Genomic DNA, 54,936 nt, shown 5'->3' on the forward strand with positions numbered 1-54,936 from the left:
GTGCGCGTGCCCGGGCCGGAGGGGCACGCCCCGGATGGGGAAGCGCCCGGGGCAGGAGTCCGCGGGCAGGAGCGGGCGGCGGGGCTCAGAGCGTGATGCGGGCGGCGACCGGGAGGTGGTCGCTGGAGGTGCGGGGCAGGGTCCAGGACTTCACCGGTTCGACGCCCTTGACGAGGATCTGGTCGATCCGGGCCAGCGGGAACGCCGCGGGCCAACTGAACCCGAACCCGCTGCCCGCGGCGCCCTGGGTGGAACGCATCTGCGCGGTGACGCCGTTGAGGGCGCGGTCGTTCATGGTGCCGTTGAGGTCGCCGAGCAGCACCACCCGCTCCAGCGGTTCCCGGGCGATGGCCTCGCCCAACGCGTCGGCGCTCTGGTCCCGACGGCTGGCGGTGAAACCGGCGTTCAGCTTCACCCGTACCGACGGCAGGTGCGCGGTGTACACGGCGACGGGGCCCTGCGGCGCGGTCACCGTGGTGCGCATCGCCCGGGTCCAGCCGAGCTTGATGTCGACGGGCTTGGTCCCGCTCAGCGGGTACTTGCTCCACACCCCGACCGTGCCCTCGACCTCGTGGTAGCGGTAGGTGCTCTCCAGGACGCGGGAGTACACCGGCACGGCCTGCGGGGTCAGTTCCTCCAGGGCGACGACGTCGGCTCCGGAGGCGGCGACGCCCCGGGCGGTGGCGGCGGGGTCGGGGTTCTCGGCGTTGACGTTGTGGGTGACGACGGTGAGGTCCCCGCCGCTGCCCGTCTTGTCGGTGACGAGGCCGCCGAAGAGGTTCGCCCAGGTGACCGCCGGGACCAGCACCGCGATCAGCGCAGTGGCGGACTTGCGGACCACGGCCAGCAGGAACAGCACCGGCACGAACACGCCGAGCCACGGCAGGAACGTCTCGTTGAGGCTGCCGAGGTTGCCGATGGAGTTGGGGATCTGCGCGTGCAGGATCATCACCAGCGCGAGCAGCACGGCGATCCCGGTGAGGACCAGACCGCGCCGCCAGATCCCCGGATCGTCGCGCCAGCCGGTGAACAGGCGCCGCAGCCCGGAGGCGGGACGGCCGGTCCGCGTGTCGCCTTCGCCGCTGTCCGTGTCCGTCGCGTACGCCTGCTGCGCCATGGGGTCGCCTCACTGCCTGCTGTGCACTTCGTTGCCGCCTGTCATGACCCTAGGCGATGAACGCTGGTGTTCCCGCCCTCCCGCGGCGGCCTTACGGGCAGGAGAACGGCGAGGTGCCCCGCGGGGGTTCCGGTACGGGGGCAACCACCGTTCACTGTGACGAAATGCGCACACGTGCCCGGGCGCGGCGACCATACTGCGCCGAGCACGGGGTCGCCAGTAGGGCGACGGGAATCCGTGTCGCGGGGCCGTGACGTGGGGTCCTCCGGAAGGCGCCCGCCCGGGAACGCTCCGGCGGCGCCCGTCCCGGCTCCCCCGGGGCGCCCGTCCGATCGATCGCAGCGGAGCGGGGCCCACGGGCCCGGGGTGACGGGAGTGCCCGGCCGGGTCGGGGGGGGGAGCGGCGGCGCACCGGGCCGATGCACCGCACCGGCGGCACCCGACTACCGCGGGGCGACCCGAGGTGCCACCATGGAGGTGATCCGGGGACGCCGTCAGGGCGCCTCGAGATGACATGAAGGAGCCGTTGCGATGACGCAACACGTGGCTGCCCGTACGGCCGGTCAGGAAACCGCACCACCTCCCGCCGACGACGGCAGGACGCTCTACGGGGGCAAGGGCACCCGTCGCATCACCGTCCGGGACATCGCCCTCGCCAAGGAACGCGGCGAGAAGTGGCCCATGCTCACCGCCTACGACGCGATGACCGCGTCCGTCTTCGACGAGGCCGGCATTCCGGTCCTCCTGGTGGGCGACTCCATGGGGAACGTCCACCTCGGGTACGAGACGACCGTACCGGTGACGATGGACGAGATGACCGTGCTGGCCGCAGCCGTCGTGCGCGGCACCAAGCGGCCCCTGATCGTCGCCGACCTGCCCTTCGGTTCGTACCAGGAGGGCCCCACCCAGGCGTTGCGCAGCGCGATGCGGCTGGTCAAGGAAGCGGGCGTCGGCGCGGTGAAGCTGGAGGGCGGGGAGCGCTCGCACCGCCAGATCGAGTTGATCGTGGAGGCCGGCATCCCCGTGATGGCGCACATCGGGCTCACCCCGCAGTCCGTCAACACCATGGGCTACCGGGTGCAGGGCCGGGGCGAGGAGGCGGCCCAGCAGCTGCTGCGGGACGCCAAGGCCGTCCAGGACGCGGGCGCCTTCGCGGTCGTCCTGGAGCTCGTTCCCGCCGAACTCGCCGCCGAGGTGACCCGCACGCTCCACGTCCCGACGGTGGGCATAGGCGCGGGCCCGGACACCGACGCCCAGGTGCTCGTCACCACGGACATGCTGGGCCTCACCAGCGGACGCATGCCCCGTTTCGTGAAGCAGTACGCGCAGCTGCGCTCCGTGATGGGGGACGCGGCCCGCGCCTTCGCCGACGAGGTCATCGACGGGGCGTTCCCCGCCGAGGAGCACTCCGTCCACTAGCAGCACCCCGTGACCGGTGCGGCGGCGGCGCCGTCGGACCGGTCCCACCGGACCACTGCGGCACCGGGACAGCCCGTCGATCCTCCCCCGTCGACGGGCTGTCGCCGTTCCCGCCTCGGGCGGCTGCTCGGCGCCCGCCCGCTGACGGTACGATCCTCCTACTGCCTGCCCGGACGGCGGGTTTCCCACAGTGACGGGGCCGCGTTCCAACCGGCCCGTTTCCCACGTGGTTTGAGGAGGATTCCCGGGTGTCTTCGCGTCGACTGCCCTCGTGGGCCTGGGTCACCGGCCTACTCAGTGCGGCCCTGGTGGTCGTGGTGGGGCTGGCCGTACGGGTCGAGCCCCTGCCCAAGGGCGGGACCGGAGCCGCGGGTGCAACGGCGAAGCCGAGCGCCACGGCCGGCGCCGAGAAGAAGAAACCGGCGGCGGCGCACCCCGTGCCCGAGGAGTCGGGGCAGGGACGGCGGGTGGTGTACTCGCTGGAACTGCGGCGGGTGTGGCTCGTCGACGGTCAGGACAAGGCGCTGCGCACCTTCGAGGTGTGGCCGGGGTCGGTCCACCCGGCGGAGGGTCCGTACAAGGTCTTCTCCCGGCTGGCGACCGGCACCGGCACCGACGGCGTGAAGGTCGCGAACGTCGTGTACTTCGCCCGTAGCTCCAAGGTGACCATCGCCTTCTCCAACGCGGTGGACGGCGCCCGGCCGAAGGTCGACCTCGGGGTCCAGACCGGAGCGGTGCGCCAGGGGGTCGCCGACGGCGCGGCCCTGTGGAAGTTCGCCCCCGAGGGCACCCCCGTCCACGTCGTCACCTGACGCTCCCGGTGGCCCCGCCGACCGGCGGGGCCGCCGGGCACCTGTCGGTGATCTGTCGGCGATCTGTCGGTGGCGGGTGACAGCGTCGGGGTCATGACACGCATCGACGCATCCACAGGCAGCTCCGCGGAGGAGCTCGCGGTCTCCGTACGGGGGCTGGTCAAGCACTACGGGCCGGTGAAGGCCCTGGACGGCGTCGACCTCGACGTCCGCGAGGGCACGGTGATGGGGGTCCTCGGGCCCAACGGCGCCGGGAAGACCACCCTGGTGCGCTGCCTGGCCACGCTCATCGTCCCCGACGCGGGCACCGCGGTCGTCGCCGGCCGGGACGTGGTCCGCCAGCCCTACGCACTGCGCCGCCGCATCGGCCTCACCGGTCAGTACGCCTCGGTCGACGAGAAGCTCACGGGCCGCGACAACCTGATCCTCATCGGGCGGCTCCTCGACCTCTCCCGCCGGGACGCCCGCGCCCGCGCGGACGCGCTGCTGGAACGGTTCTCCCTCACCGACGCCGCCCGGCGCCCCGCCCGGACCTACTCCGGCGGCATGCGCCGCAGGCTCGACCTCGCGGCGTCCATGATCGGCCGTCCCGCGGTCCTCTACCTGGACGAACCGACGACCGGCCTGGACCCGCACACCCGCAACGAGGTTTGGGACGAGGTCAAGACGATGGTCGACGAGGGCGTCACCGTGCTGCTGACCACCCAGTACATGGAGGAGGCGGAACAGCTCGCCCACGAGTTGACCGTCATCGACCACGGCAAGGTCATCGCGCACGGCGAGGTCCACGCGCTGAAGGCCCGGGTCGGCGGCCGGACCCTGCGGGTGCGCCCCGCCGACCCCAGTCAGTTGGAACCCGTCGCCGCCGCGCTCGACGACTCCGGCCTCATCGGGCTCGGCCGGGCCACCGTCGACCCCGGCACCGGGACCGTCCTGGTACCGATCCTCAGCGACGAACAGCTCACGGCCATCGTCGAGGTGTTGTCCGCCCGGCGGATCATGCTCGCCGGCATCTCCACCGAAATGCCCAGCCTGGACGAGGTGTTCCTGTCCCTCACCGGCCACCGTCCGGCCACCACGGAGCCCGTTCCCGCCCTTGAGGAGACCGCCGTATGAGCGCCGCGACCCTGACCGATCCAACCACGTCCACCACGTCCACCGAGCCCGCCCCGCACGGGAAGGACGACGGCCGGATCGGGCTGCGCGCCCATCTGCGGCACACCGGCGCCCTGGTCCAGCGGAACGTGCTGGCGATCCGCCAGGACCCCCAGTCGATCCTGGACGCCGTGCTGGCGCCGATCATCCTGACGCTGCTGTTCGTCTTCGTGTTCGGCGGCGCGATCTTCCCGACCCGGGACGCCTACGTCGACTACGTGGTGCCCGGCCTGATGGCGATGATGGGTCTGAACATCGCCATGGCCGTCGGCACCGGCTTCAACCAGGACTTCGGGACCGGGGTCATGGACCGCTTCCGGTCCCTGCCGATCGCCCGTTCCTCGGTGCTCATCGCCAAGATCGTGGTGGAGATCGGCCGGATGCTCATCGCCACGGCGATCCTGCTGGCCATGGGCTTCGCCCTCGGCCTGTCGGTGGAGAGCGTCGGCGGTCTGCTGGCCGCGATCGGACTGGCCGTGCTCTTCGGCTCCGCCCTGATGTGGATCTTCCTCACCATGGGTGTCGTGATGAAGAACGCGCAGGCCATCCAGAGCTTGGGCTTCCTGGTGTTGATGCCCCTCCAGTTCGGCTCGTCGATCTTCGCCCCGACGGACACCATGCCCGACTGGCTCCAGAGGTTCACCGACTACAACCCGCTGTCGGCGCTGGCGGACGCGGCCCGTTCCCTGATCAGCGGTGACGGCGTCGCCGGACACGACCTGGTGGTCGTGCTGGTCTGGACGGCCGTTCTCACCCTGGTGATGGCGCCGGTGGCGATCCGGAAGTTCCAGACCCGGACCTGAGGGGGCGCGGCCGGCGCCCGTCAGAGCAGGGCGGTGGCCGCCTCCAGGGTCATGGCGGCGCCCTCGGCACGGGCGGCGGCACCGTCCGCCTCGCCCAGGGCCGCCCGGACGGCGGCCTCCGTGCGGGCCATCGTCTCCCGCTCGACCACCGAGTAGTGGTGTCCGGCCGGCCGCAGCGCCGCGTGCACCCCGAGGAGCCGGGCGGCGTCCCGCATCTGGGCGCCGCCGTCCCGCTCACTGAGCAGGAGGGCCCCGACCAGCATGTTCGTGGCCACCAACTGCGGGGCCATCATCAGGCAGATGGGGTCGCCGGAGCGCTCCAGCGCGGTGCGCAACAGCGCGGTCGCGGAGTCGTACCGCCGGTCCAGTACGTCGAGCCAGCCCTCGATCCCGGTGATGTAGGAGTCGAAGACCACGAACCTGACGGCGCCGAACTTCTCCCGCAGCGACCGCACCTGGGCCCGCGCCTGGGGCACCCGCCCGGTGCGCCCCAGGTGCACCGCGAGGAAGATCCGGGCCGCGGGCATGGCGCCCGTGACGTTGTCCTGTTGCTCGTCGGCGATCTCGCGGAGCACGGCCTCCCCCTGGTCGGCCCGCTCCCCGCTCTCGATCCAGGCGCCCCCGAGCCGGGCCCGCAGCACGGCCACCTGCCCGTGGGCACCGAGGCCGCGGGAGAGGACGATGGCCTCCTGGTAGTCGGCCGCGGCCCGCGTGAAGTCGCCCCGCCGCTCATAGGTCTCGGCCCGTGCGGACAGCGCCTCCGCCGCGCCCCACGCGTCACCGACCTCACGGAAGATCCCCAGGGCCTCGTCGGCGTCCCGAAGGGGGTCGTTGCCCCGGTCGGACCCGCTGGCTGCCATGTTCGCCCGCATGTGGAGGGCGTGGGCCAGTTCCCAGGTGTGGCCGTAGGTCCGGCAGGCCTCGACGGTCCCGTCGATGACGCCCGCCGTCGCTTCCCTGTCCTGGGTGAGGAGCACCGCGAAGAACCACAGGTAGCCGGGGTAACGGCAGGTCTGCGGCAGGCCCGGCCGGTACGAGGCGACGACCCCCTGCAACCGGGCCGTCGCCTCCTCGGTCTGCCAGGCGCCGAACTCCATGTCCATGCAGGCGAGGTGGACGAGGTGGACACCGCGCCGGGCCTCCGCCAGCACGTCCGGCGCCATCGGCGGGGGCGCCGCGATCGGCGAGCGGTGCAGCGGACGGGCCGGGGTCACGGGCGCGGTGAAGGGGTCGGGGCCGAGCGCCCCGGCCTCCCGCGCCCAGGTGCGGGCGTCACCGCGCAGGTCGTGGATCTGCCAGAACCAGGCGAGGGACAGCACCAGGCACAGGGCCTCCTGTTCGTACCGGGCCGCGACGGCGTGCCGCAGGGCGGTGCGCAGGTTCTCGTACTCGGTGGTGAGCCGCTGGATCGCCGCGAGTTGTCCGGCGCCCCGCAGCAGCGGGTCGGTGGTGCGGGCGAGTTCGCGGTAGTGGACGAGGTGGGCGCGTTCGGTGGCGGTCCGCTCGCCCGCCTCGTCGAGGCGTTCCGCCGCGTACTCGGCGACGGTCTCCAGGAGCCGGTACCGCATGGTCGCGTCCGGGCCGGGCCCGGCCACCACCAGGGACTTGTCGACCAGGGAGCCCAGGACGTCCAGGGCGGCGGGTCCGCCCACCGCCTCGGCCGCCGCCAGGTCCCAGCCACCGGCGAAGACGGCCAGCCGCCGCAGCACGGTGCGCTCCTCGGCGTCGAGCAGTTCCCAGGACCAGTCGACCACCGCGCGCAGCGTCTGTTGGCGGGGCAGCACGGTGCGGGCGCCGCCGGTCAGCAGCCGGAACCGGTCGTCCAACCGGTCGACTATCTGACGGGGCGTCAGCATCCGGAGCCGGGCCGCGGCGAGTTCGATGGCGAGCGGCAGCCCGTCCAGCCTGCGGCAGATCTCGGCGGCGGCCGGATCGTCCGCGATGCGGAGGCCGGGGCGGGCCGCGGCCCCCCGGTCGGCGAGCAGCCGCAGCGCGAACGGCTCGGGCAAGGGCTCCACGGGCCGTACGAACTCGCCCGGCACGGCGAGGGGTTCCCGGCTGGTGGCGAGGACGGTCAGCCCCGGGCAGTGGGCGAGCACGTGGGCGGCGAGCCGGGCGGCGGCGCCGATGACGTGCTCGCAGTTGTCGAGGACCAGCAGCAGTCGGCGTGATCGGCAGTACTCGGCGAGCCTGCGCAGCGGATCGTGGGGGTGCTGTTCGGTGGCGGCCCGCATCTCCTCGGCGCCGCCGCCGCGCAGCACGGTCTCCCGGGCGCCGAGAGCGGTGAGCACCGCCTCCGGTACGTCGTCGGGGTCCTCGACCGGGGCGAGTTCCACCAGCCAGGTGCCGTCCGGGAAGTCGGCGGCGACGCTCTCGGCGGCTTCCCACGACAGTCGGGTCTTGCCGGCGCCGCCGGGCCCCAGCAGGGTGATGAGTCGGGCCCGGCGGAGGTCGTCCCGGATGGCGTCGATGTCCGCGGTCCGCCCGACGAAGGAGGTCAGCCGGGCGGGCAGGTTGCCGGGCCGGGCGGACGGGGCCGGCGTGGGTGAGGGTCGGCCGGTGGGGGTCGGCTCGGCGGCCGTGCGCAGGAGTTCCTGGTGCAGGGCGCGCAGTTCGGGCCCGGGTTCACTACCGAGGCGTTCGGCGAGTTCCGCGCGGACGGCGCCGTACGCGTCGAGTGCCTGGGCGGTGCGTCCGGAGTCCCGTAGGGCGCGGATGCGCAGCGCCTGGAGCGGTTCGTCCAGGGGCTGTTCCGCACAGAGCGCGGTCAGTTCGGGCAGCGCGGCGTGCACGTCCCCGAGGGCGACGACGGCGGCGAGGCGGTCCCGGTGCGCGGCGAGGCGCAGGGCGGACAGCCGGGCGGCGTCGGCGGTGCGGTCGGGGAGGTCGGCGAGCGCGGGGCCGCGCCACAGGTCGAGCGCCTGGTCCAGGACCTCGACCGCCTTGCCGGAGTCGCCCTCGGTGAGGGCGCGGGCGCCCTCGGAGGCCAGCCGTTCGAACCGGTGCAGGTCGACCCGGTCGGCGTCCACGCGCAGCCGGTAGCCGCCGGCCGTGGAGGCGACGGTGTCGGCGCCGAGCCCGCGGCGGAGCCGTCCCACGAGGGCCTGGAGCGCCCCGGTGGCGTCGGCCGGGGGGTCGGCGCCCCAGACGTCGTCGATCAGCAGCGACACCGGGACGGTCCGGTCCGGCCGCAGGGCGAGCGAGGTCAACAGGGCACGCAGCCGAGCGCCACCGACGGGGAGTACGGTTCCGTCGGCACTCAGTGCCTGGGTGGGGCCGAGGATGCGGTAGTGCACGGACCCATTGTCCCCCGTCGCGGGGACGGGCCCGCGCCCGGAACCTCCGTCCCGTGGTGGGACGTTCTCCCCGTGGACCGGTACGGTCGGGCAGGCGGTGGCCTCCGGGCGGCCGTCGGTCCGCGGCGGATGCCGGCCCGGTGCCGTGTACCGCCCCGTCCGTACCCAGGAGACGTGTGAGATGACCACCGCTACGATCCCCCGCGGCGACCGCCGGATCAGCCCCGTGTTCCTGGGGATCGTCGCCGTGACCGCCGTCGCGGGGTGGGCGACCTGGACGGACTTCGCCGAGGTGCCCGGTCTCGCGGTGTTCCTGTTCGTGACCGGTGCGTGGATCGTCTCGCTGTGCCTGCACGAGTACGCGCACGCGCGCACCGCGCTGCACGGCGGTGACCTCACCATCGGGGCCAAGGGCTATCTGACGCTGAACCCGCTGAAGTACACGCACGCCCTGCTGAGCGTCGTGCTGCCGGTGGTGTTCGTGATCATGGGCGGGATCGGTCTGCCGGGCGGTGCCGTCTTCATCGAGCGCCACCGCATCCAGGGGCGCTGGAAGCACAGCCTGATCTCGGCGGCCGGGCCGCTGACGAACGTGCTGTTCGCCGTCGTGTGCACGGCGCCGTTCTGGCTGGACGTGCTGGACGGGGTCCCGGCGACGTTCCGCTACGCACTGGGGTTCCTGGCGTTGCTCCAGGTCACCGCGGCGATCCTGAACTTCCTGCCGGTGCCCGGACTCGACGGCTACGGCGTCATCGAGCCGTGGCTGTCGCACCGGGTGCGGCGCCAGGTGGAGCCGTTCGCACCCTTCGGTCTGCTGTTCGTCTTCGCGGTGCTGTGGATCCCCGAGGTCAACCGGACGTTCTTCGACGTGGTCGACGCGCTGTTGCGCTCGCTGGGCGTCGGGGACCTGGAGACGTACTGCGGGTACGACCTGTTCCGGTTCTGGCGGGACACGAATCCGCTGTGCGAGGCGCCGTGAGCCCCGCGGGGGATCAGCCGCCGCCGGTCGGGGCGGTGCGGGCCCGCAGCCGGTCGCGCCGCACGTAGTACCAGGCCATGTTGGACGACAGTCCCGCCATCAGCACCCACAGGACGCCGAGCCAACTGCCGTTGACGAACGACACGACCGCCGCGGCGACGGCGAGCAGGCAGACCACGAGGGCGAAGAGGGCGAGGCGGGACATGGGGGTCGGCTCCTGTCGGGGGACACTGCTTCGCTCCAGTGTCCCCCATCGTCCCCGGGCCGCCCGCACGCCCCCCGCGCGCCCACCGGGCCCGGCGCCCGTTCGGCTGACGGCCGGGCCGGCCGGGACGCGCGCCGCCGGTCAGACGTCCGTGACCCGCAGTCCGGCGTGCGCCTTGTAGCGACGGTTGACGGAGATCAGGTTGGCCACCAGCGACTCGACCTGATGGGCGTTGCGCAGCCGACCGGCGAACACCCCGCGCATCCCGGGGACGCGGCCGGCGAGGGCCTGGACGACGTCGGTGTCGGCGCGGGACTCCCCGAGCACCATGACGTCGGTGTCGATCTCCTCGATCGAGGCGTCCTGGAGGAGGACCGCCGACAGGTGGTGGAAGGCGGCGGTCACCCGGGACTCCGGGAGCAGCGCGGCGGCCTGTTGGGCGGCGCTGCCCTCCTCCGGCTTGAGCGCGTAGGCGCCCTGCTTGTCGAAGCCGAGCGGGTTGACGCAGTCGACGACGATCTTGCCGCGCAGTTCGTCGCGCAGCGACTCCAGGGTCTTGGCGTGGCCGTCCCAGGGCACCGCGATGATCACGACGTCGCTGCGCCGGGCGCACTCCGCGTTGTCGGCGCCCTCGATCCCGAGGCCGAGTTCCGCGGCGGCGGCCTCGGCCCGTTCCGCGGCCCGGGACCCGATGACCACCCGCTGGCCGGCGCGGGCCAGCCGGTAGGCGAGGCCGCGCCCCTGGTCGCCGGTGCCGCCGAGCACTCCGACGACGAGCCCGGAGACGTCGGGCAGCTCCCGGGGGTCCTTGGCGGGCGCCTTCGCGGGAGGGGGTGTGGGGGAAGCGGACGGTGCGCTCTCGGTGGAAGTCATGCCCCGACCCTATGCGCCGCGGTGATCTCGTTCAGCGTGGCGGACCTCACGGCCGCGCACGGCGGAGGTCGGGCCGCCGCCGACTGCACCGCCCACCCGGCCCGCCAACGGCTCGCGGCCCAACTGCCCGGCCCGTAGGTTGCGTTCGGTGCGAGACGGCCGGGCTCAGACCACCGTGGTGATGCAGAACGGGTGGCCCGCGGGGTCCAGCAGGACCCGCCACCGGTCGGGTTCCGGCTGGGCCGCGGGCTCGACGGCCCCCAGCGCGAGCAGCCGGGCCTGGGCGGCGTCCAGGTCGTCGACCCCCAGTTCCAGGTGGGCCTGCTTCTCCTGGGAGGGGTCCGGCCAGGTGGGGCGCCGGTAGTCGACCAGGCGGTTGAGCCCCAGTCCGACCGAGCCCTCGCGGGCGAGCAGGACGAAGTCGTCGGTGGAGTAGGCGACGGGCAGGTCGAGGGCCTCGCCGTAGAAGCGGGCCAGTTCGGCGGGGTCCGGGCAGTCGAAGGTGACCACCGAGAAGCGGATCGCGGGTGCGGGTGCGGGTGTCGTGCCAGTGCTCATGCGGCAGACGCTATGACGCGTAGAGGACGGCTGCGGTCCTGATTCGCGAGGGCCAACGGGTGAGGGAGGTGTGCGGGCGGTTGGCCCGCACACCTCCCTCGGGGTGCGCTCATCGGTCACCGGGTGATCGGGTGCCGGTCAGGGTGGGTCGCGCCGGTCGAGCCGGTGCGGTGCTTCGTCGGGCGCGTCGCCGGGTCGTCCGTGTGGTTCCCCCGACGTTCTGGTCCCCCCGGATTCCCCCCGAGGCGAGTGACGGCACGACCGGGGCCGTGCGCTTCACGTGTGCGGACGTCCGCCGTCCGCCGTGGACCGGGCTTCGCGCCCTCACGTCACGACGGTCGCGCTGCCGGGGAGCGGCCGGGCAGCGGTGGCGTCGTGGCGGATCACTCCCGGGTGGGTGCCCGGGAACCCTGACCGCAGCGGCGGCCGGGAGCGGCGAGGACTCAGCCGCGCAGGACGCGGCCGTCCTTGTCGGTGCGGTCGCTGCTCGTGAGGAACAGGATTCCGTCGATGAGGGCCCATATGCCCAGACCACCGCAGGTGAGGAGCTGAGCGACACCGACGCCGACGGAGCCGACGTAGAAGCGTCCGATGCCGAGCGTGCCCAGGAACAGCTGGAGGATGCCGGCGACGATCTTGGACTTGTCCGAGTAGGGACGGCCCTGGGGGTCGTACCCGAAGGGGGCGTCAGGCGTGGGGACGGCCATGAGTGTTTCTCCTGGTTTGAGCGGAACTGGTACCGAATCTGATTGTTCCGGTACGAACGCAGGAGGAAAGCCCGGCGTAGACCGCCGCACTCTGCATCGCCCCCCTGTGACGTGGCAGCGTAAAGAGCGCGACCCCCCTGGCGGGAGGGGGCGGGGGAGATCGTGCCCGTACCGTGATCAAACCAGTGATTCACGACACTCTTCCGACGGGTAGCCGTGACCGTCGTTCGGCGGGACCCGGCAACCGTGCGCGAGGTCACACGGCGCGCACGATCACACGGTGTTGCGCACCACGGTCCACAGCACCGCGACGGAGAGGATCACGATCTGGGTCCGCCGGCCGAACGCGGGCCGCCAGCGACGTCCGCGCAGCCCCTCGAACGCCCAGCGGCCCAGGAGCGCCAGGGCGAAGGGCGCGGCGAGCAGCAGCATCCGGTTGTCGGCCCAGGCTGCGGCGAAGTGACCGTGCATCAGGTCGTAGACCATGCGGGTTCCGCCGCAGGCGGGGCAGAGCAAGCCGGTGACCAGGCGGAACGGGCAGCGCGGCAGGAACTGGCCGCCCTCGTGCGGATCGGTGACGTACAGGTAGCCGGCGCCCAGTAGCCCGGCGGTGAGCACCACCACGGGTGCCACCGCCGGGTTCCGCAGGAGCCGCGCCGCCGCACCGCGCGCGACCGGGGTGTCAGCCGCCACGCAGCGGCCGTCCCTGGGAGTCGGTCGTGTCGCTGCCGGCGAGGATGACGATGCCGTCGATGAGGGCCCAGATGCCCAGACCGCCGCAGGTGAAGAGCTGGGCGAGACCCAGACCGACGTGACCTATGTAGAAGCGGCCGACGCCGAAGCTGCCCAGGAGCAGCGAGAGCACGCCGGCGACGACCTTCGACTTCTCGGAGTACGGACGGCCCATGGGGTCGTAGCCGTAGGGGGCGTTGGGGTCACCCGTGTACGTGCCCGGGGGCACGTAGCCGCCCTGCTGCGGGTACCCGTAGCCGGCCGCCTGCTGCGGATAGCCGTAGCCGGGCTGCTGCGGCGGGGCCTGCTGCTGGTAGGGGTTGGGCGTGGGGGCACCGTACGGGTTCTGGTCGTTCGGGCCGGTGCCCGGGTAGCCCGGGTGGCCGGACGGGGGCTGGGGAGGCTGCTCGCTCAAGGCTCCTGCTTCCGGTGCGCGCTGACGCGCTGACGGGGACGAAATCTCGGGTCATCTTGCAGGACGGAACGGCCTCGGGGAAATCCCCGGACGGTGGAGGCCCGCAGTCCGGTACGGGGGGTGACGTCCGTGACGGGACGGTCCGGGTGGACGGGGGAATTCCGGCCGGGTCGACCGGCGGGGGCGGAAATCCGTTTGCCGGCGGTCGGCTCACCCCGGAGGATGGGGACGCGTGACTCCCGACCCCGTCAGGCCCGACGAACCGCCGCAGTCCGTCACTCCGGGGGCCCCGGCGCCTGCGGACCCCGCCCCGCCGGGTCGGCTCCGCTCCCTGTTGCCCGACCTCGCGCCCTGGCGGTCCACCCCGGACTTCCGGCTGTTGTGGACCCAGGGCCTGATCACCTACTGCGGTGCGGCGATGGCCCTCATCGCGCTGCCCCTCCAGATCAAGGACCTGACGGGCTCCCCCTTGGCGGTCGGGGCGATGGGCGCGGTGGAGCTGGTGCCGCTGGTCGTCTTCGGACTGTACGGGGGCGCCCTCGCCGATGCGGTGGACCGCCGCAAGGTGATCGTCGCGACGGAGGCGGGGCTCGGGTTCCTGGCGCTGGTCCTCTTGGTGAACGCGTTGTTGCCGGAGCCGATGCTGTGGCCGCTGTACCTGGTGGCCGCGGGCGTCGCCGCGCTGGTCGGTCTCCAGCGTCCGGCGCTGGACTCGCTGATAGCCCGGATCGTCCCGCACGATCAACTCGCCGCGGCGGCGGCCCTCAACTCCCTGCGCTGGCAGGCCGGGGAGATCGCGGGCCCGACGCTGGCGGGGGTCGTCGTGGCGTTCTGGGGCAGCGCGGCGGCGTACGGGATCACCCTGTTCACGTTCGTGGTGTCGGTGGTGATGTGTCGACGTCTCGCTCCCGCGCCGCCGTCCCGCGACGCCGAGAAGCCGTCCCTGCGCGCGCTCACGGAGGGCGCGCGGTACGCCTGGTCGCGCCCCGTGCTGGTGGGCACGTACGCGATCGACCTCGCGGCGATGTTCTTCGCCTTCCCGAACGTCATCTTCCCCTTCCTCGCCGACGAGTTGGACGCCGAGTGGGCGCTCGGGCTGATGTACGCGGCGGGGGCGATCGGCTCGCTGGCCGTCAGCCTCACCAGCGGCTGGCTCTCCCGCTCCCGGCGGCACGGTCTGCTGGTGATCGGGGGCGCCACCCTGTGGGGGCTGTCCATCGCGGCGGCGGGCTGGTTCGAGACGGTGTGGCCGGTGCTGCTGTGCCTCGCGTTCGCCGGGGCCGGCGACCTGATCAGCGGGCTGGGCCGGAGCACCATCTGGAACCAGACGATCCCGGACCACCTGCGCGGCCGGCTGGCGGGCATCGAGGTGCTGTCGTACAGCGTGGGCCCGCAGCTCGGGCAGGTCCGCGCGGGCGCGATGGCGAGCTGGACGGGGACCCGGGCGGCGTTCTGGTCCGGCGGGCTGGCCTGCGTGGCCTCGGTCGCCCTGCTGTCGGCCACCCTGCCGAAGCTGTTCACGTACGACGCGGAGACCGATCCCGACGCCCTGCGCAAGAAGGCCGCGACCGCGGGGGCGTGAGGCGTCGGACGTGCGGGGGCGTCACGCCCCCGCACCTCGGACGGTTCCGCGTCACGGGGTCAGCGGTCGTCGTCCTCGCCGCGGGCCGCCGCATCGTGCCAGCGCGGGTCGTTCTCCCACTCGTGGTTGCGCTCGCGGGCGATCTCCATCGCCGCCCGGGCCTCCTCGGCGGAGGGGTACGGTCCGAGCCGGTCCTTGGCGGGACACTCGGGGCCCTCCTCCACCTTCTGGTGCTCCAGGCAGTAGTACCACTCGCCCGGCTTGCCCACCGCCCGCTTCTTGAACAGCGCCATGTGCCCATCTTCCTCTCCTGGCGCACATCGCGCCCGTCGCGCCCGGCGGGGTCCCGTGCACCGGGTCGGCACCCGCCGTTGCGGTACCGCTGACCGCCTACCCGGCAGATGTTCGGACCATGCCGCCCGGTCCGGGCTGGCTACACTCGCTGCATGTCTGCGCAGCCACTGCTCGTGCCCGGCGAGCTCTCCCCCACCCGTACCGTCCCGGGGCACATCATCCGTCCGGCGTACGTGGGCAAGCCCGGCCCCGCCCCTTACACCGGCTCCGAGGTCCAGGACGCCGAGACCATCGAGCGGATGCGGATCGCGGGCGGCATCGCCGCGCGGGCCATGGCCGAGGCGGCGAGCGCCATCGCGCCCGGTGTGACCACGGACGCGCTCGACCGGGTCGCGCACGAGTACCTGTGCGACCACGGCGCCTACCCGTCCACCCTGGGCTACCGGGGGTTCCCGAAGTCGCTGTGCACCTCCGTCAACGAGGTGATCTGCCACGGCATCCCCGACTCGACGGTGCTGCGCGACGGCGACATCGTCAATCTGGACGTCACCGCGTTCATCGGCGGGGTGCACGGCGACAACAACGCCACGTACTTCGTCGGGGACGTGGACGAGGAGTCGCGGCTGCTCGTGGAGCGGACCCGGGAGTCCCTGGACCGGGCGATCAAGGCGGTCCGGCCGGGCCGGCAGATCAACGTGATCGGGCGGGTCATCGAGTCGTACGCCAAGCGGTTCGGGTACGGGGTCGTCCGGGACTTCACGGGGCACGGCATCAACACGTCGTTCCACTCCGGCCTGATCGTCCCGCACTACGACAGTCCGCACGCCACGACGGTGATCCAGCCGGGCATGACGTTCACGATCGAGCCGATGCTGACTCTTGGCACGCACGAGTACGACCTGTGGGAGGACGGCTGGACGGTCGTCACGAAGGATCGTCGGCGGACCGCTCAGTTCGAGCACACGTTGGTCGTCACCGACAGTGGTACGGAGATCCTCACGTTGCCTTAGCCCTTCGGCTGCACCCGCTCTTGCTTGAGCCCGTTCCCGGTTTCTCGTCCGGGGGCGGGCTCTTCGCTGTGCGTCCCCCTGTCGGGAACCTGCGGGTGCGCGGTGGTTGCTCGCGCAGTTCCCCGCGCCCCTGAGGTGCGTCCCTGCCGGGGTGCGTTGTCCAGTGGGGCAGCGGCGAGCAACCACCGCGCACTCGCGGGTGACTTCACGCGGTTCCTACTTTCTCGATGGTTCTATAGTGCTAGTTAGCTAGATGAATAGAGAGGAGCGAGGGACAGCATGATCGAGTTCCACCTCGACACGCGATCGGGCGTGCCGCCCTACCGACAGCTCGTCGACCAGGTCCACCGGGCGCTACGGCTGGGCGTACTGACGGAGGGCGACCGACTGCCGACCGTCAAGGAGGTCGCCGCGCAGATGGCGGTGAACCCCAACACCGTGCTCAAGGCGTACCGCGAACTGGAGTACGCGGGCCTGGTCGCGCCCAGGCCCGGGGTCGGCACCTTCGTCACCCGCACCCTGGACGACACCGTCCACCCCGAGTACGAACCGCTCCGGCGCGAACTGGTCGACTGGCTGGCCCGGGCGCGGGCGGCGGGGCTCGCCGAGGAGAGCATCGAGGCGCTGTTCCAGAGCACGCTCGGGGACCGCACCGGTGACCCCCTGCCGGGGACCGGGGCCGCGCGGTGAACACGGCGCCGGCCCTGGAGGCCACCGGGCTCACCAAGCGGTACGGCCGACGCACCGCGCTCAGCGACTGCTCCCTCAGCGTGCCCGCCGGCCACGTGGTCGGCCTCGTCGGGCCGAACGGCGCAGGGAAGTCGACCCTGTTGCAACTCGCCTGCGGGCTGCTCACCCCCACCTCGGGCACCCTGCGCGTACTCGGCGAACGGCCCGGCAGCGGTCCCGCCCAGCTGGCCCGGGTCGGTTTCGTCGCCCAGGACAGTCCCGTGTACGCGCGGCTGACCGTCTCCGAGCACTTACGGCTCGGCGAGCGACTGAACCCGGGCTGGGACGCCCGGCTGGCGGCCCGACGGATCGCCCGGCTCGGCCTCGACCCCGAGCAACGGGCGGGGGGACTCTCCGGGGGCCAGCGCTCCCAACTCGCCCTCACCCTGGCCGTCGCCAAGCGGCCCGAGCTGCTGATCCTCGACGAACCGGTGGCCGCACTGGACCCGCTGGCCCGGCGGGAGTTCCACCAGGGACTGATGGAGCACGTGGCGGAGTACGGAACCTCCGTGATCCTCTCCTCGCACCTGATCGCCGATCTGGAGCGCACCTGCGACCACCTGATCACCCTGGTCGGCTCGCGGGTCCGACTCGCCGGGGACGTGGAGGACCTGCTCGCCACGCACTTCCGGCTCACCACCTCCCGTCGGGACCGCGACGCGCTGCCGCCGGGGCTGGAGGTGGTCCGGGAACAGCACACCGAGCGGCAGAGCACCTTCGTGGTGCGGTCGGTCATCGACGTGCCCGACCCGGCGTGGGAGATGGAGCCGCTCGGCCTGGAGGACCTCGTCCTCCTCTACATGGCCCAGGACCCGCAGGACCTGCCCACGGGCGCAGGCGGCAAGCAGGGCCGGGAACAGGGGGTCCGCTCATGATGTGGCTGACCTGGCGGCAGTTCCGGGTGCAGGGCGCCGTGGCACTCGGCGCGCTGGCGGCGTTCGGGGTCTTCCTGCTGATCACCGGCCGGAACATGCGTGCCGGCTTCGCGGAGATCCGGGCCGCCTGCGGAAACGGGTGCGGGGACTCGCTCAACTCGTACGTCCAGGAACAACAGACACTGGCCGGCCTGGTCTCCGTGGTGCTCATCGCGGCGCCCGCGCTGCTGGGAATGGTGTGGGGCGCTCCCCTGGTCGCACGTGAGGTGGAGAGCGGGACGCACCGGCTCATCTGGAACCAGAGCATCTCCCGGACCCGTTGGCTGCTGGTCCGGCTGCTGGTCGTGGGCGCCGCCGCGGTGCTGGTCACGGGGGTGCTGAGCCTGATGGTGACCTGGTGGGCCCGGCCGATCGACGCGATCGCCCAGGACCGGTTCACCCCGCTGGTCTTCGAGGCGCGCGGAGTGGTGCCGCTCGGGTACGCGGCCTTCGCCTTCGCGGTGGGGGTGTGCACCGGGCTGCTGGTCCGCCGCACCGTGGCCGCCGTGGTCGTCACGATGGTCGTGGTGTTGGGGGTGCAGGTCCTGGTCCCGCTGGCAGTGCGCCCGCACCTCATGACGCCGACCACCAAGACGGTGCCGGTGACCGGCTCCGAGGGCTGGTCCAAGTCCGGGATCACGGGCCTGGGCCTCCGGCACCGGGGTTCCGGCAGCGACACCCGCCTGGAGGTGACCATCTCGATGGCGGGCGACTGGGTGGTGTCCGGGCCGGGCACCGCCGTCGACGCCTCGGGGAAGGTCGCGAGGGGCGCGGAGATCTGCGCCCACCAGGGATTCCCGCCCCGGGCGGAGTGCATCGAGTCGATGAAGCTCTGGGTCGACGTGGCCTACCAGCCGAAGGACCGGTACTGGACGTTCCAGCTCCTGGAGACGGGGCTCTACGTGCTGCTCGCCGGCATGCTGACCTGGGGCGGCACGGCATGGCTGCGGAGACGTCCGGCCTGAGGGGGAACTGCTTCCCGGACGGGGGTGACCAACACACCCCCGTCCGGGTACATTTTTTCCCGACAGCCTGTCGGAATCCCGTTGACTTAGGTTAGCCTAACCATAGATGATCGGGGCACGCCGCTCCCCGTTCCCCGCTCGCCGGCTCTCGGAGGTCCCATGGACACGACGTCGTTCTCCTCGCTCATCCGCACCGCGTCCCAGGACGCCCACACCGAGGCGGAGACCTCCTCCTTCATGGGCGACCTGCTCGGCGGACGGCTCGGAATCGACGCCTACGCCCGCTACACCGAGCAGCTCTGGTTCGTGTACCAGGCGCTGGAGGACGGCGCGGACTCACTGCGCAGCGACCCCGTCGCGGGCCCGTTCGTGCAGCCCGAGCTGATGCGGCGCGAGGCGCTGGAGCGTGACCTCGCCCATCTGCGCGGTTCCTCCTGGCGCGCGGGTCTGACCCCGCTGCCCGCGACCACCGCGTACGCGGAGCGGGTCGCGCAGTGCGTGCGGGAGTGGCCCGCGGGCTACGTCGCCCACCACTACACCCGCTACCTCGGCGACCTCTCCGGCGGGCAGATCATCCGGGACCGCGCCGAGAAGGCGTGGGGCTTCGCCCGCAAGGGCGACGGCGTCCGGTTCTACGTCTTCGACGAGATCACCAACCCCGCCGCGTTCAAGCGGAACTACCGCGAACTGCTGGACGGGGTGCAGGCCGACGACCTGGAGAAGCAGCGGATCGTCATCGAGTGCAAGCGGGCCTTCGCGCTCAACACGGCCGTGTTCCACGCCCTGGGCGAGGAGTTCCCGCTCAGCGCCTGAGCCGTACCCACACGTCAAGGCCCCGCGCCCCGGTTCCGTCCGGGGGCGCGGGGCCTTCGCCGTGCACGCTAGTCGGGCAGCGGCACGTCCGACTGGACCAGCCGGACGCGGCCCCCGACCTCCACCCACCCGTAGGGCTGCGGGGCGGTCAGGAGCTGGGAACCGGAACCCTGGCGGATGTTCAGGGCGCGGCCCAGTTCCGCGGTCAGCAGCAGGGCCGCCGCGCCGGTCGCCTCGTCCTCGTGGATGCCGTCGTCACGGCCGGGGAAGGCCCGCGCCCTGATCCGGCCCGCCCGTTCGTCCTCCCACGCCCAGGCGTAGATCCACTCGCCGGGCGGGGGCACCTCCAGGGCGTCCACCTGCGCGGCCGACCCGTACTGCCGCAGGGTGCGTTCGGGTGCCCACTCGGGGAGCGCCTCGATCCAGGAGAACTCCCCGTCCTGGCGGGCGCCGACCACACCGGCGGGGGTGACGAGTTCGGGCACGTCCAGCAGCCAGGCCGCGCCGACGCAGGGGTGCCCCGCGAACGGGAGGCGCAGGGTGGGGCTGTAGATGTCGATCGCGCCGCGCTCGGGGTCGTCCACGAAGACGGTCTCGCTGAACCCGAGCTTGCCCGCGATCTTCTGGCGGGACGCCTCCTCGGGGAGGGGGGTGCCGTCCCGGACGACGCCCAGCTCGTTGCCGCCCCTGGTGCCGTCGGGGCCGCAGAAGACTCGTAGTACGTCGAGTTGGGTCACCGGTGCATTGTGCCTGGGCGGCCGGCCACTCGGAAATCCGGCGGCCGGCCCCGCGGACATCCGCCGGTGTGGGGGTGCACCCGCGCAGTTCCCCGCCTCCCTCCGGTGCGATCGGTTGCGTGTGCGTCGTTCTGCAACACGCGCCGGGAGGTGCGAAGTTCCCCGCGTCCCCGGTCGGTGCGTGCCGGTGGGCGTCCGGTGTCGCGCACGGTCGGTTGGGGGGTGGGGGGCTGGAAGGTCAGCGTTCATGATCGCAAAATGCGATTACAGTTCCGCTGTTTCCGCACGTCAACGGATTGGACAGGTACTTTGCGCAGACGCACCAGCCGAAGCCTCGTGGCCCTCGCCACCGCCGCACTGGGGGTGACCCTACTGACTCCCACGGCTGCCCAGGCGGAGGAGGTCACCACGGGCAACTACACGGCGACCTTCAACTACACCAAGCCGGAAGGCTCCTACGACACCTCGATCAGCACGGGCCTCAGCACCCTGATCGACCTCGCCAAGCCGGGCAGCACGCTGTACATGAGCATGTACATGCTCGGCGACAACTACGATCCCGCCGTTCCGAAGCCCCCCGAGATAGAGAAGAAGCTACTCGAGGCGCACAACCGGAACGTCACGGTGAAGGTCGTCGTGGAAGACACCACGAGCCAGCCGACGACCCTGATCAACGGCCTGACGGGGAACAGCAAGCTCACCCAGTGCTACAGGGGCTGCCTCAACGCCACCAACACCACCACTGCCATCAACCACAACAAGTTCGTCGTCTTCGACGCGCTGAACGACGGCCGCACCAACGTGGTCTGGCAGTCCTCCCAGAACATGACCCCGAGCCAGAACGGCGAGCTCAACAACGCCATCACCATCTCGGGCAACGCCTCCCTCGCGACCAAGTACCGTGCGGCCTTCAACCGGCAGGTCTCGCGCTCGACCGCTACCACCGACGCCGATTACGACAACGCCGTCGACGACCTGAACGCACCGGTGGAGGCGTACTTCTTCCCCCGGGCGGACGACATCGTCGCCGAGCAGATCAGGAAGGTGGACTGCGCCAGGAACGGCCGCATCCGGCTGTCGACCTCGTCGCTGAACGGGGACGTCAACAATCTGCGTCCCCAGCTCTACCAGGCCCTGCGGGATCAGCGCGCCGCGGGCTGTGTCATCGACGCCGTGGTCCGCGACGTGGACGGCCTCGACGGGAACGCCGGCGTCAACGACATGACCAAGACCAACGTCAACGCCTACGGCATGCGCCCCGGCGGCTGCCGTTACACCACGAAGCCCTCGTGCAACTACGGCACGGTGCACTCGAAGTACCTGCTCACCGAGTGGGAGAACGCCCAGGGCCAGCGCGTCCAGCGCACGTACACCGGTTCCCACAACTTCACCATGGGTGCCCTGAAGCGCAACGACGAGACCATGTTGCGCATCAACGATTCGGGCGTCTACGACGCGTACCTCGCCAACTTCAACAAGCTGCGGGCCTCCGTGGTCGACATCGACGCGGCCAAGTACGGCAGCACCTCCCAGCACTACTCGCGGGTCAATGCCGGTGCGGACGGTGACCAGCACGCCAGCGCCACCGCCTCGAACGGCTCCGGAACCTCCACGTACCTCGCGGTCGCGTACGAGCACGGCGACCGCCACAACCCCGCCGACACCCAGCTGGGCACCGATGTGTACCTGCGGATGTACAAGGACGGTTCGCCGCTCCGGTCGGAGACGAAGCTGAGCGTCTCCGGCTCCGCGGGAACCTCCTGGTCGCACCAGAAGCCCGACGTCGGGGTGGACCAGAACGGCAATGCGATCGTCGTGTGGGCGGAAGACGCCGACGGCAACAAGCACGCGAACATCCAGGTCCGCAAGATCGACCAGTTGGGCAACGTCACCGTGCTGCCCCGCCCGCACGCCTCCGCCGACGGTCACCAGCTGCGGCCCACGGTGGCGGTCGCGGATGACGGGTCCTACACGGTGGCGTGGGAGGACACGGCCAACGGCACCACCCTCAGCCAGGTGAAGGCGAGCGGCTGGAGCGCCACCGGCACGCGGAGCCACCCCGACGTCCAGGTGAGCACCATCAACTCCGGGGCCACCGCGGGTTCCAACCGCCGTCCCGACGCCGCGATCGACGGCGCGGGCAACACCGCGATCGTGTGGGAGGAGGACGCCGACGGCAACGGCGGCATCAACATCGGCCTCGCCAAGCTCAACGCCACGGGCGGCTTCGCCGTGCCGCGCAAGGTCGCGAACTCCCTCACCGACGGGCAGCAGACCAACCCCGCCGTCGCGCAGGCCGCCGACGGCCGGACCGTCGCCGTCTGGGACGACTTCTACAAGCCGGGTACCGGCAGCACCAACTCGCCTCGTGAGGCACGGGTCCACCACCGGATGTACTCCGCGGCCGGCGCACCGGTCGCTCCGGAGGTGCCCACCACGCCCGGCACGGACAACGAGCGTCGCATCGACGACCAGGTCGACCCCGACGTGACCGTCTCCGACGGCGGTGACTTCGTCGTCGCCTGGAGCGAGAAGCTGCGGCTGGAGCTACAACACCCCAGCTACCAGGAGGTGTGGGCCCGGGGCTTCAACGCGGACGGCAGCACCGCCGACCGTCTGCCCGCCACCCGGATGAACGTGGTCACCGGCCACGACCAGACGGAAGCCGCGGTCTCGCTGGCGCCGAACGGCCGACTGGCGCTGACGTACTCCGACGACTACGACGACAACGGGTTCAACGAGTTGCGCCTGCGGGACGGCTTCCTCAACAAGTAGCCACCCGGCGGACGGCGCCCCGCACGGCGCCGTCCGCACCCCTCCCGGGCAGCACCGCCCGGGGCCGGGCCGTCGTCCCCGTCAGCGCACGTCGACGAAGTCGGCCGGCGACTTCGCCCCGCCCGTCGTGGTGGAACCGCCGTACGTGAAGCGGTAGTGGCCGTCGGACGACGCCTTGACCGTCGCCTTCACCCGGCCCCGGCTGTCCGCCGCCACCGTCTTCACCGTCTGCCAGGTGCCGCCCCGCTTCTTGAACTGGAGCTTCACCTGGTCGGCCGCGAACCCGGCGTACCACTGCTTGTCCCAGCTCACCCGGGACAGCGCCCCCTTCACGGTGAGGTTCGCGCCCCGGCGCACCGGCTCCGGCGTCGCGTCCGCCGACAACCGCGCCGCCCGCTTCACGGAATGGGTGGTGTAGTTCGGAAGGCTCCCGGCCGACAGCTCACCGTTGTCGGTGGCACTCAGCACCAGGTTCCACTTGCCCGCGTTCGCGTCGTCGAGGTCGTAACGGGCCTCCCTTTCGTTCGGGTTGGCGAGGATCTTCACCACGCACTTCACCTTGGTCCAGGTGACGCGGGCGCAGTTGCCGGGGTCGCTCTCCTCGGGGAGGTACATCAACAGCATGCGGTCGGCCTCGACGTAGTTCGTCCCCCGCCACAGGTGCCCCGTGACGAACGCGAGCCCCCCGGGGTGCTCCGCGGTGAACGTGGCCTCGACGTACTTCGCCTGGAGGCCGACCACCGTTTCCTTGCCACCGCGCACGGTGAAGTCGGTGATCTTCAGGTCGTCCGCCGGGTCGGCGGCCACCGGTCGGACGGACCGGTCCTCCGCGTGGGCGACGGGCACGACGACGGCACCCAGCGCCAGAGCGCCGGTCACCAGCGCTATTGCGGCACGGCTCTTCATACGGTTGTCCTGTCAATACGGGCCCCGCCGCCGTACGCCACCCCGTGCTTCCCGCTTTCCAGGGCGTACGGCCACGGGACCGATGGTCGTGGTCGAACGGGCGGAGCCCCCGGGTCGTCCGGTGCTCCGCCCCTCCCCCGGACCGCGTGGACCGGGGGAGGTACTCAAGGGACGTCAGCCGAGGTCGGCGGGGGTCAGCGGACGTCGATGGTGTCGGCGGGCGAGGTCGCCCTACCCGTCGTGGTCGAGCCCCCGTACGTGAAGCGGTAACTACCGTCAACGGACGCCTTGACAGTGGCCTTCACCTTGCCCCGACCGTCAGCGGACACCGTCTTCACCGTGCCCCACGACCCGCCCGCCTTCTTGAACTGGAGCTTCACCTTCACCGCCCCACCCGAGAAACCGTCATACCGATGGGTGTCCCAGTTCGCCCGGGTCAACGTGCCCTTCACCGTCACGTCCGCACCCCGCCGCACCGACTCCGGCGACGCATCCGCCGTCACCTTCGCCGCCCGCTTCACGCTGACGTCGTCGTAGTGGATGTCCTCCGCGACGGCAACGGTCCTGCCCGGGCCGTCGAGCCCCCGGAAACCGCCCCCGGCGACCTTCCAGACCCCGGCGTGCTTGTTCTTGAGATCCAGATAGGTGCTGCCGGCGTGGGACTTCGGATGGGCCTCGAAGACGAACCGGCAGGTGGCCGAGGTCGCGGTGCGCTCGCACGGGGCGGGGTACGCCTCGTACGAGGTGATCAGTGTTTTCGAGGTGAGGTAGAGGCCCTGGTAGAGGGCGGCGGCGGTCCGCTCGACGCCGCCCTCGTCGAAGGCGCCCACCTCGACGGAGAACTTCTTCACCGAGGTGCCGACCACCACGTCCTCACCGCCGTTCACGGTGATGCCGGTGAGCCTGCCGGTCGTCGAGTCACCCGCGAACGCCGAGGGGGCGCCGGGCGGGCGAGGCCCCCCGCCGTCGGACCGGGCGGACGGAACGGTCAGGGCCGAAAGGGCCAGAGCACCGCTCACGACGGCGATCGGGGCACGCATGCGCATCAAAGACTCTTCCCCACGTAGTCGGAACCGTTCGGTCGGGTCGACGCACCTGCCGTGGCCACGGTGCGTTATCGGTCGGACGCCCGTCCGGCTGGTCGTGGAGTCCATCGACTCCACCGGAACAGACCATCCACCGTTTCCAACGGTTGTACTGGCGAGTGGAGTTGGTCGATTCCTCCGCCGCCACCCCGGGAGTTCCGGGGTCGAGCACCCGGGTCACCGCGCGTACACGGTGACGGACGTCAGCGGACGTCGATGGTGTCGGCGGGCGAGGTCGCCCTACCGGTCGTGGTCGAACCCCCGTACGTGAAGCGGTAACTACCGTCGACGGACGCCTTGACAGTGGCCTTGACCTTGCCCCGACCGTCCGCGGACACCGTCTTCACCGTGCCCCACGACCCACCCGCCTTCCTGAACTGGAGCTTCACCTTCACCGCCCCACCCGAGAAACCGTCATACCGATGGGTGTCCCAGTTCGCCCGGGTCAACGTGCCCTTCACCGTCACGTCCGCACCCCGCCGCACCGACTCCGGCGACGCATCCGCCGTCACCTTCGCCGCCCGCTTCACGTAGTGGGTGGTGAACCTGTCGTCGATTTCGACGCCCGTGTTGTTGAAGGTCAGGGACGCCGCCACGTTCCAGCGGCCCGCGTAGTCGTTGTTGAGGTCGACGTCGGGTACGTCCTCACCCTTCGGGTCGGCGACGATCGGGACCACGCAGGAGGAGAAGCGCAGGACGATGTTGTCGCAGTAGCGCGGCACGGTCCCGTCGTCGTTGGTCCGCGGTGCCAGGACGCGCTCCGCGGACTCGACGTCCGCGCCGCCCCGCCACAGGACCGCGGAGCCCTTCTTGATCCCGCTGTGGTGCTTCGCGGTGAAGGTGACCTTGAACTCCTTCGCGGAGACGCCGACGACCAGGTCCTTGCCGTCGTTCACCACGAAGCGGTCGATGTTGTCGTCCAGGAGGCCCGGCTCCTGCGCCGCCGCGCTGGACCGCGCGGACGAATCGGCGGGCCGGACGTCCGCGTGCGCGGCGGGAACCGCGAAGGCGGTCAGGGTCAGGGCACCGGTCGCGAGCACGACAAAGTCTCGGGTCTTCATACGTTGGTCCTGTCCGTGTGGGCCGACCGACGCGCACACCGCCTGGTGCTGCCGGCGCGCGTCGACGGGGCCGAGGCATGGGGCTGAGCCGCCGGGATCGGGAACTCCACTGCCCCTAGGCAGTCTCGTTTGTATCATCTGATCCCTCGTCAGGGCGTGCCGTCAACTGACGTGCAGCCGGGGCGGATCGCTCCCCCGATCCCGGACCTGCCACCAAGGCGGGCTCCGGCGGCGTGGTCGCGCGGCTTCACCTACCGAAGGGGTCTGGCCGGCTTGTTGGCGGCTTGCCGCCACGGAGGCCGAGAAGGGCGAGGCCGTCGCCGTGGTCCGTGGCGCAAGGCCCTCTCGTGTGCACGTGCTCCGGGCACACCCGGTGCGTCACGGACCCGGGGCCGCTCGCGCTGCCGTATCCGGTCACCGCGGGGGTCGCGGTCCACTGGCCGCAGATGCAGCAGGGTGCGCCGGACGGTACGGGGGGCTCGTCGGCGAGCGCGTCACGGGTCACGCCGACACCTCCGCACCGGTCGGGACGGGGGCGGGTACGTAGCGCGGGGCCCGGTCGCGGTGTTGCGGTCGTCCATGGTCAGTCTCCGACTGAGGGGGTGAGGGCCCCGGCCGTGCGGGCACGGGCAACGGCCGGGGCCGGGGGCGGGCATGCGGTCCCGCTCCCCCTTCCCCCGGGTCGTGTGGCGCGCACGACGATCCGAGGGGGTGACCGCCCCGTGAGTCCTCCGCTGTGCCGGTTGCGGCACCGCCACCCGGGGCGGGGCTAGTGGGACACGTTCAGCGCTGGTCCAGCGCCAGGGCGCACAGCAGGACCACGGAGACGAGGAACGCGCCCCAGAGGAACAGCGCGACGGCGTACGAACGCCACCTCACGTGGTCACTCCCTTGATGGTTCGCGGGTCGACGCCCTCGGGCGGGTCCCACTGGACGGTGTCGAACAGGACCCGGTCGTAGCGTCGGTGGCCGGTCCGGCGCAGGTGTTCCTCGGCCCACGTGAGCACGCCGTCCGGCGTCCGCCGTTCCGGGGGTGAGGTGGCGCCGCACTGCGGGGTCCCGGACACGCACTGGATGTGCGCGCGGACCCCCCAGAACTCCAACCGTTTCAACGTCCACGTGACGTGCCGGAACAGCCTGGTCATCCCCACGTCGAACCCCCGTACCTGCTGCGGGTGTTGACCTCGGTCAGCGCAGGCCGAAGCTGGTCCGTCACGGTGGCCGGACGAACGTCCTCGTACGGCGCGTCCCACTCGACTCCGCCCCGGGGCGGCCGGAGGGAGTAGCGCCCGGCGGTGTCCGCGTCCATGACCACCCCCAGCACTCCCTTCACGGTGTCGTACGCGAGTTCGCCCACGCGCAGTTGGGGTGTCGGTTCCGCTACCTTCTCCCGGGACACGATTTCGCTCCTCTCCGTAGTGGCATCACTACCCGGAGCACTCACAGTGACCTAGAGTCGGGAACCAATCAACGTGGCTGCGAGGACAGATCAGTTGGGGGATAGATGGTGAACCGCAAGGATTTGAACCCGGACGCATCGCCGCAAGCAGCGTTCGGAGCACGTCTACGCAGCTCACGTGAGAAGCGCGGCTGGACGCAAGCGCAGCTGTCCAAAGTCACTGGCGTATCCAGTGGGCATATTTCAGGAGTTGAAACTACGCGCAAGTCGCCTTCTTTACACTTTGCGAAGGTTGTCGACACGGCGTTTGGCCTGACGGGTACGGATGCCACATTCGTACGTCAGTGGCACGAGATGCAGCACGGAAGCCTGCTGGAGGGATACCCGGAGTACGTCGGATACCAGAGCCGCGCGGCAGAGATCCGGCTGTTTGAAACGGGAGCCATCCCTGGATTGCTCCAGACACGGGAGTACGCATCCGTGCTGGCAGACGCCGCGGTGCATCGGGGAGACATCACACCCGAACAAGCGGCTGAGCGTGTCAACGTCCAGATCGAGCAGCAAGCGACGCTTGCACGATCACCCTCGCCGCTCATCTTCGTAGTGCTAGAGGAGAGTTGCATCCGTAACCCCATTGGCGGGCCCGACGTCATGGACCGGCAGTTCCGCCAACTTCTGGAGTTCGCGGAACAAGCTAGCACCTCCCTCCAAATCGCCCCGTACTCCATGGCGGAACGGAAACCATTCAGGCGACTGGTCTACCTTCTGACACTGCCAGATCGATCCCTGATGTCTTACGTGGAGTCGCAGACACAAGGGTCTCTGGATCGTGATCCGTCATCCGTACTCCCGCTGGTGAGGAACTACCATCAGCTACAGATCGGGGCAGCCTCCCAGGCGGAATCTGTCGCCATGATCGAACAGCTACGGAAGGGCACTCTGTGATGACCAAGACCAACTCCCCCCCGCTGTGGGTCAAGTCCTCATACAGCACCGACAACGGTGGCGCCTGCGTCGAGTGGGCACCGTCCAACGCCCCCACAACTGGCATCGTCCCCGTACGCGACAGCAAGAACCCCGACGGCCCCATGCTGAACGTGTCTGCCCGCGCGTTCACCGGATTGGTCACCCTGGCCCGGTCCGCGAACCTGTAGCGCACGCGACTGAGCCCCGCCGTTCCATCCTCCGGAACGGCGGGGCTTTTGCGACCCGACCTCAACGGGGAGTCATCACACCAGAGCCAGCGATCGCACACCTACGGAAGGGCACCCTGTGATGACCAAGGCCGACTCCCCCACTCAGTGGGTCAAGTCCTCGTACAGCGGCAACGGTGGTCAATGCGTCGAGTGGGCACCGTTCAACGCCCCCACAACCGGAATCATCCCCGTCCGCGACAGCAAGAACCCGAACGGACCCGTACTGAACGTGTCCGTCCCCGCGTTCGCCGGGCTGGTCGCCCTCGCGCGCTCCGGGACCAGCCGCTAGCGGGGAGGCGCGCCGAACCAGTCCGTGAGCGCCTCGCGCAACCCGCGCACCGCGGTGGCCTCGGGTTCGTCGGGGGTCGCGGCCCAAGCGACGTGCGCGTCCGGGCGGATCAACAGCGCGTCGGCCGGGCGGTCATCGGCCTCGACGGTGTGGACGTCGACCCGGTCGCGCCAGGGCCGGGCCGCCTCGCGGAGGTCCGGGCGGTCCGCGAGGTCGAGGAGGACGGGCCGTGCGGTGCGCGTGAGGTCGGCGACGCTGGTGGTGCCCCGCTCGGTGTGCAGGGTGAGGTCGGGGGCGAAGGCGCCGGTCAGGGGGTGCGCGTTGGGGTTGGGCAGCGGATAGCGGATGTCGGTGCCGGCGATGAGGGCCCCGACGCGACGCAACGGCTGCTCGTCGGAGAACAGTTCCAGGAAGACGTCCCGGAGTGCTTCGGCAGCCGGGTCCTGTCCGCGCCGCAACGCCACCTGGGCCTGGGTGTGCTTCAACGTGCGCGCGCCGGCGAAGTGGCGTTCGCGGTGGTACGTGTCCAGCAGCGCGGGCGGCGCCCAACCGTGGAGGTCCGCGGCCAGCTTCCAGGCGAGGTTGACCGTGTCGAGCAGACCGGCGTTGAGGCCCACGCCCGTGGCGGGGAACAGATGGGCCGCGTCGCCGGCCAGGAAGACCCGCCGGTCGCGGTAGTGCTCGGCCTGCCGGGCCTGGAACGTGTAGCGCGACAGCCTCCGCGGCTCGCCCAGCGGGAACCCCGCACCGAGCACGTGGCGGATGCTGTCCTGGAGTTCGGTCAGGGTCATCGGCACGTCGTCGGCGAGGTCGGTCGTCTCGTCCTCGGTGGTGGAGAGCAGCATGACCTCCGGGGTGAGCCAGCCGAACCCGAAGACACCACGGTCCGTCCGGACGAAGGCGCCCGCGCGGACCCGGCCCAGCCCGGGGACGTCGACGTCGCCGTCGTCGAGCCGGGTCACCGACTCGTGCAGGGTGAGCTGACCGAGCCGGTTGACCTCCGGGTGGGTGGTGCCGGGGAACGCGATCCCCGCACCCTCACGGACCGTGCTGCGCCCGCCGTCGCAGCCCACCAGGTAGCGGGCGCGCAGCCGGTGGGTGCCGTCCGCGCCGCGCACCCGGGCGGTCACCGTGGTGTCGTCCTGGACGACGTCGACGATCTCCTGCCCCCGGCGCACCTCGGCACCGAGTTCGCGGGCGCGTTCGTCGAGCAGGCGCTCCAACTCCGGTTGGGGAAGCGTCAGTCCCCGCAGCGGGGGGTGCGGCAGCGACGAGAAGTCCACGTGCACACCGCCGAAGGGGTACTGGGGGGCCGGGTGGCTGGGCCCGGAACAGGCCGCTTCGAAACGGTCCAGTAGACCCCGGTAGTGGAGCAGTTCCAGGATCTGCCCGCCGAGCCCGTTGGCCTTGGGGACCTCTCCGCGCTGCGCCCGCCGTTCGAGGACGAGGGCCCGTACGCCGGCCAGGCCCAGTTCACCGGCGAGCATCAGCCCGGCCGGGCCGGCGCCCACGATGATCACATCGGCGTCCGTCACCGGCTGTTCTCCGCGCGGTCCGATCGTTGACGACGACACACCCATATCGCTGCTCCCTGGCTGAAGTTGATGGCCTCGGCCGTGGATTCTGCGGCATCTCCGGGGGCTTGCCGCAAGCCCCCCGGTGCGCTATACGTTGAGCACGGCGAGAAGGGGGCGTCTGCGGTGCCCTCCTGCACCGTCCGTTCATCTGCTGGGGCGCCGCACGCGCCCGCACCACAGAGCCCCGCCGTTCCATCCTCCGGAACGGCGGGGCTCTGTGGTGGTCGGTCTCGCCGGGGCGAGCGGGGTCAGTGGGAGGTGCGACGCCGCACCGCGAACACCGTCGCGGCACCGGCCGCGACGATCGCGCCCGCACCCGCGAGCAAGGACCCGGTGGGAACGTTCGCGCCGGTCGAGGCCAGTGCCCCGGAGCCGCCCGCCGAGCCGCCGGCGGAACCACCCGCGGAACCACCAGTCGTGCCGCCGCCCACGGACCCGCCGGCGGAACCCCCGGCAGAACCACCGGTCGAGCCGCCCGCGGAGCCGCCGGACGTGCCGCCGGAACCGGACGAACCGGAGCCGGAGGCGCCGCCGGAGCCCTCGGGGATCTCGACGTCGTCGGTGAGTCCCAGGGCGATGGTCACCGGGTCGATGGCCTCGCCCTCCTGGTAGATGGAGCCGACGAAGTCGTTGGCGAACTGCTGGGCGCCCTCGGCCGTGAACGCGGTCGGGATGTCGTCCAGGAACAGCACCTCGTCCTTGACCTCGTACGAGATGCCGGACAGGTCCAGCGTCGCGAACTCGACGTCCTGGTTGGTGCGCTGGGGGGTGATGACGTCGGCGATCAGGACGCCCCTGTCGCCGGACGTCTTGACCCGGAGGTCGGTGAAGGCCATGTCGATGGTGTGGCTCGGGAACAGGAACTGCATCGTGCCGTCGAAGGACATGTCCAGCTTGCGCGCGTCGGAGTCGAGGTCGCCCTTGGCGTACGGGAAGTCGAAGTAGTCGCCCTGGTCGACGGCGCCTTCCGAGAGCTTGATGGAGCCGCCGGACTTGATGTACTTGCGGAAGGACTCCTTCATCCCCCAGGACAGGACGCCGTGCGCGACGTCGTTCGGCTGGTCGGTACCGGGCTCGCCGGGGGTGGACGGAGTGCCGCTCGGCTCCTTGGACGGGCCGCCGGTCGACCCGCCGTTCGTCCCGCCGGTGGGGTTCCCGGTCGGGGTGCCCGAGGGGGTGCCGGACGGAGTACCGGAAGGCTCACCGGACGGCGTGCCCGACGGGGTGCCCGAGGGCTCGCCGGACGGGGTGCCCGAAGGTTCGCCCGAGGGGGTGCCGCTCGGCGTACCGCTCGGAGTGCCGCCCGCGTCGGGGGTGACGGTGAGGGTCGCCGGGTCGAGCGCGTCGCCCGCCTGGTAGAAGTTCTGGAACGCCTTCGCCCCGCCCGCGGTCAGCTTCGCAGGGATGTCCTTGAAGACCATCGCCCCGCCCGGGCCCGAGCCGGGTCGGACGCCGGTGAGGGTCAGCACGGCGAGCGGCACGTCCTGGTCGGTCGTGGTCCGGCCGTCCTTCTTGGCGGTGACGTCGGCGGAGATCGTGCCGTCGGTCCGGGTGGTCTTGACCTTCAGGTCGGACAGGACGATGTCGAGCACGCCGTGGTGGCCCTCGAACCGCACGTTGCCCTGGAACGCGGTGGCCACGTCGTGCGAGGTCCGGTCGTAGGTGCCGGTGCCGTCCACGAAGGTGAACGGACCGTTGCCGGCGCCCTGCTTGGCACCGTCGGAGACGGTGATCTTGCCCTGGGCGACCGGCGAGACCAGGTACTTGCGGAACGACTCCTTGAAGCCCCAGTCGAGGGTGCCGTTCTTCAGGCCGATCGGCGGGGCCGCGGCGGGGGCCGCGTCGGCGGCCACGGCGGGGAGGGCCAGGGCGGTCGCGCCCAGGGTCACCGCGGTCGCGGCGCACACCACGAGCGCTGTCGGGCGGCGGCGGGGAGCTGCCATGGTCGGGGGTCTCCTTGGAACGTTCGGGGGGAGGGGAGGGGGAAGGGGGTCAGCTGCCGGTGGTCGCCTTGCCGCGGCGGGCGCGGACGATCAGGAAGGCGATGGCGGCCAGGAGCAGGGCGCCGCCCGCACCGGCGGCCACGGGGACCACGGGGAACCCGGAGGAGTCCTTGCTGGACGCGGTCTTCTCGGTGGCGTCCGCCTTCCGGTCCGCGGCGGGGGCCGCGGACTTCTCGGCGGTGGCGCTCGGCGACGGGTCGCTGCCGAGGTCGGGCAGCGCGGGGAGCTGCGCCTCGGCGTCGAGGGCGACCGCGAGGGAGACGGGGTCCATCTGCGTTCCGGCCTTGTACATGCCGCCGAACGCCTTGGCGCCGCCCGCGGTGAGTCGGGCCGGGGCCTCGGTGACCGTGACGAGTCCGTCGGTGGTCTTGAGGCCGGCGGTGTCGAAGGTGACCAGCGGGACCTTCGTGTCCTTCAGGCCGGAGCTGTTCACGTCGGCGTACAGGGTGCCCTCGGCGCCCTTGGTGGTCACCGCGACCTTGCTGAGGGTCAGGTCGAGGCCGTGGTCACCGGTGAAGCGGAGGGAACCGTCGAAGGTGGCGTCGAGGGCCTTCTTCTCGTACGTGCCGGTGCCCTTGGGGAAGCGGAACAGCGCTCCGCCGTCCTGGGCACCGTCGGCGAGGGTCCACTTGCCGTTGGCGATGGAGCCGGTGACGTACTCGCGGAAGGTGCGGCGCACGCCCCAGTCGACGGCCGCGTCCTCGACGCGGCCCGCCTTGGCGGCGGGCTTCTTCTCGTCGCGCTCGTCGTCCTTCTTGCGGTCGGCCTTCTTCTGCTCGTCGTCCTTGGCGCGGGGCTCCGCGGACTTCGACGGCTTCTCGGCGGGCTGCTGCCGGGCCGGGGCCTTGACGTCGACGGACAGGCTGAGCGGGTCCAACTCCGTACCGGCGGTGTAGTAGCCGGCGAACGCCTTGGCGCCCTGGGCGGTGAGCGTCGTCGGGATGTTGGTGAGGGCGATCGGGGAGCCGCCGCCGCGCATGTCCACGCCGGAGAGGTTCAGCGAGGCCATCGGCACCTGGGAGAGGTTCGACACCTTCCCGGTCTTCAGTTCCTTGCTCACCACGTCGGCGTGGAGGGTGCCGGACCCGCCGGAGATCCGGACCGTGGGCCGTGAGATGGTGAGGTCGAGCTGTGGTTCGCCGCTCGGCTTCTGGTGGCCGGTGAACCGCACCCCGCCCGTGAAGCCGGCGCGGAACGTTCCGGTGTCGGGGTCGTAGGTGCCGTTCGCCGAGTGGAAGCGGAACTGACTTCCGCCGACGGTCGCCGCGCCGCCTTGCAGGGTGAAGTTCCCCTTGGCGATGGGCCCGGTGACGTACCGCTGGAACGAGGACTTGAGTCCCCAGTCCAGTCGACCTCCGTTCACCGTGCGCTCTTGTGCGTGCGCCGTCGACGCGGGCAGCAGCAGCACTCCCATGAGTGCGGCGCCGGCCGTGGCGGCAACCGTACGGGTAACCCGTCCGGACAGCATCGATCCCCCCTCCTCGGGCCTGGTCATTAAGGTAAGGCTAACCTAAACTATCCCGGACGTGGCCGGAACCCTTCGGTCACCCCAACCTCATGACAAGCACGACAGGACGGTGCGATTCGTGCGCATCCCACGACTGGCAGGCGTCTTCACCGTCGTCCTCGCCCTTGCCCTCACCGGCTGCGGCGGTTCCCAGGACAACGACGACGGCGCCCCGGCGAAGGCCCGCGCGAAGACCGCAGCCGACCGGGTGGAGCCGCTGGCCACGGCGGCACAACCACGACTTCCGGCCACGGTGGAGTCGGCCGACGGACGACGGGTGAAGGTCACCGACGTCAGCCGGATCGTCCCGCTGAGCGGCAGCCTCAACGAGATCGTGTTCACCCTCGGGCTCGGCGACCGGGTCGTCGCGAAGGACATCACCGCGACCTTCGAACAGGCGGCAGACCTGCCCGTGGTGACCCGGGCGCACGACGTCTCGGCGGAGTCCGTGCTGTCCCTGCGGCCGACGGTCATCCTCGCCGACTCCACCACCGGCCCGGTCGAGGCGATCGACCAGATCCGGGACGCCGGCATCCCCCTCGTCGTCTACGAGGCGGCCAAGGGGCTCGCCGACGTGAGCACCCGCATCGAGGCGGTCGCCGAGACGCTGGGCGTGCCGGAGGCGGGTGACGCACTCGTCGCCCGCACCCAGGAGCGCATCGAGAAGGTCCAGGCGGACATCCCGAAGCCCGCCGCGGCGGACCGGCCCCGGGTCGCGTTCCTCTACGTGCGCGGTTCCGCGTCCGTGTACCTGCTGGGCGGTCGGGACTCCGGCGCCGCCTCGCTGCTGGAGGCGGCGGGCGCGGTCGACGCCGGCAAGGCGTCCGGACTCGACAAGGACTTCACGCCCATCACCAGCGAAGCGCTCGCCAAGGCCGCCCCGGACGCCGTCCTCGTGATGACCAAGGGCCTCAAGTCGGTCGGCGGCGTGGACGGACTGGTGAAGATCCCCGGCGTCGCCGAGACGCCCGCGGGGATGGACCGCAGGATCGTGTCCATCGACGACGGCGTGATGCTCAACTACGGCCCCCGCACCGACCAGGTGCTCCAGAGCCTGGTGGACCAGCTCTACGCGAAGGACGGCGCCCAGTGACCACGCTCGCCGGGGCCGGCGGCCCGGACGCGCGTGCGAAGACCCCGCTGACGAAGGACACCGACGGGACCGGCAAGGCGGCGCCGCCCCCGAAACGGCGGGGCGCGGCGTCCCTGCTGACGCTCGGTCTGATCGCCGCCGTGCTGGTGATGGCCCTGGTGTCCGCCGGGACCGGCGCCTACCACATCCCGATGGCGGACATCCTCGGTTCGGTGCAGCACCGGATGGGGCTCGGCGGCCAGGCGTTGGACCGGGTCGGCGAGAGCGTGCTGTGGAACGTGCGGCTGCCGCGGGTGGTGCTGGCGCTGCTGGTCGGTGCCTCGCTCGGCTGTGCGGGCGCCCTGATGCAGGGCGTCTTCGGCAACCCGTTGGCCGAGCCGGGGGTGATCGGCATCTCGGCCGGCGCGGCGGTCGGCGCGGTGGTGGCCATCGCGTTCGGACTGTCGTTCCTCGGCAACTGGACGGTCACCGCGGCGGCGTTCGTCGCCGGGCTCGTCACGGTCAGCCTGGTCTACCTGCTGTCGCGCTCCGGCGGCCGGACCGAGGTGGTGACGCTGATCCTGACCGGCATCGCCGTCAACGCGTTCGCCGGCGCGCTGATCGGCCTCTCGGTGTTCTTCGCGGACAACTCGGCGATCACCCAGATCACCTTCTGGCAGTTGGGCTCGCTCTCCCAGGCCACCTGGCCCAAGGTGCTCGCCGTACTGCCCTGTGCGCTGCTGGGGCTGCTGGTCGCCCCGCTGTCGGCCCGCAAGCTCGATCTGCTGGCCCTCGGCGAACGCCCCGCCCGGCACCTGGGCGTCGACGTGGAGCGGCTGCGGATCACCATGATCCTGGTGGTGGCGCTGCTCACGGCCGCCGCCGTCGCGGTGGCGGGGATCATCACCTTCGTGGGGCTGCTGGTGCCGCACCTGCTGCGGATGGCGGCGGGGCCGGGGCACCGGTTCCTGGTGCCGGGCAGCGCGCTGGGCGGCGGGCTGGTGCTGGTGAGCGCCGACCTCGCGGCCCGTACCGTCGCCGCCCCCGCCGAACTGCCGCTCGGGGTGCTCACCGCCCTGTTCGGCAGCCCGTTCTTCTTCTGGCTGTTGCGCCGGACCCGTCGCAAGCAAGGAGGCTGGGCGTGATCACATCGCTGTTCGCCACCCGGACGCGGAACCTGCCCGGCCCGGTCACGCCCGGTGAAGTGCTCGCCGAGGCACGGGAGTTGAGCGTACGGCTCGGGACGCGGCCGGTGCTGTCGCAGGTCAGTGTCACCGCGCGGGCCGGCGAGGTGCTGGCGCTCGTCGGGCCGAACGGCGCGGGGAAGTCCACCCTGCTCGCCGCGCTCGCCGCCGACCAGGAGCCCGCCGAGGGCACGGTACGCATCGCCGGGCGGCCCGCCGCCGACTGGTCGGCCGCGGACCTGGCGCTGCGGCGGTCGGTGCTGCCGCAGGCGGCGACGCTGTCGTTCCCGTTCCCGGTGGAGGACGTCGTCCGGATGGGCCGGGCCCCGTGGGTCGGCACCGAGCGGGAGGACGAGGACGAGGAGGCCGTGGCGTCGGCGATGGCGGCGACCGAGGTCACCGAGTTCACCGGGCGTTCCTTCTCGGGGCTGAGCGGGGGCGAGCGCGCCAGGGTCGCGCTGGCCCGGGTGCTGGCGCAGCGGGCGCCGCTGCTGCTGCTCGACGAGCCGACCGCGGCGTTGGACCTGCGGCACCAGGAGTTGGTGTTGCGGGTGTGCCGGGAGCGGGCGGCGTCGGGGGACGCGGTCGTGGTGGTGCTGCACGACCTCGGGTTGGCCGCGGCGTACGCGGACCGGGTCGCGGTGCTGCGGGAGGGCCGGCTCGCGGCCGAGGGCGAACCCGGGCGGGTGTTCACCGAGGCGTCCCTCACGGAGGTGTACCGGCAGCCGGTCGAGGTGTTCCCCCATCCCCGTACCGGCGCCCTGTTGGTCGTTCCGCGCCGCGACTGAGCACCGTGCCCGGCCCGGTCGACCGCCCGCCCCCCGGTGGGCGGTCGACCGGAGCGGGGGCAGTTCAGCCGACGCGTTGCATGGCCCGTTCGCGGCGGGCGCCCACCGAGGAGCCCGACTCCTTGCGGGCCATCCTGCGCAGCACCACGGGCGCCACGGCCAGGCCCACCACCGCCCAGGCGGCGAGGACGCCCACCGTCTGTCCGGAGCGCCAGGCCCCGGACACCTCGACGGCGGCCATCGCGTCCGGCAGCAGTGCGGAGCGGGTGCCGAGCCCGAGCCAGTACACCGGGAACACCTGGGCCAGCGCCTGGGTCCAGCCGGGCAGTGCGCTCAGCGGGTAGAACACGCCGGAGATCCCGATCACCGCCAGTACCGGGATCTGGATGAGTCCCTGGGCCCGGGTGCTGGTGAACAGCGCGCCGAGCACCGCCCCGGCCGGGAGGGTCGCCGCCATCCCGAGCGGCAGCACCCAGGCGAGCGTCAGCCAGGCCCCGGCGCCGCCCACGGCAAGTCCGTCGATGAGCAGCGTTCCGGGCACCAGCAGGATCAGCAGGTCCGCGAGGAGTGTCCCGGCGACGGTCACGACCTTGCCGGTGAGGTACGCGCGCATGCCGTGCGGTACGGCCCTGGCCCGGAGCAGGGTGCCGTCCTCCCGGTCCGCGGTGAGGAGTTGACTCATCGTCAGCAGGCCGAGGGCGATGTTCATCCCGAGGATGCCGGGCAGGGCCAGCGTGCCCAGGGCGAAGTCCGTCCCGTCGAACTCCCGCTCGCGCAGGTACCAGAGGGCGACCAGCATCAGCAGCGGCCACACCAGGTGGGAGGCGAGGTCGGGTCCGCTGGTGAAGGACTGCCGGAACTCCACGAGTCCCCGTGCCCAGCCGAGTCGCAGCGGTCCGGGTGCCGTCCGCGGTGCGGTGCCCCGGCTCACCGTCCGGCCTCCGCCGCGGCCACGAGCTTCAGATAGGTGTCCTCCAAGGTGGCCCGGTGGACCTCCAGTTCGGCGATCTCCTCGCCGTGCGCGTCGAACAGTCGGCGGACGAAGGCGGTGGAGTCGCCGACGGAGCGGGTGAAGCGTTGGCCGGCCCGGGTCCACCGCACCTCGTCCTCGCCCGCGATGAGTCGGGCGAGTTCCGCGGCGGTGCCGTCGGCGACCAGTCGCCCTTGGGCCAGGACCACGATGCGGTCGGCGAGCCGGTCGGCCTCGGCGAGGTCGTGCGTGGTGAGCAGGACCGTGGTGGCCCGGTCGGCGGCGAGCGAGGTGACCAGGTCGTGGAACTCGTACCGGGCCTTCGGGTCGAGTCCCGCGGTCGGCTCGTCGAGGAACAGCACCTCGGGCCGGCCGACGATGCCGATGGCCACGTCGAGTCGGCGCCGCTGTCCGCCGGACAGGGTCCGGATTCTCCGGTCGGCGTGTTCGGCGAGCCCCACCGCGTTCAGCAACTCCCCCTTCTCCCAGGGCGGTTGACGTTTCCCCGCGCCGTACCGGGTGTAGTGGGCGCCCAGGTGGGCGAGGAGTTCACCGACCCGCCACTTGCCGTGGTCGCGCCAGGACTGGAGGACCACGCCCACCCGGGAGCGCCAGTGTTCGTCACCGTGTTCCGGATCGACGCCGAGCACGGTGGCCCGCCCGGCCGAGCGGGCCCGGAAGCCCTCCAGGATCTCGATCGTGGTCGTCTTGCCCGCGCCGTTGGGTCCGAGCAGGGCCAGCACCTCACCACGACGGGCACGGAACGTCACTTCGCGCAGCACGTCATGGGTTCCGTACCGCATGCGCAGTCCGTGGGCTTCGAGGGCGAACTCGGGGGCGCCGCTCGTCGTCATCCGTTCACCTCCACCGGCACGCCATGGCGCGCCTCCTCGCGATCTTTCAGAATCGAGTGAAAGCTATGGGGCGACCCGGGGACGGTCAACGGACTTCCTCCTCAATACCCGTACTGAGGTGCGTAATTACAGGGTTTCATTGCAACCACGATGACGGCGAAGGCAACGATCCCTCTAGAGTCGTTGCAATGAGTTGCCGCTGAACGCATACTGGGACGCACCGGGGGAGGCGATCGGATGCCGGGAGGCAGACTCAGTCAGGAGGAGCGGCGGGCCATCGGCGCGGGGCTCGGCGAGGGGCTCGGTTTCGCGGAGATCGCCCGGCGGCTCGGCCGGCCCACCTCGACGGTGAGTCGGGAGGTCGCCCGCAACAGCGGTCCCGGCGGTTACCGGGCGGAGCACGCCCACCACGCCACCGGACGGCGGGCCCGCCGCGGCACCCTGCGCCCGGGGGCCGGGGGCGCGGCGGGCACCCCGGACTCCGTCGTCACGGACTTCGCGGAGGAGTTCGCCGCGATGATGACCGCCAACGGGCTGCCCAGGATGGCCGCCCGGGTCCTCGCCCGGCTGTTCACCGCGGACTCGGGTGCGCTCACCGCGGCCGAGTTGGTGCGGCAGTTGCAGGTGAGCCCCGCCTCCGTGTCGACGGCGGTGGGCCGTCTCACGGAACTCGCCGTGGTGCGGCGGGAGCGGGTGCCGGGGCGGCGGCAGGAGCGGTACGTCCTCGACGACGACCTGTGGTTCCGGGCCTGGGAGAACAGCTCCCGCAGCCATGCGCGGTGGGCCGAGACCGCGCGGCGCGGGGTGGGCGTGGTGGGGTCCGGGACGGACGCCGGGCGGCGGCTGGCCCGGATGGCCCGGTTCCTGGGCGAGTTGAGCGAGGACATGGCCGGGGGTTCCACGGCCGAGGTGTTCGGGGACGCGGTGACGGTGACCGCGGCCCTGGTCCAGGCGCGGGTGCCGCTCGGCGCCGACCGGTTGGCGGAGGGCCTCGGTTGGGACCGGGACCGGGTGGCGCTGGCGCTGGACACGGCGCTCGCCCATGCCGGGGTGCTGGGCGCCGTGTCCGTCGAACGCCCATCCCCCGGTACGTTCACCGCCGTGCCGGTGGGCCTCACCGCCGACCAACGGGCGGCCTTCACCCCCGACTGAACGGCCCGGGGCCGCTCATTCGCCCTTGGCGCCGGTGAGCCCCTGGATGCGGCTGAGGATCGCGACCCCGGAGCCGGGCGCCGAGCGCGGCGGGACGTGGACCGCCTGGTTGGAGGTGTGCTCCAGGGTGACGGACTGCTTGGCGTCACCGCGCAGCAGGGCCCGTACCGCGGGTTCCAGTGTGAGGTCGCGCCCCGGGGCCACGGTCTGCTTCTCGAAGTGGCGGGTCGAGAAGAACACCAGCGCACCGCCGTCCCGCGCGCGCAGTCCCACCGGTGCGTGGGCGCCGTCTTCGAGGGGCTGGTCGACGTACTGCCGGGCGAGCCCCGGCCGGCTCGCCCCGCGCTCGCGCTCGCCCCGCCACCCGGTGGTGTGCGGACCGTCGGCGAAGCCGCCGCCGCCCTCGGCGAGGTACGTGGTGTACCGCTCGCCCAGTTTCCCGGGCGGCACCGTGAGGTCGGCGGTGTCCAGGGCGACGGGGGTGGCGAGGCCGTCGCCGTCGGTGCGCAGTTCGGGCACCTCGTCGGGGCTCAGCACCGTGAGGTACGCCGCCTTCCACGCGGCGTCGGGACCGGCCTTGGTGAACACGAACAGCCAGCGCGTGTCCTTGCGCCGGTCGCCGTCCACGTCCCGGTCCGAATCGGTGTCCGCGACGAAGAACTTGGGCCAGCCCGCCATCTTCGGGACGGCGAACTCGACGTCCGTCAGCTTCAGCGGGACGTGGGCCCGGTTGCCGCCCGGGGCGAGGGCCCGGCGGGCCCGTAGCCCCGCCTGGTCGATCGCGCCGAGCGGGCCGGCGACCCGGTCGGCGTCCGCGGCGGGGTCGTTGGTCCGGTCGGCCTCGTTGTACGCGGTGAGGAACCCGTTCAGCGCCCGGTTCGCCTCGGCCGGGGTGGCCGCCGGGATGACCTCCCGCTCCCCGTGCACGGTCACGCAGCCGCTCGCCGTCAGGGTCAGGGCCGTCACCGCCACGAGCAGGGCGGGCTTCCCGACCACGGGGCGCCGGGGCGTTCGGTGGCCGACCTCCCCCGCGGTCCCGGTGGTTCGCGCTGCTGTTCCTGCTGGCGTTGCTCGCATCGGGCCCCTTCACCGTCCCCTTCCCGGCCCCGAACCCTACCCGGGCCGGCAGCGGCGGGGGCGCCGGGACCGACAGCCCGCGCCCGCACCCCGGCAGCCCGCCCGGCGGCACCGTCGGCGGCGTCCCGGAGGTGCTGCCCGCGGGGTCCCTAGAATGGTGCCGGTGAGCCGTACTCTTGCCGCGACCAGCACGACCCCCCTCCGCGAGGCCCTCGACGGGCTCCTCGGCGGGCTCCCCCCGAAGCAGGCCGCGCAGGCCGTCGACCGGCTGATCACCACGTACCGCGGTGAGACCCCGACCGGTGCCCCGGTGCTGCGGGACCGGGCGGACGTCGCCGCCTACGCCGCGTACCGCATGCCCGCGACCTTCGAGGCGGCCCGCAGCGCACTGGAGGCGCTGGCCGCCGCCGTCCCCGAGTGGACGCCGGCCGGCCACACCGACGTGGGCGGCGGGACGGGCGCCGCCACCTGGGCCACCGAGGCGACCTGGCCGGGCCCGCGCCCGGTGACGGTCCTCGACTGGGCGGAACCGGCCCTGCGCATCGGTGCGGAGATCGCGACCGCGAACCCCGCGCTGCGCGGCGCCCGCTGGCAGCGCGCCCGGATCGGCGAGGCGCTGGACCTCGCGGACGTGGACCTGGTGACCGTCTCCTACGTCCTGGGCGAACTGACCGCGGCGGACCGCACCGCGGTGGTGGACGCCGCGGCCCGCGCGGCCCGGGCGGTGGTCGTCGTGGAGCCGGGCACCCCGGACGGGTACCTGCGCGTGCTCGACGCCCGGCGACGACTGGTCGACGCGGGGTTCCGGGTGCTCGCCCCGTGCCCGCACAGCGACGCCTGCCCGATCGTGCCGGGTGCCGACTGGTGCCACTTCTCGGCCCGCGTCAGCCGCTCCTCCCTGCACCGCCGGGTGAAGGGCGGCTCGCTCCCGTACGAGGACGAGAAGTTCAGCTACGTGGCCGCCGTCCGCTTCCCCGGCGCCCCCGCGGCGGGGCGGGTGGTGCGGCGACCGCAGATCCGCAAGGGCCAGGTGCTGCTGGACCTGTGCGGCGAGGACGGCGCACTGCGCCGCGAGACGGTGACCAAACGCCACGGTGCCCGGTACCGCGCCGCGCGCGACGCGGACTGGGGCGACGTCTGGCCACCGTCCGACGAGGACTAGCTACGGCCTCAGCTCCAGGGTGCAGCACTTCACGCTGCCGCCGCCCTTGAGCAGCTCCGACAGGTCCATGCCGATCGGTTCGTAGCCCCGCTCCCGTAGCGGCTCGAACAGTCCGAGGGCGGCCTGCGGCAGCAGGACGTGCAGCCCGTCGGAGACGGCGTTGAGGCCGAGCGCCGCCGCGTCCCGTTCCGCGACGACCAGCGCGCGGGGGAAGAGGCGGGCGAGTACGGCCCGGCTGCCCGGCGAGAAGGCGCCCGGGTAGTACATGACGTCGTCACCCCGGTCGTCGAGCACGGACAGCGCGGTGTCGAGGTGGTAGAAGCGGGGGTCGACGAGGTCGAGGCCGATGACCGGGCGCCCGAAGAACTCCTGCGCCTCGCCGTGCGACAGCGGACTGGCCCGGAAGCCGCGGCCGGCCAGGACGTAGGAGGCGGTGACGGCGAAGTCCCCCTCGCCCTCGTTGACGTGGACGGGTTCGCGGACCTCGCGCCAGCCGCGGGCGCGGAACCAGGCGAGGTGGGCGTCGGCCTCCGCCGCGCGCTCCGGATGGGCGAAGCGGGCGCCGAGGACCCGCCCGTCGATGACGGTCGCGCCGTTCGCGGCGAAGACCATGTCGGGCAGTTCGGGGCGGGGTTCCAGTTCCTCGACGGTGTGGCCGAGCGAGCGGTACCTGTCCCGCAGGTCCTCCCACTGGGCGACGGCCAGCGGAACGTCCACGGGCTTGGTGGGGTCCATCCAGGGGTTGATGGAGTACGTGACCTTGAAGTGTGCCGGTGGGCACAGGAGGAAACGCCGGGGTGTGGCGTGGTGACGGGGCAATGAGGGCTCCTCACGACCGCAGGGTGCCGCCCCGATCGGGGACGGTGTTGACCATGGTGCGGCAGTACGGCTCCCGGGGGGAGACGTACGTCACCGTGGTGCGGTGCGAGGAGCCCTCAGCGCTGCGGTCCGAACGGGTGGTCGCCCGGGACGCGGAGTGCGCGCGGTGTCCTGCCGGGCGTTCCGCGAGGCGTCGCGCTGGGCGTCCTTCCGAAGGACGCGGGCACGGGGATCACGGGGTCACTCCGAGTCGGCGGCGGTGCTCGCGTCCTCCTCGCTGACGGCGGGCTGGGCGTTGTCCTTCGCCGCGCGGGCCTCCTGGAGCTTGCGCAGCAGGTCCCGCTTCTGCGCGGCGGGGTCCGTGCCGGCGCCGGGCACGGCGCCGCGCCCCCCGCGCAGGTCCTTCCGGGAGAGGTTGCTCCGGGTGCCCCCCACGCCGAGCAGGTTTCCGTTCCGGGCCATGTGCCCACACCTCCGTGTGTCGATGCCGCTGGCGGTGCGACCGAGTGCCGCACCCCTCAAGTACGAGACGAAGCGTCTCATGCTGACGTGACTCAACCTAGACGAGACGGTGCGTCTCGTCAAGCGAATAAGACGGTGCGTCTCGCCTGGCGGTAGATTCGACCCATGTCCACTGACTCCAGTTCCCCGACCGCCACGCCCGGACCTCCTGGTCAGGACCCCACCGGCCGCAGGGGCGGCCCGGACGCCACCCGCCGCAGCGAACGTTCCCGCCGCGCCATCTACGACGCCGCCCTCGCCCTGGTGAGCGAGGTCGGCTACCAGCGCACCACCATCGAGGGCATCGCCGCCCGCGCCGGCGTCGGCAAGCAGACCATCTACCGCTGGTGGCCCACCAAGGGCGACGTCCTCCTCGAAGCCTTCCTGGACCTCAGCGAACAGTCGTCGGAGGCCGCGGGCGGCACCCCCTGGGAGTTCCCGGACACCGGGGACCTCGCGGCCGACCTGACGTTCGTGCTGCGCGCCACCGTCGATGAACTCCTCGACCCCAAGTTCGAGGTCCCCACCCGTGCCCTGGCCGCCGAAGGCGTGGTGAGCGCCCGGCTCGGCGAGGAGTTCGTCGCCAAGCTCATGGAACCCCAGCTCCAGCTGTACGTGGGACGCCTGCGATCCGCGCAGGACAACGGGCAGGTGCGCACCGGAATCGATCTGCGGATCGCCGTGGAACTGTTCATCGCACCGCTCGCACAGCGCTGGCTCCAGCGCACCGGCCCCCTCGATCACGCCTACGCCGACGCCCTCGTCGACTACGCGTTGCACGGCCTCGCCCCGCGCTGAGCGCACCCCGCCTGCGGACTCCGGCCACCCTGGGCGCAGGATGGTGGGACCATGGAAGGCCACGGATGCTGTGGGGGCCCACGAGAAACCCACGGCCGTCCGTGCCGACCGGCGCCTACGCCGCGCCGGACTCGGGACTACGGACTGGGTGAGGGGATACATGGGCGTGGAGAACGGCCGCCGACCGGGCGGGCCGAGCAGGATTTCCCAGTGGCTGCGAGGCCGCCGTCCCCGAGAGGCCGGGGACGTTGCGGACGACGGCAGCCGGGAGCGTCTGCTGCTGGCCGTCGCCGCGGCCGGGCTGCCCCTCGCGCCCGCCGCCCACCCCTCCGACTACAGCTGCTCCTGTGACCGGGTGGGCTGTCCCACTCCGGGACAGCACCCCGTCTCGTTCGCCTGGCAGACGCAGTCCACCACGGACCGCGCCCAGGTGGAACGCTGGGTACAGAACCAGCCCGAGGCCAACTTCATCACCGCGACCGGCATGGTCCACGACGTCCTGGACGTGCCGATCGCCGCGGGGCGCGAAGCCCTGGAACGGCTCCTCGGGGCCGGGATCGACGTCGGCCCGGTCGCGGAGTCCGGCGGGGACCGGATGTTCTTCTTCACCGCGACCCGGGGCACCCCCGAGGACGAGGACGAGTGGTGGCCCTGTGCGCTGGACTGCCATCCGGAGACGATGGACGAGCACCCCGGGCTGCGCTGGCACTGCCGCGGCTCCTACGTCCTGCTCCCGCCCTCGAAGCTCCCCGGGGAGCGCTCGGTGGAGTGGGTGCGCGGCCCCGAGCACCCGTTGCCCGATCCGCTGACCCTGTTGGAATCCCTGACGGAGTCCTGCGCCAAGTACGCGGGTGACTCCACCGGCGTGGCCTGGCCCTCGCGCGGCTGACGGCCGGCCCTGCCCTGCCGGCCGCGGACGGTGACACGCGACGGCGGGGCGGGCGGGGTGACCCGGCGGGACCTCAGATCTCGTCGGAGCGGGCGCCGGTGGCCGCCGGGGTGCCGCTGGCGGTGAGCCAGGGGCGGGCGGGGCCGACGGGCGACGCGGTGTCCACGGTGAGGTGGAGGCGGGTGTCACCGTCGAGCCCGGGGTAACTGCGCTGTTCCGCGCCGCCGAAGGACGCGCGCAGCGCCTGGGCGACCGCCCGGGCGGCTTCGGGTGTGCGCGCGATGATCCGGACCTCGGCTTCTCCGAGCGACGGCAGTGTCTGGGTCTCGATGTACTTCACGTAGGGGTGTTCCCTTCGAAGTGGGTGGGGTGTCGGCCGGTGGGGCGCCGTGGCGCCGCGCCCGCGGCCTGGGCCCCGGGGAGGTACGCCTGCGCCGGTTCGTGGCCGAACGGTCCGCCGCCGGGCTGTTCCGGCTGACCGGGAGGTCGCGGCAGCGGGTCGCTGAAGTGGTGGGCCGCGATCCGCTCCTCGTGTTGCGCGTTCAGCCGGTGGATCAGGAGCATCCCGATGCCGATCGCGAGGACGACCACCGCGACGAGGATGACGGTCTCCATGGCGTTCACCTCCACGCGCTCTCGGACAGGGGAAGGGCTCCCGTGTCCATCGGAGCCCCGAAGGGGGACACGCAGGCCCCGCCCTCGTCCTCCCACTCGGCTTCCCGGCGGCGAGCGTCCCGGCGACTGCGGCTGATGGCGGCCTCGTCAGCCATCAGGGCTCCCGCGGTCATGACGCTGCCGGGGAGGGCTGCGGCTGCCATCAGCCGGGCGGCTGCGGCCGGCTCCGTCTCGGGCGGGACCACCAGCAGATCCCATCGGCCGACGGCGTAGGAGAGCAGGATCAGCTTGTCGGGGTGTTGTTCGGTGAACCACCCCACGTGGAGCGTCCGGTCGGCCACCGCCACCGTGTGCGGGACGACGGGCCAGCGGCCGGGGTGCACGGTGACGCGGGTGATGCGGCCCCAGGCTCGGTCGAGTGCGGACACGAGCGGAGGGAGTTCGACTGCGAGGTCACGGGAACGGGGCCACCAGGCCCCGTCGAACTGGCCGGCGAGGGTGGTCTTCGGGGTGAGGGACAAACGTGCCGGGAGCCCAGCGGCGAGGTCGAGGGGCACGGTCCGGTCGAGGATGGTGGTCATGACACAGACCTGCCCCCGGGCCGCCCGTCGGCAGCCCGGTTTTTCGTGGTCGCCGAGAATGACACCTGCGGGAAGCCGGTGCGCGAAGTACTCCCGGTGTTTTCACTGTACGCCCGTTCGGCGCACCCTCACCGTTTTGACCAGCTATTTTTCTGGCGGTCCCGGCAGCGGGTCCCGGCGCCGAGCAGGGGCACGGGCGCCGGGAGTACCGTGAAACGACGACGGCACCGCGCCCGTCGGCACCGGAACCGGCCCCCGCCCGGGAGCCGGCGGGGTGCGGCCGTCCCCGTAGACGGGTGGACCACCATGGCTGACTCCGACACTCCCCGCGAAGCGTCCCCCCTCCTCCTGCCGGACGCGATCCACACCGCCGTCCGGCCGGGTACGGCCCTGCTGCGGCTGGTGACCACGCAGTCCCGGGAAGGGGTCCTGGACGGTGCGTGGTGGCCGCGCACCCGGAACGTCGAAACCGAACTGCCCGCGCTGCTCGGCGCACTGACCGAGCACCTCGGACCGATCACCCGCGTCGGGCTCGACGCGTCCGCGTGGAACGAGCTGCCGACCCGCTTGGTGGTCGACGGCCGCGTGGTGCGTCTCGACTCCGATCCGGTGGGCGACGACACCGTCCTCATCACCCGTGGCGACAACGACCACTTCGCCCTGTTGGTGGTTCCCCCGGGCACCGCCCTCGACGCCGCCCGCGAAGCGATGGCCCGAGCGGTCCGCGCCGACAACGTCACCCGGGCCGCCGAGATCCTGGTCGCCGCCCTTCCCGATCTCGGGGAGGGCGGCGAGGCGCCGGCGTGAGCGGCAGGGCTGCGCCTACCAGGTGCAGTCGGCGCGGAGGTCGTGGATGCCGTCGGCGAGTTCCGCCGGGCGGGCCGGCCAGTGCGTGGCGTGCCAGTGCGCGATGCGCCAGCCCAGGCGCTTCGGCCAGAGCGCGGTGGTGGGCAGCTCGTCCAGCGGAATCCAGGTCGGCGTGCCGCCGTGGTTGTCGAGTTCCTCGCGGGGGCCGATCTGCCCTTCCGCGTCCAGCAGGAAGTAGTGCTCGCGGCGGCCGTCCTTCCAGACCCGTGCGACCTCCCCGCGCACGCGCACCGTCAGACCGGTCTCCTCGCGCAGTTCGCGGACCACCGCCACGGGCGGTTCCTCGCCGTCCTCGACCCCGCCGCCGGGTATCTCGTAGAACGGCTCCCCGTCCTCCTCGAAGCCGATGAGCAGCATCCGGCCGTCCCGGATCACGATCCCGCCGGCCCTGACCCGCACCGGTCGACCGGCGGTCGGGTCGTCCCAGGGCGCCGTCCCGGGTGGGGTGCGCCCCGTCGCCCAGTCCCGTAGCACGGTCTCGGCGGTTCCGACGGGCCGGATGCGCGCGTGCAGCGCCTCGGCCAGGGGCAGGACGCAGGGCGTGCCGTCGGGCGTCCGCCCCCGGCGGGGGAAGGAGTACGTCGCGTCCTCGTCACCGTGCCGGACCAGGGCGAGGCCGGTGGCGTCCAGTTGCACGTGCGCGCTCAGGGGTTCGTCGGTCATCCGCTGAGACTAACGGCGGCCCGCCGGGGGACGCCGCCCCGTCAGACCGGCTGGTCGGAGGCCTTGCCGCGGGCTCGGGCGAGGGTCAGGAACGCCGTCGCCGCGGCCAGGCCGGCGACGAGCTGGACGAGCGCCATCGGGACGGCGGTGTGCTCACCGGCGATGCCCACGAGCGGGGACGCGATCGCGCCGATCAGGAAGGACGAGGTCCCGAGCAGGGCGGAGGCGGAGCCGGCGGCGTGGCCCGCGCGCTGGAGGGCGAGCGTGTTGGTGTTGGGCATGACCAGGCCCATCGCCGACATCAGGACGAACAGCGCGGCGGCCACCGGCACGAGCCCCGTCTCGCCGAAGGCACCGGAGGTGATCAGCAGCAACGCCACCGCGGCCAGCACGATCACCGCGAGCCCGGTGCCGAGGACCCGGTCGAGGCTGACGCGGCCCACCAGGAGCCGGCCGTTGACCTGGCCGATGATCACCAGACCGATGGAGTTGAGCCCGAACAGCATCGCGAAGGTGTTCGGGGACGCCCCGTAGATCTCCTGGATGACGAACGGCGAGGCCGACACGTACGCGAACAGCGCCGCGAAGCTGAAGCCGCCCGCGAGGGTGTATCCGGTGAACGGGGCGTCGCCGAGCAGCCCGCGCATGGTGCGCAGCGCGGCGAGGACCCCGCCCGCGTGGCGCCGTTCGGGTTCCAGGGTCTCGGGCAGCCGGAACCGGACGAGCAGGGTGAGCAGCACTCCGACGAGGGCGAGCACCCAGAAGACGCCCCGCCAGTCGGTGAAGCGGAGGACCTGGGCGCCGATCACCGGGCCGATGATCGGCGCGACCCCGGAGATCAGCATGAGCGTGGAGAAGAACCGGGCCATCGCCACGCCGTCGTAGAGGTCCCGGACGACCGCGCGGGCGATCACGATGCCCGCGGCGCCCGCGAGGCCCTGCACGAGCCGGAAGGCGATGAGGAGTTCGACGGTCGGCGCGATCGCGCAGGCGACGGTCGCGAGGACGTAGAGCAGCATGCCGATCATCAGCGGACGGCGGCGGCCCCACTTGTCGCTCATGGGTCCGACGACGAGTTGGCCGAGCGCCATGCCGGCGAGGCAGGCGGTGAGCGTGAGTTGCACGGTGGCGGCGGAGGCGCCGAGCACTCCGGTGACCTCCGGCAGGGCCGGCAGGTACATGTCCATGGACAGCGGCGGCAGGGCGGTGAGGCCGCCGAGCACCAGGATCACCAGGAACGCGGTGCGGCGGCCGTCGCCGGGTGGGGCGGGCGGGGACAGCACCGCCGGGGCGGGCGGGGGCACCACGACCGGGGGGACGACCTCCGGTGCGGTGGCCGCCGTCACGGCCGCCCGCTCCTCGCTCCCCCGCGCACCGGTGCCTATGTGGTCCGGTCCGGGTTCCCCGTCCGGTACGGCGCCGCGCTCGGGCATGTTCCCTCCCCTGTCCGTGGCACCGTTTCCCGGCCGCCCATGGAGTTCGTTGGTTCCGTTCTCTATGCTCGCAGTCCGGATCGGATGGTTGAGACCATTTATCCCCGTCCGACCCGTCTCCGTGCCTGCCGTGCCGTCCGTGCCGCGCCGCGCCGGGCGGTTCGCGCTCGGGGTCGTCGGTCCTACAGGGCGGGGCGTGGTGGTGCGCCACGCACGGACGGAAGGGGTCGCATGGCCGGGGAACGGGTGCGATGGGGAATCCTGGCGACGGGCGGGATAGCCGCGTCGTTCACGGCGGACCTGCTGGACATGCCGGACGCGGAGGTCGTCGCGGTGGCCTCGCGCACCGAGGCGGGGGCGCGGGCGTTCGCCGAACGGTTCGGGATACCGCGCGCGTACGGCGACTGGTCCTCGCTCGCGGCGGACGAGGACGTGGACGTGGTGTACGTGGCCACCCCGCACTCCGCGCACCGGACGGCCGCCGGGCTCTGTCTGGAGGCGGGCCGCTCGGTGCTGTGCGAGAAGGCGTTCACGCTGAACACGGCGGAGGCGGCGGAACTGGTGGCCCTGGCCCGGGCCCGTGGCCTGTTCCTGATGGAGGCCATGTGGATGTACTGCAATCCGTTGGTGCGCCGGCTCAAGGCGCTGGTCGACGACGGGGCGATCGGTGAGGTCCGGGCGGTGCACGCGGACTTCGGCATCGACGGTTCGTTCCCGGCGACGCACCGGCTGCGCGACCCCCGGCAGGGCGGCGGCGCGCTGCTGGACCTCGGGGTCTACCCGGTGTCGTTCGCGCACCTGATCCTCGGGGAGCCGTCCGGGGTGACGGCACGGGCGACGCTGTCGCCGGAGGGCGTGGACCTCCAGACGGGCATGGTCCTGTCGTACGACAACGGTGCGCTGGCGGTGCTGCACTGCGCGGTGAACGCCCACACTCCGGTCATCGCCTCGATCACCGGCAGCAAGGGCCGGGTGGAGGTCCCCGCGGGGTTCTTCTACCCGGACCGGTTCGTGCTCCACCGCGACGGCCGGGACCCCGAGACGTTCACCGCGGCTCCGGAGGCCGGGCCCCGGGACACGCTGCGGCACGAGGCCGCCGAGGTGATGCGGTGCCTGCGGGAGAAGGCCACCGAATCGCCGCTCGTTCCGCTCGACGGTTCGCTCGCCGTGATGCGGACGTTGGACGCGGTGCGCGACCGGATCGGGGTCCGTTACCCCGGCGAGTGCCGCTGAGCGGTCGAACGGCGGCCCTCCACAGGATCTACACAAGCGGAATGAACACTTCCGTGCGGTACCGCCCAGTAGCCCTCATATGCTCAACATCCCTTCATAAGTTGGTTCATCACATCTTCACAACCGGGGTTCGTGTTGCGTACTCGCTCTGTCATACCCGTCGTCGCCGCCCTCGCCCTCGCGGCTCCGCTGCTCGCCGCCACGCCGGCCGCCGCGGCTCCCCACCAGAGGGGGCTGCACCTGGAGAAGGTCCAGTACAACAGCCCCGGCGACGACGACCGCTCGGACCGCTCGCTGAACGCCGAGTGGGTCGAGATCCACAACAACGGGCGGTCGGCGATCCAGCTCAAGGGGTACAAGCTCAAGGACAACCAGAACTACACCTACACCTTCGGCAGCTTCAAGCTCGGCGCAGGCAAGAAGGTGAAGGTCCACACCGGCAAGGGCACCAACACCTCGGCCAAGCGCCACTGGGGCCGCGGCAGCTACGTCTGGAACAACGGCGGCGACAAGGCCCGGTTGCTCAAGCCCAACGGTTCGCCGCTGGACTCCTGCTCCTGGGGCCGCGGCACCACCATCAAGAACTGCTACTGAGCCACCCCGGAGGGGGGTCGGGCGATCGTTCCGGGGCAGGTCGGGGGAACTCCGTCCCCGTGCGACCGGAACCGTGCGGACTACGGGAATGACCCGTGCCGCGGGACGATCGCCGCACCGTGCGAACGGCCCTCCTCCGCATCCCGCGCAGGGCGGGGACACCGGGTCCGCCCCGGAGGTCCCCGCCCTGCGCCACGTCCGGACACCCGAACGCCGCCGCGGGCTGCGGAGCGGCTCCGGAGGTGCCACCGTGGAAACGGATATCAGGCACCCCTGAGGAGGAAGGCCATGTCCGGCTGTTTCCCCGTACACCGCCGTGACCTGGGACTGCTGCTGCTCCGGCTCGGCGTCGGCGGCGCACTCGCGGCCCACGGCACCCAGAAGTTGTTCGGCTGGTTCGGCGGCCACGGCATCGAGGGCACCGGCAACGCCATGGAGTCCATGGGGTACGCACCGGGCAAACCCAGTGCGATCGCCTCCGGGCTCGCCGAAGCCGGCGGCGGCACGCTGCTGGCGGTGGGGCTGGCGACGCCGTTCGCGGGCGCGGCGGCGGCCGGCGGCATGGCGGGCGCCGCCGCCGTGCACGCGCCCCACGGGTTCTTCGCGGCCGACGGCGGCTACGAACTCCCGGCCGTCTTCGGACTGGTGGGCACGGCCCTCGCCCTCACCGGTGCCGGACGCTACTCGCTCGACCACGCGACCTGTCACGTCCTCGACCGCGGCTGGATGGTCCCGTTGGCGTTGGCGGCGACCGCGACGGCGGCGGTGTGCGTGGTGGGCTCCCGACAGCGTCGGCTGAGGAACGGCACCGAGGAACCCTCCGGTCCGGCCGCGGAAGCTTCCGGTCCGGCCGCCGAGTGAGCCGCACGGCGCGCGCCACCCGTACGGCGCAACCGGTGTGGAGGTCACGGCGGCGGGGGAACGAGGCTGATCCGTGCGGGGCAGGCCCGCACCACCACCGTCCCGGGAGGTCCCAGGTGAACGCGAACGAACGAGACGCACCACGGAAGCAGCCGCCCCGGGGCGCCCGGGCTCCCCGGGAGTCGGAAGCCGAGGACCCGAAGTCGCCGCAGCCCCCGCAGAACACCGAACGGCCGGGCGACCGTCCGTCCCGGCGGGTGTTCGAGGTGGACCGCACGGGCACGGCACGGTCGGCCCCGCCCGAGGGAGGATGACCGCGGGTTTCCCGGAACCGCGGGCCCGGCCCCGTACGCCGTACGTAGGGTCGGGTCATGACCGGTACTTGGGACGAAGGCGCCCCGGGCGTGCTGCGGTTGCCCTCGGGGCGACTGGTGCGCGGGCGCGGACTGCGCAACGGAACACCGCAGGGGACGGCCCCGGAGTACGGGGTGTACCTGCTGGGGAAAGAGCCCCCCGCGACCGACTGGCCGGCGGACTGGATCAGGTGGCCCGACTTCCGGCTGCCCAAGGACCGCGGTGCGGCGCTCACCGTCCTCACCCGGGCCTGGGAGCGGTGCGCGGACGAACGCGTCGAACTGGCCTGCGAAGGCGGCCGGGGGCGCACCGGCACGGCGCTGGCCTGCCTCGCCGTACTCGACGGGGTCCCGCCGCAGGAGGCGGTGGCCTTCGTCCGCGCGGGCTACGACCGGCGGGCCGTGGAGACGCCCTGGCAACGGCGCTACGTACGGGGCTTCCGCCCCTCGGCGGCCCGGGCCGAGGGTTCGCCCTGAGCGTGAGCGCTTGCGCCGTGCGGGAGCGGCACCGCACCGTTCGAAGATGACCACGTCCCTCGCACACCTCAGCGATCCGCACCTCACCACCGGCCCGCTGGCCGGTGCGCCCGCCGAAGCGCTGGGCCGGGCGCTCGGTCGGGTCCTCGCCCTCGATCCGCTGCCCGACGCCGTGGTGCTCACCGGGGACCTGGTGGACCGGGGCGAGCCGGCCGAGTACGCGGCGCTGCGCCGGCTCGTCGACGGCTTCCCGCTGCCGCTGCACCTGGTCGCCGGCAATCACGACGAACGCGGAGCGTTGCTGGCGGAGTTCGGCGGTACGCGCTTCCTGGGCGAGGGGGCCGCGAGTCACTACGCCGTGGATCACCCGGAGTTCACCCTGGTCGCCCTCGACTCGTCGGTGCCCGGCCGCCCCGGTGGCCGACTGGGGCCGGAGCAACTGGCGTGGTTGGACGGGGTCCTCGCCCGGAGGCCGCACGTACCGGCGTTCGTCTGTCTGCACCATCCGCCGCTCGCGGTCGGCATCCCGTTCCTGGACGGGATGCGGTTGGCGGACGGCGAGGCGCTGGCGGACGTCCTCGCCGAACACCGCAATGTCGCACGGGTGCTGGCCGGTCATGTGCACCGGCCCGTGACCGCGGGCTTCGCGGGCACGCTCCTGGCCGTCGCCCCCAGTACGCACCTCCAGAGCGGGCTGGCGCTGACCGGTGGGGTCCCGCACTACTTTCCGGAGCCGACGTCCTTCCTGCTGCACCGGCTCAGCGGTGCCACCTGGATCACGCACACCGTCGCGGTGAGCCATGCCGCGGCGCCGATTGCCGGCTTCTGAAACCCGTGCCGGTACGGGACCGGCCCGAGGACGCCGTCATTGCCGGAACTCGGAAGCCGAGAGCGCGGTTCACTTGCCCGTTACCCCTCTGGTCCGGGGCCGGGAAACCAGCGGAGAATGTGGCCGCGGGCCCGACCGTCGTCGCAGGATCGGGGTCCGGAACGGTACGGAGGTGTGAGCGGTGACAGTGACGGAACCAGACGTCGCGCCCGGAACGGGTCAGCCGCCCCAGCCCGGGTGGTCCACGAGGCGGTCCCCGCGGCAGAACCGTCACGACGGTGTCGGACTCATCGCAGTGGCCCTCCTCGCCGCGCTGGCCTGCTACGCCGCCTTCGCCTTCTGGCTGCCCCATGACAGCGAGCGGTATCGGGACTTCGCGGCGGCCGAGCCGTGCCCTGCCGATACTGCGGCACCGGGGCCGGAAGACTGCCTGCGCATGCTGACCTTCACGGTGCAGGACGCCACGGTCAAGGCCCGTGGCAAGAACAACCGCTACCGGGCCACCCTGCACCGCGCCCCGGCCTGGACCGAGACCGTGTCCTTCGGCGATCCGCGCCCCCTGCTGGAAGGGCTCCGGCCGGGCGACCGGGTCATCGGCACGATCTGGCGCGGCCAGATCACCACTGTCGACCGGGGAGGCACGCGGCAGGAGACCTCCGAGCAGCCGCGCGACAACCCTCAGCTGGCAGCCTCCTTCGGCACCCTCGCGGGGCTCTTCGCCGCACTCGGCTTCGGCTTCGGTGCCGTTCGGTTGGCCCGCCCGCACCGCCCCGAACCGTTCGTCTGGCGCGGGTACGGCAAGCAGCTGTTCTTCACGGTGTTGATCCTCTGCCCCGTTACGGGGTTCCTGGCCCTCTGGCTGGAGTTCCCCTGGTGGCTGGTGCCCGCCGCCGTGGTCCCCTTCGTGGCGTACACGGCCCGGGCGTTCCACCAGTACCGGCTCCGGGTGCCGGTGACGGACGCCGTCTGATCCGTGCGGCGGGTCCGTCGCCCTGCTAGGCCCAGATGTACTCCTCGGCGATCGCACCGTCACGCCACTTCGCGACGGTGACCATGCGACCGCCACCCTCGAACTCGCCGATGACGCAGGTCCAGTCACCCGACCCGAAGGCAAGGGGATGCGCAGTGATCTGCGGGGGCGTGCCACCCGCCGCATCGACATAGGCCTTCATGGCGTCGATGTGCTCCTGGACCCCACGGGTCGGCGGCTGACCCTTCCAGTCCACCAGGACGTCATCGGTGTGGTGGTGG

The 54,936-nt window shown here is 72.2% G+C and carries 58 protein-coding genes (1 of these 58 only partly in view); 29 read left to right on the top strand and 29 right to left on the bottom strand.

The features are described from left to right. Positions 1-85: 85 nt before the first annotated feature. Entirely contained in the window at positions 86-1,117 is a 1,032-nt protein-coding gene (locus ACFWIA_RS04650) for an endonuclease/exonuclease/phosphatase family protein (RefSeq protein WP_387000359.1), read from the bottom strand. Between the two features lie 531 nt (positions 1,118-1,648). Here ACFWIA_RS04650 and panB point away from each other — a divergent pair. From panB to ACFWIA_RS04670, 4 genes are all read left to right on the top strand, one after another. Next, positions 1,649-2,536, top strand: coding sequence for a 3-methyl-2-oxobutanoate hydroxymethyltransferase (gene panB, locus ACFWIA_RS04655; protein ID WP_387000361.1), 888 nt, complete (start codon positions 1,649-1,651; stop codon positions 2,534-2,536). A gap of 248 nt (positions 2,537-2,784) precedes the next feature. Continuing rightward, positions 2,785-3,348: a hypothetical protein gene (locus tag ACFWIA_RS04660; RefSeq protein ID WP_387000363.1), complete on the top strand. Its 564-nt coding sequence runs from the start codon at positions 2,785-2,787 to the stop codon at positions 3,346-3,348. A 93-nt stretch (positions 3,349-3,441) separates the two neighbouring features. Next, positions 3,442-4,464: an ATP-binding cassette domain-containing protein gene (locus tag ACFWIA_RS04665; RefSeq protein WP_387000365.1), complete on the top strand. Its 1,023-nt coding sequence runs from the start codon at positions 3,442-3,444 to the stop codon at positions 4,462-4,464. Then, a complete protein-coding gene (locus ACFWIA_RS04670; RefSeq protein WP_387000367.1) occupies positions 4,461-5,306 on the top strand; it encodes an ABC transporter permease in 846 nt (281 codons plus the stop codon). The genes ACFWIA_RS04665 and ACFWIA_RS04670 overlap by 4 nt, the downstream gene beginning before the upstream one ends. 20 nt (positions 5,307-5,326) lie before the next feature. On the opposite strand, the gene ACFWIA_RS04675 is transcribed toward ACFWIA_RS04670, so the two are convergent. Further along, entirely contained in the window at positions 5,327-8,602 is a 3,276-nt protein-coding gene (locus ACFWIA_RS04675) for a BTAD domain-containing putative transcriptional regulator (RefSeq protein ID WP_387000370.1), read from the bottom strand. Between the two features lie 181 nt (positions 8,603-8,783). Between ACFWIA_RS04675 and ACFWIA_RS04680 the strand changes: the two genes are divergently transcribed. Beyond that, positions 8,784-9,581, top strand: a complete 798-nt coding sequence (locus ACFWIA_RS04680; RefSeq protein WP_387000372.1) for a site-2 protease family protein — start codon at positions 8,784-8,786, stop codon at positions 9,579-9,581. 13 nt (positions 9,582-9,594) lie between these two features. On the opposite strand, the gene ACFWIA_RS04685 is transcribed toward ACFWIA_RS04680, so the two are convergent. From ACFWIA_RS04685 to ACFWIA_RS04710, 6 genes are all read right to left on the bottom strand, one after another. Next, positions 9,595-9,786 (bottom strand): hypothetical protein, encoded by a 192-nt coding sequence (locus ACFWIA_RS04685; RefSeq protein WP_387000374.1) that lies wholly within the window; start codon positions 9,784-9,786, stop codon positions 9,595-9,597. 141 nt (positions 9,787-9,927) lie between these two features. After that, complete coding sequence (gene npdG, locus ACFWIA_RS04690; protein WP_387000376.1) at positions 9,928-10,659, bottom strand: NADPH-dependent F420 reductase; 732 nt, start codon at positions 10,657-10,659, stop codon at positions 9,928-9,930. Between the two features lie 165 nt (positions 10,660-10,824). Beyond that, positions 10,825-11,217, bottom strand: a complete 393-nt coding sequence (locus ACFWIA_RS04695; protein ID WP_387000378.1) for a VOC family protein — start codon at positions 11,215-11,217, stop codon at positions 10,825-10,827. A 443-nt stretch (positions 11,218-11,660) separates the two neighbouring features. Further along, positions 11,661-11,924 carry a TM2 domain-containing protein gene (locus ACFWIA_RS04700; protein ID WP_385485890.1) on the bottom strand — a complete coding sequence of 88 codons (264 nt, stop codon included), beginning with the start codon at positions 11,922-11,924 and terminating at the stop codon, positions 11,661-11,663. 273 nt (positions 11,925-12,197) lie between these two features. Next, positions 12,198-12,617 carry a DUF2752 domain-containing protein gene (locus ACFWIA_RS04705; protein ID WP_387000381.1) on the bottom strand — a complete coding sequence of 140 codons (420 nt, stop codon included), beginning with the start codon at positions 12,615-12,617 and terminating at the stop codon, positions 12,198-12,200. Beyond that, on the bottom strand, positions 12,607-13,071 hold the full coding sequence (locus ACFWIA_RS04710; protein ID WP_387000383.1) for a TM2 domain-containing protein: 465 nt from the start codon (positions 13,069-13,071) through the stop codon (positions 12,607-12,609). The genes ACFWIA_RS04705 and ACFWIA_RS04710 overlap by 11 nt, the downstream gene beginning before the upstream one ends. Before the next feature lie 331 nt (positions 13,072-13,402). Here ACFWIA_RS04710 and ACFWIA_RS04715 point away from each other — a divergent pair, with 331 nt between their 5' ends. Continuing rightward, a complete protein-coding gene (locus tag ACFWIA_RS04715; protein ID WP_387000479.1) occupies positions 13,403-14,653 on the top strand; it encodes an MFS transporter in 1,251 nt (416 codons plus the stop codon). A 59-nt stretch (positions 14,654-14,712) separates the two neighbouring features. On the opposite strand, the gene ACFWIA_RS04720 is transcribed toward ACFWIA_RS04715, so the two are convergent. Further along, complete coding sequence (locus ACFWIA_RS04720; RefSeq protein WP_387000385.1) at positions 14,713-14,946, bottom strand: hypothetical protein; 234 nt, start codon at positions 14,944-14,946, stop codon at positions 14,713-14,715. Between the two features lie 153 nt (positions 14,947-15,099). Between ACFWIA_RS04720 and map the strand changes: the two genes are divergently transcribed. The 5 genes from map (at position 15,100) to ACFWIA_RS04745 (ending at position 19,378) form a co-directional block, all read left to right on the top strand. Then, on the top strand, positions 15,100-15,957 hold the full coding sequence (gene map / locus ACFWIA_RS04725) for a type I methionyl aminopeptidase (RefSeq protein WP_387000387.1): 858 nt from the start codon (positions 15,100-15,102) through the stop codon (positions 15,955-15,957). 279 nt (positions 15,958-16,236) lie between these two features. Next, positions 16,237-16,647: a GntR family transcriptional regulator gene (locus tag ACFWIA_RS04730; protein ID WP_387000389.1), complete on the top strand. Its 411-nt coding sequence runs from the start codon at positions 16,237-16,239 to the stop codon at positions 16,645-16,647. Beyond that, a complete protein-coding gene (locus tag ACFWIA_RS04735; RefSeq protein ID WP_387000392.1) occupies positions 16,644-17,561 on the top strand; it encodes an ABC transporter ATP-binding protein in 918 nt (305 codons plus the stop codon). Before ACFWIA_RS04730 ends, ACFWIA_RS04735 begins: the two co-directional genes overlap by 4 nt. After that, complete coding sequence (locus ACFWIA_RS04740; RefSeq protein ID WP_387000394.1) at positions 17,558-18,565, top strand: ABC transporter permease subunit; 1,008 nt, start codon at positions 17,558-17,560, stop codon at positions 18,563-18,565. Before ACFWIA_RS04735 ends, ACFWIA_RS04740 begins: the two co-directional genes overlap by 4 nt. Before the next feature lie 159 nt (positions 18,566-18,724). After that, a complete protein-coding gene (locus ACFWIA_RS04745; protein WP_387000397.1) occupies positions 18,725-19,378 on the top strand; it encodes a heme oxygenase (biliverdin-producing) in 654 nt (217 codons plus the stop codon). Positions 19,379-19,446: 68 nt separating this feature from the next. On the opposite strand, the gene ACFWIA_RS04750 is transcribed toward ACFWIA_RS04745, so the two are convergent. Continuing rightward, positions 19,447-20,115, bottom strand: coding sequence for a PhzF family phenazine biosynthesis protein (locus ACFWIA_RS04750; protein WP_387000399.1), 669 nt, complete (start codon positions 20,113-20,115; stop codon positions 19,447-19,449). Between the two features lie 309 nt (positions 20,116-20,424). On the opposite strand from ACFWIA_RS04750, the gene ACFWIA_RS04755 reads away from it, so the two are divergent. Then, positions 20,425-22,890 carry a phosphatidylserine/phosphatidylglycerophosphate/cardiolipin synthase family protein gene (locus ACFWIA_RS04755; protein ID WP_387000401.1) on the top strand — a complete coding sequence of 822 codons (2,466 nt, stop codon included), beginning with the start codon at positions 20,425-20,427 and terminating at the stop codon, positions 22,888-22,890. A gap of 81 nt (positions 22,891-22,971) precedes the next feature. Here ACFWIA_RS04755 and ACFWIA_RS04760 read toward each other — a convergent pair whose 3' ends face one another. The 5 genes from ACFWIA_RS04760 to ACFWIA_RS04780 all read right to left on the bottom strand — a co-directional run bounded on the left by ACFWIA_RS04760 (position 22,972) and on the right by ACFWIA_RS04780 (position 27,341). Next, positions 22,972-23,796 (bottom strand): hypothetical protein, encoded by an 825-nt coding sequence (locus ACFWIA_RS04760; protein WP_387000402.1) that lies wholly within the window; start codon positions 23,794-23,796, stop codon positions 22,972-22,974. Between the two features lie 194 nt (positions 23,797-23,990). Next, positions 23,991-24,842: a calcium-binding protein gene (locus ACFWIA_RS04765; protein WP_387000404.1), complete on the bottom strand. Its 852-nt coding sequence runs from the start codon at positions 24,840-24,842 to the stop codon at positions 23,991-23,993. A 242-nt stretch (positions 24,843-25,084) separates the two neighbouring features. Next, on the bottom strand, positions 25,085-25,942 hold the full coding sequence (locus ACFWIA_RS04770) for a calcium-binding protein (protein ID WP_387000406.1): 858 nt from the start codon (positions 25,940-25,942) through the stop codon (positions 25,085-25,087). Positions 25,943-26,817: 875 nt separating this feature from the next. Continuing rightward, entirely contained in the window at positions 26,818-27,087 is a 270-nt protein-coding gene (locus ACFWIA_RS04775; protein ID WP_387000408.1) for a hypothetical protein, read from the bottom strand. Further along, entirely contained in the window at positions 27,084-27,341 is a 258-nt protein-coding gene (locus ACFWIA_RS04780) for a hypothetical protein (protein ID WP_387000410.1), read from the bottom strand. Before ACFWIA_RS04780 ends, ACFWIA_RS04775 begins: the two co-directional genes overlap by 4 nt. A 105-nt stretch (positions 27,342-27,446) precedes the next feature. Here ACFWIA_RS04780 and ACFWIA_RS04785 point away from each other — a divergent pair, with 105 nt between their 5' ends. From ACFWIA_RS04785 to ACFWIA_RS04795, 3 genes are all read left to right on the top strand, one after another. Next, a complete protein-coding gene (locus ACFWIA_RS04785) occupies positions 27,447-28,286 on the top strand; it encodes a helix-turn-helix domain-containing protein (RefSeq protein ID WP_387000411.1) in 840 nt (279 codons plus the stop codon). Beyond that, a complete protein-coding gene (locus ACFWIA_RS04790; protein ID WP_387000412.1) occupies positions 28,286-28,495 on the top strand; it encodes a DUF397 domain-containing protein in 210 nt (69 codons plus the stop codon). Before ACFWIA_RS04785 ends, ACFWIA_RS04790 begins: the two co-directional genes overlap by 1 nt. 121 nt (positions 28,496-28,616) lie before the next feature. After that, on the top strand, positions 28,617-28,826 hold the full coding sequence (locus tag ACFWIA_RS04795) for a DUF397 domain-containing protein (RefSeq protein WP_387000414.1): 210 nt from the start codon (positions 28,617-28,619) through the stop codon (positions 28,824-28,826). Here ACFWIA_RS04795 and ACFWIA_RS04800 read toward each other — a convergent pair. The 3 genes from ACFWIA_RS04800 to ACFWIA_RS04810 all read right to left on the bottom strand — a co-directional run bounded on the left by ACFWIA_RS04800 (position 28,823) and on the right by ACFWIA_RS04810 (position 33,874). After that, positions 28,823-30,361: an FAD-dependent monooxygenase gene (locus tag ACFWIA_RS04800; protein WP_387000416.1), complete on the bottom strand. Its 1,539-nt coding sequence runs from the start codon at positions 30,359-30,361 to the stop codon at positions 28,823-28,825. The two genes, ACFWIA_RS04795 and ACFWIA_RS04800, sit on opposite strands and share 4 nt — an antisense overlap. Positions 30,362-30,651: 290 nt before the next feature. Then, positions 30,652-32,346, bottom strand: coding sequence for an HtaA domain-containing protein (locus ACFWIA_RS04805; protein ID WP_387000418.1), 1,695 nt, complete (start codon positions 32,344-32,346; stop codon positions 30,652-30,654). A gap of 49 nt (positions 32,347-32,395) precedes the next feature. Then, positions 32,396-33,874, bottom strand: a complete 1,479-nt coding sequence (locus tag ACFWIA_RS04810; RefSeq protein ID WP_387000481.1) for an HtaA domain-containing protein — start codon at positions 33,872-33,874, stop codon at positions 32,396-32,398. Between the two features lie 109 nt (positions 33,875-33,983). Here ACFWIA_RS04810 and ACFWIA_RS04815 point away from each other — a divergent pair, with 109 nt between their 5' ends. The 3 genes from ACFWIA_RS04815 to ACFWIA_RS04825 are packed head-to-tail and all read left to right on the top strand — an operon-like array spanning position 33,984 to position 36,957. Beyond that, positions 33,984-35,006 (top strand): hemin ABC transporter substrate-binding protein, encoded by a 1,023-nt coding sequence (locus ACFWIA_RS04815; RefSeq protein WP_387000420.1) that lies wholly within the window; start codon positions 33,984-33,986, stop codon positions 35,004-35,006. A 47-nt stretch (positions 35,007-35,053) separates the two neighbouring features. After that, positions 35,054-36,130: a FecCD family ABC transporter permease gene (locus ACFWIA_RS04820; protein ID WP_387000483.1), complete on the top strand. Its 1,077-nt coding sequence runs from the start codon at positions 35,054-35,056 to the stop codon at positions 36,128-36,130. Further along, a complete protein-coding gene (locus ACFWIA_RS04825) occupies positions 36,121-36,957 on the top strand; it encodes a heme ABC transporter ATP-binding protein (RefSeq protein WP_387000485.1) in 837 nt (278 codons plus the stop codon). The genes ACFWIA_RS04820 and ACFWIA_RS04825 overlap by 10 nt, the downstream gene beginning before the upstream one ends. A gap of 64 nt (positions 36,958-37,021) precedes the next feature. On the opposite strand, the gene ACFWIA_RS04830 is transcribed toward ACFWIA_RS04825, so the two are convergent. Beyond that, positions 37,022-37,888 carry an ABC transporter permease gene (locus ACFWIA_RS04830; protein WP_387000422.1) on the bottom strand — a complete coding sequence of 289 codons (867 nt, stop codon included), beginning with the start codon at positions 37,886-37,888 and terminating at the stop codon, positions 37,022-37,024. Next, the gene (locus tag ACFWIA_RS04835) at positions 37,885-38,781 is read right to left on the bottom strand and encodes an ABC transporter ATP-binding protein (protein ID WP_387000425.1); all 897 of its coding nucleotides are present in this window, start codon (positions 38,779-38,781) and stop codon (positions 37,885-37,887) included. The genes ACFWIA_RS04830 and ACFWIA_RS04835 overlap by 4 nt, the downstream gene beginning before the upstream one ends. 237 nt (positions 38,782-39,018) lie before the next feature. Between ACFWIA_RS04835 and ACFWIA_RS04840 the strand changes: the two genes are divergently transcribed. After that, positions 39,019-39,933, top strand: coding sequence for a helix-turn-helix domain-containing protein (locus ACFWIA_RS04840; RefSeq protein ID WP_387000427.1), 915 nt, complete (start codon positions 39,019-39,021; stop codon positions 39,931-39,933). Between the two features lie 15 nt (positions 39,934-39,948). Here ACFWIA_RS04840 and ACFWIA_RS04845 read toward each other — a convergent pair whose 3' ends face one another. Further along, a complete protein-coding gene (locus tag ACFWIA_RS04845; RefSeq protein ID WP_387000429.1) occupies positions 39,949-40,929 on the bottom strand; it encodes a hypothetical protein in 981 nt (326 codons plus the stop codon). Positions 40,930-41,164: 235 nt separating this feature from the next. On the opposite strand from ACFWIA_RS04845, the gene ACFWIA_RS04850 reads away from it, so the two are divergent. After that, on the top strand, positions 41,165-42,172 hold the full coding sequence (locus ACFWIA_RS04850; protein WP_387000430.1) for a small ribosomal subunit Rsm22 family protein: 1,008 nt from the start codon (positions 41,165-41,167) through the stop codon (positions 42,170-42,172). Here the strand turns inward: ACFWIA_RS04850 and ddaH are convergent, their stop codons facing one another. Continuing rightward, positions 42,173-42,991, bottom strand: coding sequence for a dimethylargininase (gene ddaH / locus ACFWIA_RS04855; RefSeq protein ID WP_387000432.1), 819 nt, complete (start codon positions 42,989-42,991; stop codon positions 42,173-42,175). A gap of 240 nt (positions 42,992-43,231) precedes the next feature. Further along, entirely contained in the window at positions 43,232-43,453 is a 222-nt protein-coding gene (locus ACFWIA_RS04860) for a DUF6243 family protein (RefSeq protein ID WP_387000434.1), read from the bottom strand. A gap of 165 nt (positions 43,454-43,618) precedes the next feature. On the opposite strand from ACFWIA_RS04860, the gene ACFWIA_RS04865 reads away from it, so the two are divergent. Both ACFWIA_RS04865 and ACFWIA_RS04870 read left to right on the top strand, forming a co-directional pair. Further along, the gene (locus ACFWIA_RS04865; protein ID WP_387000436.1) at positions 43,619-44,290 is read left to right on the top strand and encodes a TetR/AcrR family transcriptional regulator; all 672 of its coding nucleotides are present in this window, start codon (positions 43,619-43,621) and stop codon (positions 44,288-44,290) included. A 160-nt stretch (positions 44,291-44,450) separates the two neighbouring features. Next, positions 44,451-45,179 carry a bifunctional DNA primase/polymerase gene (locus ACFWIA_RS04870; protein ID WP_387000438.1) on the top strand — a complete coding sequence of 243 codons (729 nt, stop codon included), beginning with the start codon at positions 44,451-44,453 and terminating at the stop codon, positions 45,177-45,179. Positions 45,180-45,252: 73 nt separating this feature from the next. Here the strand turns inward: ACFWIA_RS04870 and ACFWIA_RS04875 are convergent, their stop codons facing one another. The 3 genes from ACFWIA_RS04875 to ACFWIA_RS04885 are packed head-to-tail and all read right to left on the bottom strand — an operon-like array spanning position 45,253 to position 46,375. Beyond that, positions 45,253-45,519, bottom strand: coding sequence for a hypothetical protein (locus tag ACFWIA_RS04875; RefSeq protein WP_387000440.1), 267 nt, complete (start codon positions 45,517-45,519; stop codon positions 45,253-45,255). Then, positions 45,516-45,794, bottom strand: coding sequence for a hypothetical protein (locus tag ACFWIA_RS04880; protein WP_387000441.1), 279 nt, complete (start codon positions 45,792-45,794; stop codon positions 45,516-45,518). Before ACFWIA_RS04880 ends, ACFWIA_RS04875 begins: the two co-directional genes overlap by 4 nt. A 5-nt stretch (positions 45,795-45,799) precedes the next feature. Then, positions 45,800-46,375, bottom strand: a complete 576-nt coding sequence (locus ACFWIA_RS04885; protein ID WP_387000442.1) for a DUF5994 family protein — start codon at positions 46,373-46,375, stop codon at positions 45,800-45,802. Between the two features lie 306 nt (positions 46,376-46,681). On the opposite strand from ACFWIA_RS04885, the gene ACFWIA_RS04890 reads away from it, so the two are divergent. Beyond that, entirely contained in the window at positions 46,682-47,182 is a 501-nt protein-coding gene (locus ACFWIA_RS04890) for a DUF5994 family protein (protein ID WP_387000443.1), read from the top strand. 15 nt (positions 47,183-47,197) lie between these two features. Here ACFWIA_RS04890 and ACFWIA_RS04895 read toward each other — a convergent pair whose 3' ends face one another. Beyond that, positions 47,198-47,905, bottom strand: coding sequence for an NUDIX domain-containing protein (locus tag ACFWIA_RS04895; protein WP_387000444.1), 708 nt, complete (start codon positions 47,903-47,905; stop codon positions 47,198-47,200). A 41-nt stretch (positions 47,906-47,946) separates the two neighbouring features. After that, positions 47,947-49,338, bottom strand: coding sequence for a multidrug effflux MFS transporter (locus ACFWIA_RS04900; RefSeq protein ID WP_387000445.1), 1,392 nt, complete (start codon positions 49,336-49,338; stop codon positions 47,947-47,949). Positions 49,339-49,569: 231 nt separating this feature from the next. Between ACFWIA_RS04900 and ACFWIA_RS04905 the strand changes: the two genes are divergently transcribed. From ACFWIA_RS04905 to ACFWIA_RS04930, 6 genes are all read left to right on the top strand, one after another. Further along, the gene (locus ACFWIA_RS04905) at positions 49,570-50,571 is read left to right on the top strand and encodes a Gfo/Idh/MocA family protein (protein ID WP_387000446.1); all 1,002 of its coding nucleotides are present in this window, start codon (positions 49,570-49,572) and stop codon (positions 50,569-50,571) included. 135 nt (positions 50,572-50,706) lie between these two features. Continuing rightward, entirely contained in the window at positions 50,707-51,165 is a 459-nt protein-coding gene (locus ACFWIA_RS04910; RefSeq protein WP_387000447.1) for a lamin tail domain-containing protein, read from the top strand. 288 nt (positions 51,166-51,453) lie between these two features. Further along, the gene (locus ACFWIA_RS04915) at positions 51,454-52,026 is read left to right on the top strand and encodes a DoxX family protein (RefSeq protein WP_387000448.1); all 573 of its coding nucleotides are present in this window, start codon (positions 51,454-51,456) and stop codon (positions 52,024-52,026) included. Between the two features lie 371 nt (positions 52,027-52,397). After that, positions 52,398-52,856, top strand: a complete 459-nt coding sequence (locus ACFWIA_RS04920; RefSeq protein ID WP_387000450.1) for a protein-tyrosine phosphatase family protein — start codon at positions 52,398-52,400, stop codon at positions 52,854-52,856. Between the two features lie 46 nt (positions 52,857-52,902). Beyond that, a complete protein-coding gene (locus tag ACFWIA_RS04925) occupies positions 52,903-53,685 on the top strand; it encodes a phosphodiesterase (protein ID WP_387000452.1) in 783 nt (260 codons plus the stop codon). 295 nt (positions 53,686-53,980) lie between these two features. Next, positions 53,981-54,655, top strand: coding sequence for a hypothetical protein (locus ACFWIA_RS04930; protein ID WP_387000454.1), 675 nt, complete (start codon positions 53,981-53,983; stop codon positions 54,653-54,655). Positions 54,656-54,680: 25 nt separating this feature from the next. Here the strand turns inward: ACFWIA_RS04930 and ACFWIA_RS04935 are convergent, their stop codons facing one another. Beyond that, positions 54,681-54,936: the 3' portion of a hypothetical protein gene (locus tag ACFWIA_RS04935; RefSeq protein WP_387000456.1), read on the bottom strand. Its footprint extends 92 nt past the window's final position; the window shows 256 of its 348 coding nt (coding positions 93-348); the start codon falls outside the window, past its right edge; it ends in the stop codon at positions 54,681-54,683.

The organism is Streptomyces sp. NPDC127068, assembly GCF_042724695.1.
Taxonomy (GTDB): Bacteria; Actinomycetota; Actinomycetes; order Streptomycetales; family Streptomycetaceae; genus Streptomyces.

What these genes read in the sequence shown, in the direction of transcription:
- ACFWIA_RS04650 (WP_387000359.1), bottom strand. Translation starts at nt 1,117, where the DNA reads ATGGCGCAGCAGGCGTACGCGACGGACACGGACAGCGGCGAAGGCGAC.
- panB (WP_387000361.1), top strand. Translation starts at nt 1,649, where the DNA reads ATGACGCAACACGTGGCTGCCCGTACGGCCGGTCAGGAAACCGCACCA.
- ACFWIA_RS04665 (WP_387000365.1), top strand. Translation starts at nt 3,442, where the DNA reads ATGACACGCATCGACGCATCCACAGGCAGCTCCGCGGAGGAGCTCGCG.
- ACFWIA_RS04670 (WP_387000367.1), top strand. Translation starts at nt 4,461, where the DNA reads ATGAGCGCCGCGACCCTGACCGATCCAACCACGTCCACCACGTCCACC.
- ACFWIA_RS04680 (WP_387000372.1), top strand. Translation starts at nt 8,784, where the DNA reads ATGACCACCGCTACGATCCCCCGCGGCGACCGCCGGATCAGCCCCGTG.
- ACFWIA_RS04685 (WP_387000374.1), bottom strand. Translation starts at nt 9,786, where the DNA reads ATGTCCCGCCTCGCCCTCTTCGCCCTCGTGGTCTGCCTGCTCGCCGTC.
- npdG (WP_387000376.1), bottom strand. Translation starts at nt 10,659, where the DNA reads ATGACTTCCACCGAGAGCGCACCGTCCGCTTCCCCCACACCCCCTCCC.
- ACFWIA_RS04695 (WP_387000378.1), bottom strand. Translation starts at nt 11,217, where the DNA reads ATGAGCACTGGCACGACACCCGCACCCGCACCCGCGATCCGCTTCTCG.
- ACFWIA_RS04700 (WP_385485890.1), bottom strand. Translation starts at nt 11,924, where the DNA reads ATGGCCGTCCCCACGCCTGACGCCCCCTTCGGGTACGACCCCCAGGGC.
- ACFWIA_RS04720 (WP_387000385.1), bottom strand. Translation starts at nt 14,946, where the DNA reads ATGGCGCTGTTCAAGAAGCGGGCGGTGGGCAAGCCGGGCGAGTGGTAC.
- map (WP_387000387.1), top strand. Translation starts at nt 15,100, where the DNA reads ATGTCTGCGCAGCCACTGCTCGTGCCCGGCGAGCTCTCCCCCACCCGT.
- ACFWIA_RS04730 (WP_387000389.1), top strand. Translation starts at nt 16,237, where the DNA reads ATGATCGAGTTCCACCTCGACACGCGATCGGGCGTGCCGCCCTACCGA.
- ACFWIA_RS04740 (WP_387000394.1), top strand. Translation starts at nt 17,558, where the DNA reads ATGATGTGGCTGACCTGGCGGCAGTTCCGGGTGCAGGGCGCCGTGGCA.
- ACFWIA_RS04745 (WP_387000397.1), top strand. Translation starts at nt 18,725, where the DNA reads ATGGACACGACGTCGTTCTCCTCGCTCATCCGCACCGCGTCCCAGGAC.
- ACFWIA_RS04760 (WP_387000402.1), bottom strand. Translation starts at nt 23,796, where the DNA reads ATGAAGAGCCGTGCCGCAATAGCGCTGGTGACCGGCGCTCTGGCGCTG.
- ACFWIA_RS04765 (WP_387000404.1), bottom strand. Translation starts at nt 24,842, where the DNA reads ATGCGCATGCGTGCCCCGATCGCCGTCGTGAGCGGTGCTCTGGCCCTT.
- ACFWIA_RS04770 (WP_387000406.1), bottom strand. Translation starts at nt 25,942, where the DNA reads ATGAAGACCCGAGACTTTGTCGTGCTCGCGACCGGTGCCCTGACCCTG.
- ACFWIA_RS04775 (WP_387000408.1), bottom strand. Translation starts at nt 27,087, where the DNA reads ATGACCAGGCTGTTCCGGCACGTCACGTGGACGTTGAAACGGTTGGAG.
- ACFWIA_RS04785 (WP_387000411.1), top strand. Translation starts at nt 27,447, where the DNA reads ATGGTGAACCGCAAGGATTTGAACCCGGACGCATCGCCGCAAGCAGCG.
- ACFWIA_RS04790 (WP_387000412.1), top strand. Translation starts at nt 28,286, where the DNA reads ATGACCAAGACCAACTCCCCCCCGCTGTGGGTCAAGTCCTCATACAGC.
- ACFWIA_RS04795 (WP_387000414.1), top strand. Translation starts at nt 28,617, where the DNA reads ATGACCAAGGCCGACTCCCCCACTCAGTGGGTCAAGTCCTCGTACAGC.
- ACFWIA_RS04805 (WP_387000418.1), bottom strand. Translation starts at nt 32,346, where the DNA reads ATGGCAGCTCCCCGCCGCCGCCCGACAGCGCTCGTGGTGTGCGCCGCG.
- ACFWIA_RS04810 (WP_387000481.1), bottom strand. Translation starts at nt 33,874, where the DNA reads ATGCTGTCCGGACGGGTTACCCGTACGGTTGCCGCCACGGCCGGCGCC.
- ACFWIA_RS04835 (WP_387000425.1), bottom strand. Translation starts at nt 38,781, where the DNA reads ATGACGACGAGCGGCGCCCCCGAGTTCGCCCTCGAAGCCCACGGACTG.
- ACFWIA_RS04840 (WP_387000427.1), top strand. Translation starts at nt 39,019, where the DNA reads ATGCCGGGAGGCAGACTCAGTCAGGAGGAGCGGCGGGCCATCGGCGCG.
- ACFWIA_RS04850 (WP_387000430.1), top strand. Translation starts at nt 41,165, where the DNA reads ATGGTGCCGGTGAGCCGTACTCTTGCCGCGACCAGCACGACCCCCCTC.
- ACFWIA_RS04860 (WP_387000434.1), bottom strand. Translation starts at nt 43,453, where the DNA reads ATGGCCCGGAACGGAAACCTGCTCGGCGTGGGGGGCACCCGGAGCAAC.
- ACFWIA_RS04865 (WP_387000436.1), top strand. Translation starts at nt 43,619, where the DNA reads ATGTCCACTGACTCCAGTTCCCCGACCGCCACGCCCGGACCTCCTGGT.
- ACFWIA_RS04870 (WP_387000438.1), top strand. Translation starts at nt 44,451, where the DNA reads ATGGGCGTGGAGAACGGCCGCCGACCGGGCGGGCCGAGCAGGATTTCC.
- ACFWIA_RS04880 (WP_387000441.1), bottom strand. Translation starts at nt 45,794, where the DNA reads ATGGAGACCGTCATCCTCGTCGCGGTGGTCGTCCTCGCGATCGGCATC.
- ACFWIA_RS04885 (WP_387000442.1), bottom strand. Translation starts at nt 46,375, where the DNA reads ATGACCACCATCCTCGACCGGACCGTGCCCCTCGACCTCGCCGCTGGG.
- ACFWIA_RS04890 (WP_387000443.1), top strand. Translation starts at nt 46,682, where the DNA reads ATGGCTGACTCCGACACTCCCCGCGAAGCGTCCCCCCTCCTCCTGCCG.
- ACFWIA_RS04895 (WP_387000444.1), bottom strand. Translation starts at nt 47,905, where the DNA reads ATGACCGACGAACCCCTGAGCGCGCACGTGCAACTGGACGCCACCGGC.
- ACFWIA_RS04900 (WP_387000445.1), bottom strand. Translation starts at nt 49,338, where the DNA reads ATGCCCGAGCGCGGCGCCGTACCGGACGGGGAACCCGGACCGGACCAC.
- ACFWIA_RS04905 (WP_387000446.1), top strand. Translation starts at nt 49,570, where the DNA reads ATGGCCGGGGAACGGGTGCGATGGGGAATCCTGGCGACGGGCGGGATA.
- ACFWIA_RS04915 (WP_387000448.1), top strand. Translation starts at nt 51,454, where the DNA reads ATGTCCGGCTGTTTCCCCGTACACCGCCGTGACCTGGGACTGCTGCTG.
- ACFWIA_RS04920 (WP_387000450.1), top strand. Translation starts at nt 52,398, where the DNA reads ATGACCGGTACTTGGGACGAAGGCGCCCCGGGCGTGCTGCGGTTGCCC.
- ACFWIA_RS04925 (WP_387000452.1), top strand. Translation starts at nt 52,903, where the DNA reads ATGACCACGTCCCTCGCACACCTCAGCGATCCGCACCTCACCACCGGC.